Origin of the sequence: Stenotrophomonas sp. GbtcB23 (assembly GCF_019091045.1) — a bacterium.
Classification (GTDB): domain Bacteria; phylum Pseudomonadota; class Gammaproteobacteria; order Xanthomonadales; family Xanthomonadaceae; genus Stenotrophomonas; species Stenotrophomonas rhizophila_A.
The window spans coordinates 1-41446 of record NZ_JAGXKC010000034.1 but is presented as its reverse complement, the minus strand read 5'-3'; the positions used below and the strand labels follow the sequence as shown (position 1 = coordinate 41446).

Here is a 41446-nt window from a genome sequence, read left to right as displayed (position 1 = left end):
GGTGATAAACATGTTGGAACTGCTCGGTGCCGGCGAGATTCCATTCCAGCCTGAAAGCAGATGGGACGTGGAGCTCGACAGCAAATTTGGTGGTCTTCCTGGAAGGCTCGAAGACCTCGCAAGCGCTGCCTACGCCCCCAGCGTGCTCTTGCAGGAAGTGGCAGTTGCCACTCGTCGTCTGCATTACGGCCAGCCTGACGTGGCGCGGCTGGCTGACTGGTGGGCAGGTGCTGCCCAGCATCTCTGCATGTATGTCGAGCCGCGCTCCCTTGCCATCCATCTGGACGAGCTTGGTGGCTTGGCTGGAGAATCGTAGACCACTCGCCTCCGGTCGATGCCTTCGGATGTGGCGTGTAGTATCTGGATTGCTCATATAGGGATTTCAGGTTTGTTATTGCGGGAGGCTGGCGTGAGTGAAGTGACGTGTCAGGAGATGTTTGATGATGTCGAGTTCCATGATGGCGTCATCAATTCAGTCTCCCTATCAATCGTTGAGCGAACATGCGAGATCGATTTAAGCCTTGGTGACTACAAGGTGGGTAGGGCGAGGTCAGCGTGCTTGCTCGCCTGTATGGGCACGGAGGACTTCTTCGGGCGATTTGGTTTTGAGGAGTTGGCTGACAACGCCTCTTCCGGGAACATCCAGGATGGCCGCGTTGACACCTCACGCGGAAGTCTTCGGCTCTACCTAGCAGGAGGACTCGTCGAGGCGGCTGGTTGTGATGTGCGGTTGGCTGCAATGTCTCGGCCAATGGATGCAGCAGGAACGCCGTGCGTCCGGACCGGCCGCGGCGGGTTCAAGAAGATCGAGGACGTAGAGTTCGATTTCTCACATCTGAAATCGATTCATTTCTCGCCTGCCGCCGGTACTTGCTCCATGAATATGCTCATGCGCAAGGGAGGCATGACCTCAAACCCCCAGCCCGTGACGATCGCATTCAGTGGTGTGACGTCTTGCCTGGCCAAGCTGGATGTCGCCTCGCTGGCGGGCGACCACCGGTTTGGCAATGTTCGAAGCTGCATAGTACACCGCAAGCAGAACATGATCAGGATGTACGTCAGCGACGGTTTCATTGAAGTAGTCGCGACGCGCGTCTCGATTGTTCAGTGATGACAGCCCGGGAAGTCTTGCCGTGATGCTGTTGTTTGGTACGCCCATGGTCGTAGTTTGTTGTTCGTCGCTAAATGAATCAAAGGCTTACTGTCGTCTGTGGCACGGCCCTTCCTCGCGCTCGAAGGAATCACCATGACCAACGCGTTGTGATGGATAGCAGTAGTACCCGCCGCCCTTGTCAGTTTCGTGGCTTTATTCATGTTGCTGGCGTCGCTGCGCGGACTGTTGCTGCGCTTCTGTCCGGACGGTGATCTGGGAACGGAGTGGACCTCGGATACGAACTGCATCCCGGAAAGACGTCATGGGCGGGGCACCAGCAACAGTTCCGATCTTGGCAGGTGAATCTTCGCGGGTACCTTGAGGTGGCAGACGCGATGAACTGCAAAGGTTATCCTTCCGACGCTTGGGAGTGGGCAACGAAGCCACTCCCGACTCAGCGTGCACCGAGGTAGTTTTTGATGGAATTTTTGGACCGCCATGCTTTGGCAAGTGCTTGGGTTGCCTTGCAGCGCGCCACCGATGGCTCCGCTCTACAAAGCGATTCCCAATGGTCTGCCATTCAGCTCAATATGATGTGTATTGAGGATCCAGAACAGGCATGGGGATCGGTTGTCGAGATATTTGAATTGAGCTCCGATCCGTGGGTGCTGGAAAATCTGGGGGCTGGTCCCGTGGAAACGCTGTTGGGCTTGCATGGCCAATTTGCATTGAACGCTATTGAGTCGTACATGTCCGAGAAGAAGGCCTTTTTGGGTGTCTTGACCCATGTGTGGCGCGATGCACTGTCGCCGGAAGTCGCACAAGGGCTGACGTCTCTAACCAAGAGACGGTGAGCGCGCGAATTCAGTTCTGTTGAACTTGCGATGGAAAAGGTTATGCGTTGAGCAGAGGTCAGCGACTTTTCAGCGGCAATGCGCTTCCGCGGGCAACGTGGAGGTGTAGTGTTTGGCTTGGTGCATCGCGTTGGTGTGGAAACTGCTTGGTGCTGCAGAGGTAGTCTTGCCCTCTCTGGATTTGCCTCGAATCGCGCACGATTCATCGTCTCAATCCCGCAGGGTTTGGGTCTACAGTAGGAATGCGATCAGAGTGTTGGGCGATGCTTTTGCTGCGCTTCTGTCCGGACGGTGATTTAGGAACGGAGTGGACCTCGGATCTATCGCTACCCAGCCCAGTAGTGAGCATGCCAACTTGGTATGCGGCATGGCTTCCTGATGTCGAGATGGCACTGTTGGTGTTCGCGTTCACGGTTGCGGTGGGCGCGGCCGGATGCGCAGCGGCATGGGTGGCGCCCTCCAGGAAATTCGCATGTGGATTGTCTGCCGCCGGCCTGGCCATCCTGAACATGTATCTGCTTTCCCGCTTCTCATGACAACGTTCCGTGTCCATGCTCAGGAATAGAGGGTGATTGGTCCAGTGAAGATGTTCTCAGACGATTGGTTCAAGGCGGAATGGAGGAAGCTTGGATACCACTACGAGCGGGATGATGAGGCGAAGCAATGGAACATTGTTGGATCCAAAGCCGGACTTCGCTCGCTCGTGACTGAGCTGCGTGACTACGCCTCTCATCAAGAGAATGACTGGGTTTCCTGCCACCGCAATCTAGGGCCGTACGACTACCTGGAGATTGGTACATGGAGCTTCGCCGTAATCGATGATCATTGGATTGCAGGTGCTTTGAGCGACCTGCTCGGTTTGGCCGCCCACATTGGGGATTGGGTTGATGCCTCGCAGATTGAGGCGAGTCTATCTGTAAGGTCATTCTTCAGCCCGGGCTCTCCTTATGACCTTTGCCTGAGGATGGAGGCTGATGACTTCGATCCTGCATCGCTGGATAGGGCTTTGTATGGGCGGCTGGGCGGGCTCAGCGGATTTAGCCGTGTTTGAGTTGCAGGTCGAGCTACAAGCCTTGCGAGGTTCGGCAGAACTGCCGCAGACGCTGTGCCAGATCCAGATGCAGATCTACGTTCTGGTCGCCAGCGAGGAAACATTCGGTGAAGTCCTGAAATACACCGATCGCGTGAGCTGATCTCTGGCGCGGACAAGGTCACAGGCTGGAAGGTGGCAACAAGCTTGTTGGATCTCGAAATCCAGAGATCATCGCGTATCCGATTACTTCGGCTCCAACCAGGATGTCCAGATGTCGATCAGGCAACGAATCACTTCATGGTTAATCGCGATCTCTATTTCAGCTGGCGTGCTCGTAGTTGGCTGCTCGAAGCCTGAGATCGCGTGCGGAACAGTTGTCAAGCCGAAGAATGCAACGGATTTCGAGCTGCAGCTTATAGCTATTGCGCGGGCTGAGTCCCAAAAAGTCTGCACCCAAGTGGAGGGTGCGAGGTGCGATTTCTCGGTCTATAGGACGAAATCTGGCTGGACTGTTCAAGCGTCCCCGAGCTTCCCTTATGAAGGTAGATGCATCACCCGCATTGGCGGTGAGAGATACTATGCCTTTGATGAGGTTGGGAAGCTGGTCGATGTCATCAACGGTTTTTAGCCGCGTCCGGTCTTTGGCGCGGTCGGTAATGGGGCATGAGATCCTTGGGGCAGATGATGAAATTCAGATTTGATTTTTCCCTGTTCTACTCTCCCACTCAACCGTATGGCTGCGTTACGGGGTATCTTGAAGTGCCCTCCGCCCCCGTGTTGGGGGAGCTAGTCCAGATGTTTGGAGAGGGAGAGGATGGGGTTCAATTGGCGCTGAGAGTGGACGCGGTACTGGAGGCTGATCCAGATCAGCCCAGAACTTTGATGTTGGAGGACCATGTCGCCGACGGATTCGCCGAAGCCGAGTTGCTTGCACGCTGTTTGGAACAAGTACACAAGTTCTTTGTCGACGTCTACTAGGTTGCGGACGCGCGGACAACAGGGTCAGATGCTGCATGACCGCAGCTTGTATGATCATGCCTTTTCCAAAGGAGACCATGGTAGTACGGGAAGTATCACCACATGGCTGGGACACGCTGCCGACCTCAAGGGGCTGCCCGCTAATATTGCTGACATGATTGTGCTTGGAGAGATGGCGGGTTGCGGCATGATCCTTGAAGAAGAAATGGCGATTGGTCTGATTGTTCCGGATCCTTGGGGGCGTTGATGAGATTCCATGTCGATATGTCGCTGTACTCCTCACCGACGGAGCCATACGGAAACGTGACGGGGTTTGTTGAGCTTGATTCGCTCCCGTATGTCGGACAGATGTTTCAGCTCATCGGGAGTAGTGAGACCGGCTCGGCGCTGTCTCTTCGCATTGAAGGTGTGAGGGATGCTGGTGAAGAAGAGGCTTCTGGTTCTATAGCGCTGGAGGATTACGTCGTTGAAGGGCCAGAGCTGGCGGAGCGTCTCGGTGAAAGGTTGGATAAGGAGGCTGGGTTCCACGTCTACGTGTACTAAAGGGTGGCGCAAGCACGTATGGTCGTCGACTAAAAAGGGGAAATGTAGGCATCAAGAGCCCGTCGCTACCTCACTTCCTGATGTCTCCGCTGCAGCTCCAGCCACATTGTCTGCGAGATACCGCAGAACGGGCCCGGGCGCTGGGCTAGATTCAGATCCACATCGTGGTCACCGGCCAGGAAGCATTCGGGCAGTGGAGTGGGGCTGCCGCGCTCCCTCGGGAAACTCCACCCGCGTGATGACCAGTTAGCCGACAGTCGCCTCGATACCTACGCTTACGCCGATCTGAAGCCTGCGCTTTCCAGCCAGTGGCCGTGTATCGCTAAGCTGGATGCGGTGCCGCCGCCGACAGTGTCCGTCCACCCATAGGTGGGGGCGCGAGCGGTGTAGTGGTGTGGCCGTTCCGCCGTGCTCTGGAAGTCGTATGCTTCCCTCGGGCGTAGGTGCTAATTCGAAGTCTGGGACACGCCGGGGGGTGGTGCGGCCCAGCTTGGCGACGGGCTTCTCCAAGGCCGAGGAGGTGCATCGCCGCGCTTCTTCGATGTAATCGATCAAGGTCACGATCAGTTGGCCCAGGGCTGCTTCGATGCTTACGCTTGCGCCGACCTTGAGCTTGGCGGCAAGGCCGTTCTCTGGAAGAAGCGGTGACCTTGCCTTCAGCGTGAGAGGGCGTGATCATCAGGCTCCCGAGGAGCAGGGCAGTGAAGTACGAAGACTGAACTGAGGTGCTGATCCACGATCGGGTGGATCTGGGCGGGGGGGGGGGGCATGACCGGGTCGGTTGTCACGGTAATTGATAACCGGAGACCCTGATTACCTAAAGGAGCATTGGGGTCACCTTGCACAAGGCGCCTTGGTGAAATCGTCGGAGATGGGCTTGGTGCATTAATGGGTGTCGAAGCCGGAAGGCTTTAGTCCAGAGTAGGTGCCTATTGAGCCGGTTGCTAATTGACCTTGGAGTGGCTTTATGAGGTACGTCAACGAAGCGAGGAGCATTCGGGCTGGAGACTCCGTACTTGTTGAGGGCGGTGTAAAAGGCGTTGTGGTTTGCGATTTCGACCACTGGAACTGTTTGAGCGGTTATGAAAGCTGGCTAAGCAAAGTCGAAGTGGTCGGCGGTACATCCTTGTCGAGCGGGGTTCTAGTCGAAGCCTCCGAGATCGGTATGGTCCATTACGCCGAGCCAGATGATGAAATAGTGTTTCTTGCCAGCATTGACGCTGACCACCACCCGCGTTGAAGTGATGGAACCTATGGAACGGAGTAAGTGTTGGTGTTTGATGTTTGGCGCGTGTATCGCGATGGCCAGCGCTGCCTGTTCAAAGCCCCAAATAGACTGTGGAGGCGGGGTGTACCCAAAGGCGGCAACCGATTCCGAATTGCACCTTGTGAGCATTGCAAAGGTTGAAGCAGCGGAATTTTGTAGCCAGGCCGACTCTGGCTGTGACTTTTCCGTCTACAAGACGAGGGCGGGCGCCACGGTCAAGGCCAGGCGGATGGTTGCTCACGATGGGCGGTGCGTGAACTTCATCGGAGATGAAAGGTTTTACAGTTTCGATAAATCAGGGAGGCTTGAGGGTTTAATTAAAGGGCTCTAGCGGAATCTTCCAGGTCGCAGCTCCGTAGTCGCCGAGCGGTAGGGCGCGGTCATGTAGTGAGCGTTGACAGTCCTTGCCAATGATGTCGGTCAAAGCAATTGATTATCGGAAAGTGCGACGCTGGCTTGGGATGGCAATGGTGGAAGCGCCCGATTACCATCCTCCTAGCTGAGCTTATTAAGCAAGCTGGAGAATCCTTCACGCCCGTCTCGGCCTTGATGATGCGTAAGCCGAGAGGTCTGGAAATGCTTGCTCGGTCCACTCCGAGTGAGAACAGGAGAATGACGATGGAAGGCGTATCTGAGGAGGATCTTGAGGATTCAATGAAGAGTTGCCTCTTCTACTTCGCAGACTCGGCCAGAATCGCTGCGGCTGGCCCCGACCTAGCATTGCAGCAGTCCAACGGTCATTTCGCTGCCGCATGGGAGCTCAGGCAGGAGCTTTTGGTTGGAGAGTCACTGCTGCACTGGAGTGGAGTGTCGGAGACGCTGAAACAGAGAATTGCACGTCTGGTGGGAGCTGCGGCGGCCCTGTCGGAAGCCGCGTTTGCAGGGAATGATGCAAGTGAACTCTTTCATCCGTCTTGGGAGCAGGTCAGGGACGCCGCAAGCCGATTTCTCGTCGCCAGAGAGATCGAGCTGGCTGGATGAAGAGGGTGCTGCGATGGTTGGGGCTCATGCCCGGGTTCCCGAGTGCCGAAATGGCCTTGCTACTATTGGTGTTTGCAGAGGGGGGGCTGCAGCCGGAGATCCAGCCGAAGCGGATGGTAGATGAGTACTCAAAGCAGAAGCTCGGCGCGAGTTCAACCTGTCACGTCCTATGTCGCTGCAGGTTCCCACGGAGTGATGAGATAATCCCGCATGGCTAATCTTCCAACTGCAGTAACGACCGAGTACGACCGCCTCGTCAGCGCGGATGACTGGGATGGCGTGAGGGTCCTGCTCGCGCCTCTTGTGGAGTCAGGTCTTGCTGAGGCGCTTTACCTATCGGCCATGTCGAGTCAGCCGGGCGAGGGTGAAGAGGAGTTCCACGCACGTCATGTCGATTCTGTAAGAGTGGCGGCGGAATCGGGATACGCGCCTGCACTATTCATGCAAGGCATGTATCACTTGTTTGGTGACATGGCGCCATTGGACAAGGAGTCGGCTGCAGAGAATTTTGCGGCCGCAGCTCGTCAAGGCTACCCACCCGCTCAGTATGAGTACGGACTCTCGTTGGTACATGGGGTCGGCGTTCCCGCCGATATCTTGAAAGGGATGAGCCTGGTTCAGGCTGCCGCTGCTGCTGGGAATGAGGCTGCCCAGGAGTTTGTTCGAGCCGAGGGCGGAAGTGCCAGGTTATAGATAGGGGCCCGGGTGGGAGCGGCAGTGCGACGGCGGTGCGGTTTTGTTGGGGTGTTGGCGACAGCGGGGGGCTGGCGTCACGTGGACACGCATGGCGTATCGCTACGCGGGTTTTCGCCTGTTGCGACACGCCAAGTATGTCCATCGCGATGCCAGGCGCAGGCGGAGCGTCGCGAAACTTGAGGCGTTCCCAACGGCAGGCCGTGGGGCCGTCCAGCGGAGGAGGACGGCATGCCTTCGGTCCCGCAGTGACTCGCCCCACGCCCACACCGCGGCCCGATCGGCTTCCTCGCTCTGGAAGTCGTATGCTTCCCTCGGGCGTGCGTGCCAATTCGAAGTCTGGGATACGCGGAAATGGGCAGATGGGCTTCTGAAGGGATGCGGGGATGAAAGACGTAACGGGTCAGATGCAGAGATTCAAGGAAGCAAGCCGGCATATCTGGAATTCCTACCTGATGCCTGGCGAAGGTGTCCTGGACATGGCGGTGGAGGATTCTTTCCTCCAGATCGAGCGAGAGCTGCTGCGCAGCATCGTGCTCGAGGGGAGTGCCGCTGCAGATCAATACGGGCACTCCGCCATTGGTGGCCTTATCGTGAAGCCAAAGCCCCTGCACCGGGAAGTGCCTGTCCAGTTTGCCCGTGCCGGGTCAGATGGAAATAACTACTGGAGCGAGGACGAGCGGGTTGCAGCTGTCGATATTCCCAAGCTTGAGTTCGTGGACTTCTTCGACCGGACTCACTACGGGTATATTGATTACGCCATTGTTCGCGCAGTCGAGTCTGGCTCTGGGCGGCGGGTGCTGATCGAGGCCTTGTACTGTGATTTCTGGTGGGACGGAATGGACGGCGGGTCTCAACCTTGACAGGTTCGAGCGCGGCCTTGGATGGGAAATGAGAACGCGACCTGCCGGTTGCAGGCCAATGGAAGCTTTAGGGGGTTAGCCGGCTATGTACAGATTGTCCGTCGCACTTTGGATTGCCGCGTTCCTTTCTGGCTCGGTGTCGAGCGATTCGGCTTATGCAGGCCCAGGTTGCGAGTGTCCGCCCATGCAGCTACGAATGCTTTGGGTCGAAAGCGCGGCGGAGGGGCGGGAAGGGGTATTCAGGTTGACCAATCAGGGAAGTGTTCCGGTGTACTACGCGCTCTCTGAGCCTATAGAGACTGCGCGCTTGCCATATCTGCACCCGAACGCCTTCTACTTCTCCGTGCTGCGCTCCGCTCTGGAAGGTTGGGAGCCGATCATTACGCTGGGTAGTACCGACCAGTGGAGGGGCGTTCTGGCCGTTTTCCCCAACGAGAGTTTGGATGTCAGTGTTCCCATGGACGCGGCCTTCCTCGAACAATTTGACCCGGATGCTACGCTTAGTCTGAAAATGATTAGTATTGCAACGCGCTGCGAGGTTGATTCCGAATCGGTACGCGTAGGCGACCTGGCCGGTCGGGTTGGTGGCGATGATCATGGATAAGCTCGTGTTTTATCTCTTCTACATCGGCGTGGCCACCGCAATCAGTCGGACGTGCGCGGTGATTCTTGCGCGTCGAGTTGCGGATAAGACCGCGGGCGAGGAAGTTCTCGCCAAGTTGCGCCTATTGGCGTCCAGAGACATCGGCGATATGCAGGACACCTTCTACGGGTGCGTGCTGGCGATCAGGACTGGTTCCTTGCGCAGGCCGGCGACAATCGCTGCGCTTGTGCAGATGTGCCTGTGGGGCGTAGTCGTTGCCCTGCTGTTGATGATGGCCGTCTTGGGTATTATTGAGATTGTGCAACACGGACAGGGGCAATGATCGTGTATCCGGATGTGGAAAAATCAAGTCCGGGGAATGAATGGAAGGGATTGATCGCGTTCTTGCGGGCGTTGTGCTCAATCTATGAGCGCGGGAAAGTTCAGGATCCTAACGCTGGCAGGTAGCCCCGACCTTGGGCTCGGCGACGAGACCGTTCTCTGGAAGAAGCGTTGACCTTGCCTTCCAACGTGAGGGGGCGTGATCATCAAGCTCCCGAGGAGTAGCAGTGAAGTACGAAGACGGAACTGAGGTGCTGCTTCATGATCGGGTGGATCTGGGCGGGGGGATGACCGGATCGGTTGTCGCGGTGTTTGATAACGGGAGATACACCCCTGATTACCCAAAGGAGCATTGGGGTCACCTTGTGCAAGGTGCCCTGGTGAAATCATCGGAGATGGGCTTGGTGCATTTTCCGGTTCCCAGTGTTGATTTCACGCTAATTCGGCGTGGTTGAGGCGCCTTGCGGTCTGGACGGGAAGAGGCCTCATGGGGAGCAATGATGCAGCGGTTCGTGCGTGTGTCCGGTACGGTGCTGGGGTCCTGTGGAGCGCGTACAGTGCCGCTGTGGTGACTGGAATGGCTGTTTGGCCGCTGCTGCAGCGCTACCTACAATCTGACCTTAGCTCCGGGGAGTAATGCAACTGCGATGATCGCTGTGCACGAATCGTTGCGGAAATCAGACAGGCAATGCATGAAATGAACCGGCGAAGCGAAGAGATGCTTGTGGAAAAGTGCAATATGTACAATCTCGCCAGATTCGCCCCAAATCCTGCGTAAGGGCCAGGGTGCCTTGGGTATTGGGGCGGGCACGGTGAACAGATCAAGGGATGGCAGAATCGATTGAGAAACAAGATCTCTGAAGCGATCAGTAAAAACTGCTATCTTCCATTTGGGGCAATGAGAGCTGCTTATCGAGGGTTGCCCTCGATGCCGCGGGGGTGCTGAATGACGGCGCGAGAACAAAGCTTGGATTACGTGGTGTTTCTGCTGTCCACAGACTGGTTCTGCTGCTGGCTGGGTCGCCTCGGTATCTGGGATGAGAGCGGGCCTGTGCTTGCAGAGATAAAGGCTGCCGCTAGAGGTGCAACGAAGCGAATCTTCGGCGCGAACTCCAACTATTTTTACCTCGACCTGTCAGCGGAGAGAAGGGAGGGGACGTTTAACCAGTTTCTTGGCCTTGCCCGATCGGTACTTCGGGGCGCGGATGCTGAGAAGCTTAACTGGCTGGTTGGTCAGATGCTTGGCTGTGGGGATCTTTCCAGTGACGATCGTTGGGCGTTAATGACGTTTATCCAGAGAGAGGTCGGGTCTGGGTTCGAGGCGGATCCGTCTGGTGTCTTGGATGCCGGGTTACGTTTCTCGCTGGTGGCGCAGGTAGAGAGACTGACGATGCTTGATTCGTGCCGTGCCATCGAAAGCGAATGGGATGAATCGCTCAGGGAGAAGTTCGATGACTTGCCCGATGCCTTGGGGGACCACGCAGCGGTGGGATTCATTTCGGCGGTTCTATGGGAATGCTTAAGGTCGGAGGCGTCCGCATCCGCTCGCAGCCAGGAGGTCAGAGCCAACATCGCTGACTGGCTGTGCCGTGGGGTAGAGATGCTTGGAATGCGGATCAATGCTAATGCGGTTCGATCTGACCTCCTTTCCGCGGGCGCAACCGAACACTGGATTCGGTAGGGGCATGGGGAGCAGGGCAGCTGGATCCTGAGAACCTCAGGGGGGCGCGCATACATGTGAAGGAGGTGTCGCACTTGGTAGTAGGGCAACACCTATCGCTGGAGCAATACGTCAAGGGAGGGGCGTGTACTGCGCGGCGTCACTTTAGTCGCTTCAGCCACGCAGGGCGTGGCTCTACGGCTGCGACGCGGTCAGCGCATTGATCGGTGCTTGTGCTGAAGGTCAAGCCACAAACCCTGCGAGGTGCGGCAGAAGGGGCCGAGACGTTGGGCTAGATCGATGTCCACGTCCTGGTCGCCGGCGAGAAAGCACTCAGCGAAGTCCTGCGATACGCCGATGGCGTGGGCAAAGTCCAAGGTGGAGGCGCCCATCGGGGCGAGGATGAGTTCGCGCACCAGCCAGCCGGGGTGCTCGACGATGATTCGGCTGTCCGGGGTGGTGCGGCCCAGCTTGGCGACATGTCTCTCGAAGGCGGTGGAAGTGCTTCGGCGCGCTTCTTCGGGGAACTCGATCAGGGTCACGATCAGTTGGCCCTGGGTTGCTTCGATGCTTACGCTTGCGCCAACTTTGAAACCGGCGCTCTCCAGCCATCGGCCATGTATCGACAGGCAGGGGACTGTGCCGCCGTTGAAGGTATCCATCCAGGCGTACGTGTGTGCGCGCACGGTGTAGTGGCGCGGGCGGTCTGCCGTGGGCAGCAGGAGTTCTGGGAAGAGGGGAGTGTTGCGTGGCGGGCGCATGGGGAGCCTCCAGGGGGAAAACCTCCCTTGCCGGTAGGGCAAGGGAGCCGGGAGGGTCGAATCCGTGATCAATCGAACGGCGGGCGTATTTCCCCGGTTGAGGGGTCTTGTATTAGCCTCCCTCCCGACATGGGACGTCCATAATTTTGATTGATCTAGGAGATTCGACTCTCCGTCCCCACCATGCGCCGTGGTGGGAACCGTAGCCAATCGATTCTGCCTGTTGGTTTTGCCGGGTTTGATAGGCGTTGCCAACTGGTTGTCGCTAGCGGCCCGGGTGGGGGCGGTAGTGCGACGGCGGTGCGGTTTTGTTGGGGTGCTGGCGACAGGGTATCTGGCGTTACCTGGGACACGCATGGCGTGTCGCTACGCGGGTTTGTGCCTGTTGCGACATGCCGGGCGTGTCCAGCGAGATGGCGGGCGTGGAGGTAATCGGTAGTGACACGCCATGCGTGTCCATCGCGGTGTCCGGCGACGCGTTGCCCGTGGATCGTTGGGGTGCCGGGCGTCGATCTGCATTGCAGCCACGCAGGGCGTGGCTCTACGGTTTCATTTTCATTGCCGCGACGTTGGATTCAACCCGATTCCGGGTTTAGTCCATTCCCAGCTTTTTCAGTTTGTACCGCAACGCGCGGAACGTAATGCCCAACTGCGCGGCCGTCCGCGTCTTGTTCCAGCGGTTCTCTTCCAGCGCCTTCTGGATCGCGGTGCGTTCCATCTGCTCGATATACGAAGGCAGCGCGCCGCTCCCCGCCGGCAGATCCACCACCGCTTCTTCATGCGCCGCCACGGGAGCTCCACCATGCCGCGGCACACCCTGCTGCGGCAACCGGAGATCACTCGCCCCGATGGTGTCACCCTCGGCCAGCGCCAATGCACGCTCCAGGATGTTCTCCAGTTCGCGCACGTTGCCCGGGAAGTGATACGTGCCCATCGCTTCCAGCGCCGACGGCGCCAGCAGCGGAGTGGGACGCCCATGCGTACGCGCCAACCGGGCCAGGATCGAAGCCGCCAGCTGCGGCAGATCGCTACGGCGCTCGCGCAGCGGCGGCACACGCAGTTCGATCACGTTGATGCGGTAATACAGATCGTGGCGGAATCGCCCATCTTCCACCAGGTCGCCCAGATCCTTGTGGGTGGCAGAAAGAATGCGCACATCCACCGGCACTTCGGTGGCCGCGCCCACCGGGCGGATCGACTTTTCCTGGATCGCGCGCAGCAGCTTCACCTGCATCTGAAGCGGCAATTCGGCCACTTCGTCCAGGAACAGGGTGCCGCCATGCGCGGCCTGGAACAGGCCCGGCTTGTCGGCATGGGCGCCGCTGAAGCTGCCCTTCTTGTGCCCGAAGAACTCGCTTTCCATCAGTTCCGATGGAATGGCGCCGCAGTTCACCGGCACGAACGGGCCGGCCGCACGTGCGCTCTGGCCGTGGATGGTGCGGGCCACCAGCTCCTTGCCCACGCCCGATTCGCCCAGGATGTACACCGGCGCCTGGCTGCGGGCGACCTTGGTGATGGTGGCGCGCAGGCCATCCATCGCCGCCGATTCGCCCAGCAGGCGTGCGGTGGTGTCGCTGGTCAGCGGCGGCGGGGCAGGGCGTTCGGTGTTGTTGAGTTCCAGCGCATGCTTGACCAGCCCGCGCAGCACCGAGATGTCCACCGGCTTGCTGACGAAATCAAACGCGCCGGCCTTCAACGCTTCCACCGCCAGGTCCATGCTGCCGAACGCGGTGATCATCGCCACCGGGGTGCGCGGGTAGTGCTGGGCGATTTCAGTGACCAGCTCGATGCCGTTGCCGTCGGGCAGCCGCATGTCGGTGATGCACAGGTCGTAGGGGTTGCTGGCCAGCAGCTCGCGCGCTTCGGCAAGGTTGGCCGCGGTGCTGATGCGCAGGCCCATGCGGCCCAGGGTCAGTACCAGCAGTTCGCGGATGTCGCGTTCGTCGTCAACGACGAGGGCGCTGCGGTTTTCGTTCATATGGGGGAAAGATAGCCGAGTGCGGTTGAAAACGACAAACTATTGACGCCTGCAGGGTAGCGCGTCATTGCGGCCGCATGGTGTGCGGCCCGGGCAGTACCAACCGGAAGCAGGCACCGCCGGCGGGCACCGAGACGTACTCCAGGCTTGCCTGGTTGCCCTTGCACAGCTCACGGGCGATATACAGGCCCAGCCCGGTGCCGTGTTCGGAGGTGGTGTAGAACGGGCGGAACAGCTGGCTGGCAACCGATTCGGGAATGCCCGGGCCCCGGTCCATCACGTCGATCACCGCATTGCGGTCCTGGCGGGCCACACGCAGGCGTACGCGGGCCGGGTCCTGGCCGGTGCGGCCATACTTCAAGGCGTTGTGCACCAGCACGGTGAGGATCTGGTGCAGGTGGCGCGGGTCCACCAGCCCATGCACGGAAGACTCGCTGATGATCGGCTCGATGCTGTCGGTTTCCAGCGTGAGGCTCTGCTTGTACTCCAGCACGAAGCGGCGCACGAAGGCGGCCAGGTCCAGGTTTTCCGGGTTGGCCCGCTCGCGCCGGGCCAGGCCCAGTACGCTTTCCACGATGCCGTTGGTGCGCTGGCACTGCTGGTGGATGATCTGCAGCAGGCGGCGGTCGGTATCGCCGATGGCGGTGGATTCTTCCAGCAGCTGGGCGGCGTAGTTGATGGCTGCCAGCGGGTTGCGGATCTCATGGGCCAGGCTGGCAGAAAACCGGCCCATGGCCGAGAGGGTGAGCGATTCGGCGCGGCGCGAGACCACGGTGGAATCGTCCAGGAACACGAGGGTTAGATCGCTGCCGGCCAGCAGGCGGGCAAAGCGCGGCTGCACTTCGGGCTGGTCGGGCGACAGCTGCAGTGGGGTTTCTTCGTTGGTCCAGCCATTTCGCCAGCGCTGCAGGCGGCGGCTCAGGTCGGGCGCGGCGCTGCCCAGTTCCAGCAGGCCGCTGCCGCTGTTGCCGTCGTTGTCGCCGATCAGGGTGGCGGCGGCCTCATTGGCCAGGGTGATGCGGTTGGCGCCATCGACCACCAGCACGCCGGTGCGCATGCGGCGGATGATCAGTTCGTTGATCTCGAACAGGTTGGCCACTTCGGCGCCGCGCTGGTTGGCCAGCTGCTGGTTGCGGCGGGCGCGGTTGCCCACCTGGTAGCTGACGAAGGCCAGGGCCAGGAAGCTGGTGATGAACATGGCCAGTTCGGCCAGGGTGCGGTTGGGCTCGCCGTTCTCAAGCAGGTTCCAGACGTATTCGCCGGCGGTGGCGGCGCTGGCGGTGAGGGCCAGGCTCAGGCCCAGCGACAACGGCAGCAGGGTGGCCGCAGCGGCGATGTTGAACAGCAGGGCCATGGACAGGCCGGCGCTGGCGCCGGGCAGGGCGTGGGCCAGCAGCACGGTGGCGACGATGTCGATGAGCACGCTGCCCACCACGATCGGGCGCAGCCAGCGGTCGTTGCGGCCGGCCACCAGGATCAGCAGCGACAGCGCCAGGTAGCTGCCGCTGACCACCGCGGCCAGCTGCGGGTGGGTGGATTCGCCCACCATCGCACTCAACGGGCTGAACAGCAGGGCGGCGATGACCGCTGCGATCAGGACCCGGTAGAGGGCGAAAAAGTACAGCTCCCGCTTCGGCATGGACTCGATGCGGTCGATCAATGAAGCACTGGGTGACACGCCGGAACTCCCCTTCTGGCTGGGCCCAGTATAGGCATAGGTTTGGGCCCCGAGCCGCGCATTTTGACCATTCCCGACCCATGCCCGGCGGGGCGGCCCGGGCGCAACTGCCTGAATGAAGGTGGAAATCTCCCCCTCTTCACGCCCGGGCCCCGGTTTCTTTGCGCCGCGCCGCCGGGTCGTCCACAATAGTGGGCCCGCCGCGGTCCGTGCGTGCGGTCGTTCCTATTCCCACGGTGACGCATGAATTTCCACGAATACCAGTCAAAACAGCTGCTTGCCGAGTACGGCATTCCCGTCCCGGCCGGCAAGGTCGCGGCAACCCCCGATGAAGCCGTCGCAGCTGCCAACTCCCTGGGCCAGGGCCCCTGGATGGTGAAGGCGCAGATCCATGCGGGCGGTCGCGGCAAGGCTGGCGGCGTCAAGTTCTGCAAGACCACCGATGACGTCAAGGCCGCTGCGGCCAAGATGCTCGGCACCAAGATGGCCACCTACCAGACCGCTGGCGTTGAACTGCCGGTCAACCTGGTGCTGGTGACCACCGCCGGTGAGATCGTCAAGGAGCTGTACCTGTCAGTGCTGGTTGACCGTGGCACCAAGACCATCACCTACATCGCTTCTTCGGAAGGCGGCGTGGAGATCGAGCAGGTCGCTGCTGAAACCCCGGAGCTGATCCACTCGCTCAACGTTGATTTCGTTGAAGGCGTGCAGGGTTACCACGGCCGCGATTTCGGCTTCAAGCTCGGCCTGACCGCCAAGCAGGCCGGCCAGTTCGCCAGCATCATGGTGAACCTGTACAAGCTGTTCAACGAAAAGGACCTGGCGCTGGTTGAAATCAACCCGCTGGCCATCCTGGACGACGGCAACCTGTACGCGCTGGATGGCAAGTTCGACAGCGACGACAACGCCGCGTTCCGTCAGAAGGCCCTGGTCGCCATGCGCGACAAGACCCAGGAAGACGAAACCGAAGTGACCGCTTCGGAGCTGGACATCAACTACGTCACCATGGACGGCAACATCGGCTGCATGGTCAACGGCGCCGGCCTGGCCATGGCCACCATGGACGTCATCAAGCTCAACGGCGGCGAGCCGGCGAACTTCCTGGACGTGGGCGGCGGTGCGAACAAGCAGCGCGTCATTGAAGCGTTCAAGCTGATCCTGTCTTCGGACAAGGTCGAAGGCATCTTCGTCAACATCTTCGGCGGCATCGTCCGCTGCGACATGATTGCCGAAGGCATCATCGCCGCTGTGAAGGAAGTGGGCGTCAAGGTTCCGGTCGTGGTGCGCCTGGAAGGCACCAACGTGGAAGAAGGCAAGCAGCTGCTGCGCGACAGCGGCATGGCCATCATCCCGGCCGACAACATCAACGACGGTGCCAAGAAGGTCGTTGAAGCTGTCAAGAACGCCGCCTGATCCGACACCGAAGGAATAACAATGTCTGTTTTGATCAATAAGAACACCAAGGTGATCGTGCAGGGCTTCACCGGCCAGCAGGGTACCTTCCACGCCACTCAGATGATCGAGTACGGCACCCAGGTTGTTGGCGGCGTGACCCCGGGCAAGGGCGGCACGACCCACATCGACCTGCCGGTCTTCAACACCGTTGCCGACGCCGTGCAGGCCACTGGCGCCAACGCTTCGGTGATCTACGTGCCGCCGCCGTACGCGGCTGACGCGATCCTGGAAGCTGCGGCTGCCGGCATCAAGGTCATCGTGTGCATCACCGAAGGCATTCCGGTGCTGGACATGCTGCGCGTGAAGAACGTGCTGACCCGTTCGCATCCGGACACCGTGCTGATCGGGCCGAACTGCCCCGGCGTGATCACCCCGGGCGAGTGCAAGATCGGCATCATGCCGGGCCACATCCACAAGCCGGGCAAGATCGGCATCGTGTCGCGTTCGGGCACCCTGACCTATGAAGCGGTCAAGCAGACCACGGAAGTGGGCTTGGGCCAGTCGACCTGCATCGGTATCGGTGGCGACCCGATCAACGGCCTGAACTTCGTTGACTGCCTCAAGCTGTTCAACGAAGACCCGCAGACCGAAGGCATCATCATGGTCGGCGAAATCGGCGGCGACGCCGAGGAAGCCGGTGCGGAGTACATCAAGAACCACGTGAAGAAGCCGGTCGTCGGCTTCATCGCGGGCGCTTCGGCTCCGGCCGGCAAGCGCATGGGCCACGCCGGTGCGATCGCATCGGGCGGCAAGGGCACCGCTGAAGGCAAGTTCGCCGCCATGGAAGCTGCCGGTGTGGTCACCGTCCGCTCGCCGGGCGACCTGGGCGCTGCCATCGCCAAGCTGGTCAAATAAGCGCGCCAGCCGCAACGCGGCTGACAACGCGTAGCGCCGACTGTTAGTCGGCAAAAGAAAAGCCGCCCCAAGGGGCGGCTTTTCTGCTTTTGCAGTCCGCCGAACCACCAGCGCTACAATGGGCCATCGCAACCACAGGCTTCACCCCATGACGTCGATCCGCATCGCGATGGCCCAGTTCGATTTTCCGGTGGGCGCGGTCGCGCAGAACACCGACAACATCATCGCGATGATCGCCGAGGCGCGCGATGAGTTCGGCGCCGAGCTGGTGGTGTTCCCGGAGCTGGCCATCAGCGGCTACCCGCCCGAAGACCTGCTGCTGCGCCCGCGTTTCCTGTATGACTGCCAGGTGGCCATGGGCCGGATCGCCGAATCCACGCACGGCATCACCGCGGTGGTTGGCTGGCCCGAGGCCACCGGGGCAGTGGTCTACAACGCCGCCAGCGTGCTGCGCGACGGCGAGGTGCTGCACACCTACCGCAAGCGCGAACTGCCCAATTATGCGGTGTTCGACGAACGCCGTTATTTCGACATCGACCCCGATGGCGGCAGCTGCGTGTTCGAGCTGAAGGGCGTACCGGTGGGCGTGCTCATCTGCGAAGACCTGTGGTTCCCCGAACCGCTGGCCGATACCGTGCGCAGCGGCGCCGAACTGGTGGTGATCCCCAATGCGTCCCCATACGAACGCGGCAAGCACGCCCAGCGCGACGCGCTGCTGGCCGAGCGCACCCGCGAAACCGGGGCGGCCCTTCTGTACGTCAACATGGTCGGCGGGCAGGATGCGCTGACTTTCGATGGCGCCTCGGTCGTGGCCGATGGCGATGGCACCGTGCACCCGGCCGCAGCAGCTTTCACCGACCAGTGGCTGGTGGTGGACTACGACGCCGAAAGCCGCCGCTTCCTGCCGCGTGAGTGGATGGACGACGGCGACGAGAGCATGGATGCGCTGGCATGGCGCGCGGTCACCCGCGGCATCCGCGACTACTGCGGCAAGAACGGCTTCAAGAAGGTGTGGTTGGGGCTGTCCGGCGGCATCGATTCGGCGCTGGTGCTGGCGATGGCGGTGGATGCGCTGGGCGCGGACAATGTCACTGCGGTACGGCTGCCCTCGCGCTATACCGCCGACATGTCCAACGACCTTGCCGCCGAGCAGTGCCGCGCGCTGGGCGTGAAGCTCGAAGCAGTATCGATCGAGCCGGTGTTCGAAGGCCTGATGACCGCGCTCGGCCCGATGTTCGAGGGCCAGCCGGCGGATGTGACCGAGGAGAACCTGCAGTCGCGCGCGCGCGGGGTGATCCTGATGGCGCTGTCGAACAAGTTCGGCGGGCTGCTGCTCACCACCGGCAACAAGAGCGAATACGCGGTGGGCTACGCCACCATCTACGGCGACATGTGCGGTGGCTACGCGCCGCTGAAGGACCTGTACAAGACCGAGGTGTTCGGCCTGTCCAAGTGGCGCAACACCGTGGGCGGCGCGCCGGTGATCCCGCCGGCAGTGATCGCGCGGCCGCCGTCGGCCGAGCTGCGTGCCAACCAGACCGACCAGGACTCGCTGCCGGCCTACGACGTGCTGGACGGCATCCTGTACCGCTACGTGGACCAGGAGCAGTCGCGCGAGGAGATCGTGGCCGCCGGTTACGCCGCCGAGGTGGTGGACCGCGTGCTGCGGCTGGTACGCACCAGCGAGTGGAAGCGCCACCAGGCCGCACCCGGCCCGAAGGTGTCGCGCCGCGCATTCGGCCGCGAACGCCGCTACCCGATCAGCAACGGCTACAAGGGCTGAGCGAAACGCGGAAGCGCGGGCAGGGCGGGCGGGTGATGCTGGGCGATTCCCCCAGGAGCTGCCCCATGATCTGTTTACCCCCTGCACGCGTCCGGCCGAGGTCCCACGTAACGTGGTGACGACGGCATTCGCCGCACGGCCGGAGCCGTGCCAGGTCCGTAACCATCCGCCGCTGCAGGCACCGGCCGTCGTGCGGCCCGTGGACGACGACATGGGTGCCTGCCTCAGGCAGGCACCGGCCGGCACTACGCACATCACCTCGCTCTTCAACCGGCGCCAGGAAAGCCTGCCCGTTGAACAGCGCGGGCGATTCCAGGTGATGCCCACGCAGCTTCCTTCGCTGCAGGCGGGCCCGCGTTCGATCCTGAAGCCCTCGCTCCCTGCGCGCGACTACCACGGCGCATCCTCCGCGCCGTCGATACCCCGGGTGACGCTCAGTGCCTGGTCCACGGAGAAGGATTGCCATGGCCGGATAACCCCGGTGCCGACCCGCGGCGTAGCTGGGCTCTAACCGCCCAACCCCGAAAACAAAAAAGGGTCCCGCAAGGGACCCTTTCTCTGTTTCAGCACCGCGCTGGTATCAGCGGCGATTCATCGTGGCGTTGCGCTGGCCGGTGCTGGCGGACTTCTCGCCGGCGAACGGGTTCAGCTTGCGGATCATCCAGGGGTACTTCGGCCAGTTGCCCTGCAGCCACGGGTGCTCGGGCTGGTTCAGCTCCAGCACGCGGCGGGCGTCGTCGGCCAGGGTCTTGTTGCCCAGGTGGGTGTAGGCCTCGCCCAGGGCGGCCACGGCGTCGTACTGGAACGCGCTCTGCGGGTAGGTATCCAGCAGGTAGTTGGCGCGGCCGGCGGCGGAGACGTAGGCCTCGCGGCGCAGGTAGTACAGCGCATTGTCCAGCTCATGCTGGGCGAACACGTCGCGCAGCTCCAGCATGCGGCTGCGTGCATCGGCAGCGTAGCGGCTGTTGGGGTAACGCTCGACCACGATGTTGAAGTCGGCGTAGGCCTGGCGCGGGGTGGACAGGTCGCGGCGGCTCGGGTCCAGCGACCACACGCGGCGCAGGAACACCGTGTTGCGGTTGCTGTTGGCCAGGCCACGCAGGTAGTACATGTACGCGATGTTGCGGTGGGTCGGGTAGGTGCGGATGAAGCGGTCGATGCTCGACACCGCGTCATCGTGCTTGCCGGCCTTGTACTGGGCGTAGGCGGTTTCGATCATCGCCTGCTCGGTGTACGGGCCGTACGGGTACTGGGCGATCAGGCGGCGGAAGGTGGCTTCGGCGCCACTCCAGTTGCCCTTCTGCATCAGGCCGTGGCTCTTGTCGTAGATCGTTTCGACAGGCTGGCCTTCTTCCGGGTTGTCACCCTTGGCGCCACGGTGGCAGCCGGTGGAAACGAGGGCCAGGACCAGCATCAGGGCCGCGGTGCGGACGGGCGCGGACAGCAGGGAAGAGCGTCGGATCATGGGGTCAGGGCGGGACGCGGCTGGAATACGAAGGGTCGATGATAGCCTAGTGGCCTGTCCTGCGACTGAAACTGGTCGCCGGGACCCCCAATTTGTCTTCCTGCGGTGTGCTCCCCATGTCCGATAACGCTTCTGAAACCGAATCCACCCGTCAGGCCGTCGTGCCCGATACCGCCGCCGGGCGGCGCTTTGACGCCGTGCTGGCCGACCTGTTCCCCGAATTCTCCCGCTCCAAGCTGAGCGAGTGGATCAAGTCCGGGGACGTGCTGCTGGACGGCGAACCCGTGCGCGGGCGCGACCCGGTCCGCGGCGGCGAGGTGGCCAGCCTGCATGTCGTGCTCGACACCCAGACCCACGCCGAGCCCGAGGACATCCCGCTGGACATCCTGTACGAGGATGAACACGTTTATGTGATCAACAAGCCGGTCGGCCTGGTGGTCCACCCCGGTGCGGGCAACCCCACCGGCACCTTGGTCAACGCGCTGCTGTTCCGCGACCCGGGCCTGTCGGTGCTGCCGCGCGCGGGCATCGTGCACCGCCTGGACAAGGACACCAGCGGGGTGATGGTGGTGGCCCGCACGATCCAGGCGCAGACCGCGCTGGTGGAGCAGCTGGCCGCGCGCAACGTGCACCGCCAGTACCTGGCGGTGGTGGTGGGCGCGCTGGTCTCCGGCGGTACCGCCGATGCGCCGATCGACCGCCACCCGCGCGACCGCATCCGCATGGCGGTGCGCGAGGACGGCAAGGACGCGGTGACCCATTACCGCCTGCGTGAGCGCTTCCGCGCCCACACCGCGCTGGAGTGCCGCCTGGAAACCGGGCGTACCCACCAGATCCGCGTGCACATGGCGCACCTCAAGCACGCCATCGTGGGCGATTCGCTGTACGGCGGGGCGCTGAAGCTGCCCAAGGGCGCCACCGACGAGCTGGTCGCGCAGCTTCGCGGCTTCAAGCGCCAGGCGCTGCATGCTGAAACGCTGGAGTTCGCCCACCCGATCACCGGTGAGCCGATCCGCAACAGCGCGCCGCTGCCGGCCGACATGGTGGCGCTGCTGGACGCGCTGCGTGAAGACACCAAGCGGTTCACCGAGCTGGAACGCGGTCGCCGCTGATGGCTGCGCCCGTGGCCTCTGATTCGCCGCACGCCGCGCTGCTGCCGGTGCTGGCCGCCGACTGGGCGGCCGCGCCCGGGGTGCATGCGCTGACCACCCTGCGCCACGGCGCAGGCGGCTCGAAGGCGCCATTCGACCAGTTCAACATGGGCAACCGCACCGCCGCCGACGGCGACGACCCGGACCAGGTGGCGCGCAACCGCGCGCTGCTGCAGGCCGGGCTGGGCCTGCCCTCGGGACCCCACTGGCTGCGCCAGGTGCATGGCACGGGGGTGCTGCGGTTTGATGCGCCACCCGTGGAGGGCGGCATTGACGCCGAACCCACCGCCGATGCGGCGGTGACCTCGGTGCCCGGGGTGGTGCTGGCGATCCTGACCGCCGACTGCCTGCCGGTCGTACTGGCCGCGCGCGATGGCCGCGAGATCGCGGCCGCCCATGCCGGTTGGCGTGGCTTGGCCGACGGCATGCTGGAAGCCACGGTGGCGGCGATGCGTACACCGCCGGGCGGGTTGCAGGCGTGGCTGGGGCCGGCCGCCGGGCCGGCCGAGTACGAGATTGGTGCGGACGTGTTCGCGGCGTTCGTGGATCTGGATGCGGGGGCGGCGGAAGCCTTCGTGGCCACCCGCCCGGGGCATTGGAAGGTGGATCTGTACGCGCTGGCGCGGCGGCGGCTGGTGGCGGCCGGGGTGGACCCGGGCGGGATCAGTGGTGGGCAGCTGAGCACGATTGCCGAGCCGGAGCGGTTCTATTCGCATCGGAGGGATCGACGGACCGGGCGGATGGCGACGTTGGCGTGGATGGCGCCGTGAGCCCCGATGCCGGTGCGGTGATCGTGTTTGATGGCGTTTGCGCGCTTTGCAGCCGCTGGGTGCGGTTCCTGCTGCGGTTTGATCAGCGGGGGCGCTACCGGTTCGCGGCGATGCAGGGGGCGCATGGGCGCGCGTTGCTGCAGCAGCACGGGCTGGATCCGGATGACCCGTTGTCGTTCCTGCTGGTGAAACAGGGTCGCGCATGGAGCGATACCGATGCCATCGTGCGGGTGCTCGCCGGGTTGGGTGGGGCGTGGAAGGCCGCGCACGTGCTGCGGGTGGTGCCGCGTGGGTGGCGCGATCGTGCGTATCGCGCGCTGGCGCGTAACCGGTACCGGTGGTTTGGCCGGCATGAGCAGTGTTTCCTGCCCACACCGGCGCAGGCGGCGCGCTTTCTCGATTGAAGGCGCGCGGACGCGCGTGTCACTGAAGAACGCTGTATTCAATCCGCCGATTACGGTCCCGCCCACTTTCCAACCGGTTGTCGGCCACCGGATGTTCTTCGCCATACCCGCGCGGCTCCAGCGCACTGGCCGGCACCCCCAACGCCTGCAGTTCTGCCACCACCACATCCGCGCGCTGCTGGCTCAGCTGCAGGTTGGTTTCGGCAGCCCCCAGGCTGTCGGTATGCCCGCCCACTTCGAGGCGCACACCGGGCCCGGCGGCCAGGATCGCCTGCGCACTGGCCCGCAGCATGTCGCGCCCATCGGCCCGCAGCACCGGCGACTTGTGCTCGAACCCGACCTTGCCCTGGTTCAACGCCGCCACCAGTTCGTGCGGTTCGGGCTGGGCCGGCAGCTGCGCCAGCGCGATCCGGCCCGCGTCCCACAGCCCGCTCACCTGCAGGTGGCCAAACGCGCGGCGCAGGGTATTGGACACCGCGATCCGGTCCCCTTCCGGCAGCCGGGTCATGTCCACGTGCAGCGCGTCGCCGGTAAATGACAGCGAAAGCCCGGGATGGCGCAGCACCGGGGCCAATGTCACCAGCCGGTCCAGCCAGCGCGGGGCCTGTGCCTGTGGGTCACGCAGGATGTCACCGGTGACCCCGCCCTGGCCGTACTGGGCCACCAGCGCGCTCCATACGCGGCGGCGGTCGGCCTCGCCTGGCAGGCGGCCGCGTACGTCGATCACGCCGCCGCTGTTCACCAGCGACAGCCGGGGCGGGTGCTGCTGGTCGGCATAGGTCGGCGCGGCACCGGTACTCAGCCGGGTCTTCTGGTGGATCCAGCCGGTCAGGCACAGCAGCACGCCGGCTACCATCACCCACAGCAGCCCGCGCGCGGCGGTGCCCCGTACCAGGCGCAGGGTAGGGCTTCGCGGCGCCGCCTGCTTCACGGGATGGGGCGCCTGCGCGCTGCGGGCTTCCTGCTCCAGGACATCCAGCAGACCCGGCAGCAGGTCGGAAGCCACCACCGCGAACATGCCGGTAGGGAAGGCGGCCCGCCGCGCCAGCACGGCCAGCTCTTCGCGGCCGATCACGCATTCCAGCTGGCTGGCCAGCAGCCGCGAGGGCCGTTCATCACCGGGAAAACGGCTGCCCAGGCCCACGGCATCGAAACGACGGCGCAGGCCATGGATGCCGCCCGGCAGGCCGCGGATGTAATCGACCAGCACGTCCACCAGGTTGCGCGCGCGGTGGCCAAGGCCCATGTGCAGGGCGGTGTCTTCGATGAAGCGATCCAGCAGTGACATCAATCCGATTCCCGGTTCCAGCCCCTGCGGCATGCACGGGCGTTGCGGGAGTCAATGTCGGACCGGCCTGTCAACGAAAAATGAAAGTTGCGCGCGCCGCAGGTTGCGAATCGGTCGTAGTTTCCGACGATTTAGGAGGCCTATCGAAATGGCACGCTTCGCTTATCGGGATTTCCACCGCGGGAAGTGCAGAAAACGACACACTCCTAAAACGAGCGCATCACAGCGGATGATGCGCATGGCGGGTGCGAGTTCAGGCCAGAAGCGACACATTTCTGGCCCGACAACATGTCGTAATCAGCCGTTTTCCAGTGCCTCCAGATAGCTCTGGCGCCAGTGGTTGATGTCATGGGTGCGCAGGTGATCCATCATCGCCTGCCAACGCTCCACGCGTTTGCGCAGCGGCATGGTGGCGGCGGTGGCGATGGCATCGGCCACGCCATCCAGGTCGTGCGGATTCACCAGCAACGCCTGCTTCATTTCGTCGGCCGCGCCGGCCAGCAGCGACAGCACCAGCACACCGGGGTTTTCCGGGTCCTGCGAGGCCACGTACTCCTTGGCCACCAGGTTCATGCCATCGCGCAGCGGAGTGACCAGGCCGACGGCGGCGGCGCGATAGAAGCCGGTGAGGGTGGCATGCGCGAAGTTCTGGTTCACGTAGCGCAGCGGGGTCCAGTCCGGTTCGGCAAAGCCGCCGTTGATGTGGCCGGCGATCTGTTCCAGCTGGCTGCGCAGCTGCCGGTACTCGGTGACATCGCCGCGCGATACCGGGGCGATCTGCAGGTAGGTGAGGCTGCCACGCTGGTCGGGGTGGCGCTGCAGGTAGCGCTCGAAACCCTGGAAGCGTTCGGGCAGGCCCTTGGAGTAGTCCAGCCGGTCCACGCCGATCGCCAGCTGGCGGTCGCGCAGGCTGTTGCGCAGGTCGCGCACGGCCGGCTTGTTGGCGCCGGCCTTGGCCTGGCGTTCGATGTGCGCGGTATCGATGCCGATCGGGAACGCGGCGGCGCGGAAACGGCGACCGCCGGGGGCTTCCAGCATGCCATCGGGCAGCACCTTGCCGCCGGCGAACAGGCGCACGTAGGACTGGAAGCGATCGGCGTCGCGCTGGGTCTGGAAGCCGACCAGGTCGTAGGCGTACAGGCTGGAGAACAGCCGCAGGTGGTCGGGCATGGCCTGCAGCAGGTCGGCCGAGGGCATCGGCACGTGCAGGAAGAAGCCGATGCGGCAGCCGATGCCACGTTCGCGCAGCAGCGAGGCCAGCGGGATCAGGTGGTAATCGTGGATCCACACGATGTCGTCTTCGCGCAGCAGCGGCGCCAGCTTTTCGGCGAACAGCGCGTTGACCCGGCGGTAGGTTTCGCGGGTGGCGCGGTCATAGTCCACCAGATCCAGCCGGAAGTGCAGCAGCGGCCACAGGGTGCGGTTGGCGAAGCCGTTGTAGTAGCCGTCGACGTCGCGCTTGTTCAGGTCCATGGTGACGTAGCGGATGTCACCCTCGGTCTGCTCGTGCAGCTCGCCGCTGTCATCGCGTACGGATTTGCCGCTCCAGCCGAACCACAGCCCACCGCGTTCCTTCAGTGCGGCCAACAGTCCCACCGCCAGCCCACCCGGGGCGGCCACGCCGGGCGCGGCCACGCGGTTGGACACCACGACAAGGCGGCTCATGAGGCCTCCTGCCAGCTGCGCGAGAGCCGCATGGCGGCGGTGACCAGGCCCACGTGCGAATAGGTCTGCGGGAAGTTGCCCCAGGCCTCGCCATTGTCGAAGGCCAGGTCTTCGGAGAGCAGACCCAGGTGGTTGCGGCGCTCGAGCAGCATTTCGAACATCTCGCGCGCTTCGTCCAGGCGGCCGATGGCAGCCAATGCGTCGATGTACCAGAACGTGCAGATGGTGAAGCTGGTTTCCGGCTCGCCGAAATCATCCGGCGCCACGTAGCGGTACAGCGCGTTGCCGTGCTTGAGGTCACGGCCGATGGCCTCGACGGTGGCGACGAAACGCGCATCATCGGCGGCAATGAAGCCGATGTCGGCCAGCAGCAGCAGCGAGGCATCCAGGCGGTGGCCGCCGTAGGTGTCGGTGAAGTGGCCCAGCTCGTCACTCCAGGACTCGCGCAGGATGCGCGCGTGGATGGTGTTGGCGCGGTCGCGCCAGTACTCGGCGCGGTGGTCCAGCTTCAGGCGCACGGCGATCTTGCACAGCCTGTCGCAGGCGGCCCAGCACATCGCGCTGGTGTAGGTATGTACTTCGGTGCGGCCGCGGAATTCCCACAGGCCTGCGTCGGGCACGTCGTGCAGGGCGAAGGCCTGTTCGCCCAGCGGTTCCAGCCGCGCGAAGGTGTGGGCGTCGCCGGGATCCTGCAGGCGGCGGTCGAAGAAGAGCTGGGTGGACGCCAGCACCACGCTGCCGTACACATCGTGCTGGCGCTGCACCCAGGCCAGGTTGCCGCGCCGTACCGGGCCCATGCCACGGTAGCCATCGAGGGAGGCTACTTCGCTTTCTTCCAGCTTGGCCTCGAAGCCGATGCCGTACAGCGGCTGCAGGCTGCCATCGCCGGTGGCGAGATTGAAGATGTAGCCCAGGAACTGTTCCATGGTGCGGGTGGCGCCGAGGCGATTCAGCGCGCGCACCACGAAGGCGGCATCGCGCAGCCAGCAGTAGCGGTAATCCCAGTTGCGGATACTGCCGGGCGCCTCGGGAATGGAGGTGGTCATGGCGGCGATGATGGCGCCACTGTCTTCGTACTGGCACAGCTTCAGGGTGATCGCACTGCGGATCACCGCGTCCTGCCATTCCAGCGGAATGGACAGATAGCGCACCCATTCGCGCCAGTAATCGCGCGTGCGCTGGAAGGATTCCTGCACATAGCCGCTGAGCGAGCGGTTCAGCGATTCGTCCACGCCCAGCACCAGGTGCACCGGGTGGCTGAGCACGAACGGCAGCTCATCGCGCACGAAGCGCAGCGGCACGTCGGTGGTCAGGCGCAGCACGTGGTCGGGCAGCACCCAGCGGATGTGGTTGCTGCCCCAGGTGGCCTCGGGCACGCGCGCGCCCCAGTCCGCCAGCGGGCGGGCGCGCACGATGATGCGCGGGTTGCCGCCCAGCGGGCGCACCTGGCGGATCAGGCTTACCGGCCGGTAGAAACGATCGTTCTGGCGCCAGCGTGGGGCGAAGTCGATGATTTCCAGCGAGCCGCCGTGCTTGTCGTGCAGTACGGTGCGCAGGATGGCGGTGTTGGTCAGGTAGCTCTGTTCGCTGCTGACCATGTCTTCCAGTTCAATGGCGAAATCGCCACCGACCTGCTGGTTGGGCTGCAGCAGTGCGCAGAAGGTGGGGTCGCCGTCGAAGGTGGGCAGGCAGCTCCACACGACGCGGGCGTGCCGGTCGATCAACGCGCCGAAGCTGCCGTTGCCGACCACGCCAAGGTCCAGGTTGGAATCAGTCATGGGTGGGGGTCTCTGGGTACATCAGTCAGCATTTTCCTGCAGCCAGCGGTGTACGTCGCGCACACGCGGCAGGGCGAAGACTGCGGCACTGGGCTCGCGTTCGCCCACCAGCACGCTCCAGCCATGCAGGGTGTTGGCGGCATCGAAGCCGTACTCGTCGGTCAGGTCGTCGCCCAGGAACACGGGAATGCGGCCGCGGAAGGGCTGCTGCTGCATGAGCTGGCGGATCGCGCGGCCCTTGTCGCTGCCTTCGGGAATGAATTCCACCACGTGGTCGCCGGGCTGCAGCCGGTACCCGGTGTTGCCGCCGATGTGGCGTTCGGCGAACGCACGCACTTCGTTGGCGGCATGCGGCGCGCCACGCCAATGCAGGGCCAGGCTGCGGCCCTTGTCTTCGACCAGCACGCCGGGATGGCCATGCGCGAACCGCATGGCCTGCTGGTGCACGGCGTGCAGCCATTCGCTGGTGTCGCTGTCAGTGGCGGTGCGGCCGTCAACGGCGTGGGTGTCACCGCCCATGCCACGCACCTGGTGGCCGTGCAGGCCAGCGGCGGGCAGGTGCAGTGGCGCGAACAGGCGGTCCAGCTGGGCCAGCGGTCGCCCGCTGATCAGGGCAACCGCACCGTCGAGCCGGTCGCTGATGCGGCCGATGGCCTCGCGCACCTCGGGCAGCAGGGTAACGGCCTCGGGGTCGTCGGCAAATTCAATGAGGGTGCCATCCACGTCCAGGAACAGCGCGCACGCATTGTCCAGCAGTGGTGGCGGCGGACGGAGGGGGTAGTCGTTGGCCATGCTGCCAACATGCCACCGGAAGCGTGATCGTCCAGTAGACGATCACGCTTCCATTCAAACGCGCCCGGTAGCGCCAGGCCCTGCCTGGCGCTGCCAATGATCAGAACGTGTAACGAACGCGCCCGTAATAATAGGCACCATTGCTGCCAATCGGCGACAGCACGTCATACGGCAGGTTGCCGAAGTAATAGATGTCCTCGTTGGACAGATCCGAATAATTGTCGGTCAGGTTCTGCCCACCCAGCGCCACGCTCCACTGCGGCGTGATCCGGTACTCCACCTCGGCATCCAGCTGCCACTCGGCCCCATACGTCTGCCGCGGCACATACCCATCGCCGAAGTTGAACACCCGGGTCACGCTGCCGTAACGACTCAGGCAGCTGCTCAGCGTCCAGCGATCATTGGCCCAGGTCGCCGCCAGCTGCGCCCGCGTGCGCGGCGTGGCATCGGTCAGGGTGTTGGTCTCTTCCAGGCCGAACAGCACGTAGTCCGGATCCAGCGCCAACAGGCTCGCCGGCGTGGCCAGCACGTTCTTCAACGTGGTCTTGTTGTAGGCGTAGGTGCCGGTCAGCACCAGTTCCCCATCGCCCAGCCCTTGCCGCCAGTTGGTCACCAGCTCGGCGCCGCGCGTGCGGGTATCGGCGGCGTTGACGAAGAAATTGGCGCTCTGCAGCCCGGCCAGGCCGAACTGCTGCTGCACGTAATCGGTGAGCGCATCGCCGGTGATGCTCTCCGACAGCGCGATGCGGTCATCGATATCGATCTGGTAGAAGTCCAGCGACAGGTCGAAGTGGTCGCCGATGCGGCTGGTGAAGCCCAGGCTGGTGTTGACCGACTTTTCCGGCTTCAGGTCGGTAGCGCCCAGACCGCGCGCGATCGGGTTGTTCACCGACAGCGTGCGGCCCTGCACGAGCTGGCCGGCGGCGTTGTAACCGGTGGAGGTGGATTCATAACCGATCTGCGCCAGCGACGGCGCGCGGAAGTTGTTGGAGATCGCGCCACGCAGTGCGAACGCCGGGGTGAACTCATAGCGCAGGCCCAGCTTGCCGGTGAGCTCGCCGCCGTAATCGTCGCTGTGCTCGTAGCGTGCGGCCAGGTCGCTGGAGAAGTGTTCGCCGAATTGGCTGGACAGGCTGGCATACGCACTGGTCACGTCGCGGCGGAGCGAGGTGGCGTCCTGCGGGGTCAGCCCACCACCGGCCTGCGAGCCGGTCGGGCGGTCGGTGTAGGGGCCGGCGGCGTAGCTGGCGGGGTCACCGGGGCGGGTCTGGAAGTGGTCGCGGCGCGCTTCCAGTCCCAGGCCGAGGCTGTGGGTGTTGTCGCCCTGGGTGAACACACGGCCGAGGTCGAAGTTGCCCACGGTCAGTTCATTGCGGTAATCGCCGGTCTTGAAACGGGTCGGGCTGCCCGGGCCCAGCGAGGCGTTGAGCGAGTTGCGCAGGCGGTAAGTGAAGTCATTGAAGCCGTAATCCAGGCTGGCGTCGTAGTTCCACTCGCCCCACTGGCCCTTGGCACCGGCCACGGCCTGCACGTCGCGGTTCTCGCCTTCGGAAACCGGGCGGTAGCCGTTGGGGTACAGCTCGGTCCAGTTGGCGTCGCTGTCGGGGTAACGGAAATAGTTGGCGCCTTCGCTGTCGCGCTGGTTGAAGGTGCTGAAGAAGTAAAACTTCGAGGTTTCACCGAATGGCAGCTCGGTGTTGATCCAGGCGTTGAGGTCCTTGGTCTTGCCATCCCCGAGCACGTAGTTGCGCTGGCCCTGCAGGGCCAGGTTCGTATCGGTCTGGTCCCACGGCGGAATCTGGTCGAAGCCGGCGCGGTTGGTGCCTTCGCGGTTCTTCAGCTCCAGGCCCACGCGCAGGAAGCCGCCGTCTTCGCCCAGCGCGGTGCCGACCTTGGCGCTGGCGAAGCTGGTCTGGCCATCGGTGAGCGTGCGGTCGATCGGCTTGAGGTCGGTGTGGTTGGCACCGAAGCTGGCTTCGATGGCGCCGCCTTCCGGGGCGTCGTCCAGGATCACGTTGATCACACCGGCCACCGCATCCGAGCCGTAGAGCGCGCCGGCGCCGTCGCGCAGCACTTCGATGCGCTTGATGGCGCTGACCGGGATGGAGTTGAAGTCCACCGGGGTGGTGCCCTTGCCGATCTTGCTGTCGGTGTTCACCAGCGCGCTGGTGTGGCGGCGCTTGCCGTTCACCAGCACCAGCACCTGGTCGGGCGACAGCCCGCGCAGCTGGGCGGCGCGCACGTGGTCGGCACCGCCGGAGTTGGACTGGCGCGGGAAGTTGAACGAAGGCAGCAGCGCCTGCAGCGCGCTGCCCAGTTCGCCATTGACCACGCCGGCGCGGCGGATGTCCTCGGCGGTGAGCACATCCACCGGCGAGGTCGATTCGAGCACGGTGCGGTCGATGGCGCGGGTGCCGGTGACGATCACCGTGTCCAGCGTGGTGGCGGAGGCGGGCGCGTCCTGCGCATGGAGGTCCTGGGCCAGCAGGGGAGAGGACAGGACCAGGGCAATGGCAAGGCCAAGGCGCGACGCGGACGGACGGGACATGCAGGCTCCAGCAGCAAAACGGGGGGAGGGTGGTGCCGGGCGCTGCCCGGCTGGTCCCAGATGAAACTATTGTTCCATCCGGATGAAGCGATATATTATCTTGGCGTGAACCCCACCTGTGATGCAAGTCCCAATACAGACGGCTATCAGCAGATAACCGGAGGTGATCAGCATCGATCCCGGACTCTGTCCATCACGTAGCGACACGCCATGCGTGTCCCACGGAACCCTCGCAACACCCGGAGCCCCCGCACCATGAAGCTTTCCCCCCTCCTGCTGGCCGCCTTCCTCGCCCTCGGCGGCTGCGCCACCACGACCAGCCCGACCCCGCGCGCCCCCGAATCGGCCACCGCCACCCTCCAGGGCGACGCCGCCCGCCCGGATGCGGCGACCAACTGGGTGCGCAGCGAGCTGTACTTCGGCGTAGGCGAGGAGAGCGGTGCCTCCGACCGCAAGCAGACCGATGCAATCAGCGAGGCGCAGTGGCGCGACTTCCTGGACAAGCAGGTCACCCCGCGCTTCCCGGATGGCCTGACCGTGTTCGATGCCTACGGCCAGTGGCTGTTCCGCGGCGCCAAGGAGCCCAACCGCCTGCGTACCAAGGTGCTGGTGGTGCTGCACGAAAATACCCCGCAGCGCCGCGCGGACATCGAGGCGATCCGCCTGGCATGGAAGCGGGCGACGAAGCACCAGTCGGTGCTGTGGTCGCAGCAGGCGGTGGACGTGTCGTTCTGACAGCGTACCGACCAACGGTCGGTACCTACCTTGAACCGACCAACGGTCGGTACCTACCTTGGTATGAATCGGCGTGCATTCGCACACCGATGTCACCTGCGCGGGTCTAGGCTGGCACTTCCCCCAGAGCGTGGAAGTGCCGCCATGAGCAAGCGCGTTGCCGAAATCGTCGTCGATACCCTGCAGGCCGCCGGTGTGCGGCACTGTTACGGCATCGTCGGCGACACCCTCAACCATGTCACCGATGCGATCCATCGCAGTGATATCGACTGGGTGCACGTGCGCCATGAAGAGGCTGCCGCGTTCGCGGCCGGTGCGGATTCGCTGATCAGTGGCCAGCTCACTGCGTGCGCGGGCTCCTGCGGCCCGGGTGGGCTGCATTTCATCAACGGCATCTTCGAGGCCAACCGCAACCGCACGCCGCTGGTGCTGATCGCCAGCCAGGTGATCACCACCGAGCTGGGCATGGAGTTCCCGCAGGAAGTCGACTTCAAGGCGGTGTACGCCAGCTGCAGCGTGTTCTGCGAGCAGGTGTACACCCCGGCGCAGGCGCGGCGGATGGCGACCCTGGCCTGCCAGGCGGCGATCAGCCGGCGCGGCGTGGCGGTGCTGATCCTGCCTGCCGACATTGCTGAAGCCGAGGTCAAGGACGATCAGCCGTTTTCCGTGCACTACACCCAGCCAGTGCTGCGCCCCAACGACGACGAACTGCAGCGCATCGCGGCGCTGATCGGCGCGGGCAAGCGCATCGGCATTTATGCCGGTGCCGGCTGCGAGCACGCGCACGATCAACTTGTCGCGCTGGCCGCGCACCTCAAGGCGCCGATCGCGCACACCTCGCGGGCCAAGGATTTCGTGGAGCATGACAACCCGTACAACATGGGCATGACCGGCATTTTCGGCATTGAATCGGGCTACCACACGCTGATGGCGTGCGACACGCTGCTGCTGCTCGGCGCCGATTTCGCCTGGGGCCAGTACTATCCGGACAAGGCGACGTTGATCCAGGTCGACCGCGATGGCAGCCACCTGGGCCGGCGCCACCCGGTGCATCTGGGCGTGGTGGGCGACATCGGCCCGACCCTGGAGGCGCTGCTGCCGCTGCTGCCGGAGCGCGAGGACCGCAGCTTCCTGGACGAGTGCATCGGCCACCGCGAGAAGGCACTGGAGACCCGCGATAAGGAGGAGCACCCGGGTGAGGGCGAGCTGATCCATCCGCAGCATCTCACCGCGCTGCTCGACCGGCATGGCGATGACGATGCGCTGTTTACCGCCGACTGCGGTTCGCCGATGGTGTGGATCCTGCGCCATATCCGCGCCAACGGCCGCCGCCGTACGCTGACCAGCCTGCTGCACGGCACGATGGCCAATGCCCTGCCGCAGGCGCTGGGCCTGCAGAAGGCGTTCCCGGGCCGGCAGGTGATCGCGATGTGCGGCGATGGCGGCATCGCGATGCTGCTCGGCGAGCTGCTCACCGCCGTGCAGGAGAACCTGCCGATCAAGGTGGTGGTCTACAACAACAGCTCGTTGAACTTCGTTGAGCTTGAGCAGAAGGTGCAGGGCCTGCTGGATAACTACACCGACCTGAAGAACCCCGATTTCGGCCGCCTGGCCGAGGTGATCGGCTTCTACGGTCGCACCGTGACCCGCAGCGAAGACCTGGAGCAGGCGGTGCAGGACCTGTTGGCCCACCCCGGCCCGGCGCTGCTGGACGTGCACACCAGCCCGACCGAGCTGGTGATGCCGCCGCAGGTGGAGGCCAAGCAGGTGGCCGGTACCGCCTTGTATGCGGCCAAGGCGCTGCTGCACGGGCGGGTAGGGGACGTGCGGGACCTGTTGGCGAACAATTTCCTCAACAAGCCGTAAGGGTGTCTGACGAACGTCACGACCAACGGTCGTGACCTACCGGCCAACGGCGGTCGCCCGCCGGTAGGTACCGACCGTTGGTCGGTACGGGCACATGGCGGTCGCCCGGCCGGTAGGTACCGACCGTTGGTCGGTACGGGGCGCGCCCCGGTGTTCCACGCATGCGTCTGTCGCCGGGCGCAATGAACGCCTACCATCGGGTACCCCCCACCCCGTGCCCCCTCGCATGTCTGCATCCGCTCCTGTCTCCGGACGCCCCCGCTGGTTCGTCGCCGGCGATCTCAATGGCTTCTTCGGCCTGGTGGTCGACAACCTGTCGATCCTCGGCTTCATCGCGATGGCGCTGGTCGGCATCTTCCAGTTCCCCGCCGACGTGGTGTTCGGGCGCATGTTCCCCGGCACCGCCTTCGGCGTGCTGGTCGGCAACGTGCTCTACACCTGGATGGCGCGGCGGCTGGCCGCGCGCACCGGCCGCGATGACGTCACCGCGATGCCGCTCGGCCTGGATGCGCCGACCAGCATCGGCATGGCGCTGCTGGTGCTGGGCCCGGCGTTCCTGGCCTTCAAGGCGCAGGGGCTGGCTCCGCACGATGCGGCCATTGCCACCTGGCAGCTGGGCATGGCCTCACTGGTGATCATGGGCGTGCTCAAGACCGTGCTGTCCTTCTTCGGCGAGGCGGTAACCCGCGCGCTGCCACGCGCTTCGCTGCTGGGCTCCATCGCCGGCATCGCGATCGTGCTGATGGGCTTCCTGCCGCTGCTGGAAACGCTGCGCTCTCCGGTGGTCGGCTTCGTCACGCTGGGCCTGCTGCTGTACGTGCTGGTGGCCAAGCGCAAGCTGCCGATCCGCGCGCCGGGCGTGCTGGTGGCGTTCGTGTTCGGCACGGTGCTGTATTACGGGCTCGGCCTGGCCGGGCTGGGTGCACCGGGCTTCAAGGTGCCCGAGTGGACCCCGCTGCAGATGGTGCTGCCGTGGCCGACGCTGGGCTTCATCGATGGCCTGCCCACGGCGATCACCTACCTGCCGCTGCTGCTGCCGTTCGGCCTGCTGATGGTGGTGGGCGGCATCAACGTCTCCGAAAGCGCACGTGCGGCCGGCGATGACTACCGCACCCGCGACATCCTTCTGGTGGAGGCGGTGGCCACGCTGGTGGCCGGCCTGTGCGGTGGCGTGGCGCAGACCACGCCGTACATCGGCCAGCCGGCGTACAAGCACATGGGCGCGCGCAGCGGCTACACGCTGCTGACCGGCCTGTTCGTGGGCATCGGCGGCATGCTGGGGGTGATTTCCGGGTTGGTGCAGTGGCTGCCGCTGGCGGTGCTGGCGCCGATCATCGTGTACGTGGCCATCGACATCACCACCCAGGCGTTCCAGGCCACCCCGCGCGAGCATGCCGGTGCGATGGTGCTGGGGTTCCTGCCGTCGGTGGCCTACCTGCTGGCGATCAAGGCGCCGGGCTGGATCCCGCCCGAGCAGCTGGTGGCGATGACGACCACGCTCGATGGGCACGGGCTGCCGGAGCTGGCGGTGATCTTCACTCTGGGCAATGGCTTCATCATCACCTCGATGCTGTGGATTGCCGCGGTGGTGGCGATGATCGACGGCAGGCTGCTGCGCTCTTCCGGGATCCTGCTGGTGGCCGCGGCGCTGACCCTGTTCGGGCTGATCCACTCGGTCGATCCGCGCGGTGGGATCTACCTGCCGTGGACGCTGGAAGGCTTGCCGGAGCAGATCATGTGGCAGTTCGCGGGCGCGTATGTTGCGCTGGCGGCGCTGCTGGGCCTGTTGTCCGTTATTCCGGTGCCCGCACGGGAAAAGGACGCGGCGTAGACCGCCTGGGCCGACCAACGGTCGGCGCTACCGGGACAAGCCTCCGTCCGAGGCGCTCCGTAGCGCCGACCGTTGGTCGGCCCAAGGAATGTGTCACGCGTCCGCGTCCAATTCCGGGTAGTGGCGAAAGATCCCGTTGGTGTTGAACGCCAAGCGGCGTTCCGAGGCCAGGTATGCGGCGATGTTCGGTCGCCGCTCCACCCGGTCCTTCAGTGCATGCAGCAGCGGCAGCGACGGCCGCAGTGCCTGCATGCGGCGCGGGAACATGTAATCCAGCCCGCTCAGCAGCTGGAACAGCGACAGGTCCACGTACGAGTGCTCGCGCAGCGGGTGCAGGCCGCCATTGGCCTCCAGCACGCTTTCAAACCAGCCCAGGAACTTCGGCAACCGCTCGTCCCGCATCGACGCGGCGCGCGCCTTGGCTTCCTTCTTCTGGTCTTCGTAGTACTTCGAGGCCACAATGGGATGGTGGGTGTCGTGGATCTCCGCGACCAGGTCGGCGATGGTCAGCTGCAGCTGCAATGCCTGCACCCGGCGTGAGGCGGCTTCGGGTACCAGCCCCAGCTCCGGCCCCAGATGATCGAGGATCGTGCCCACCTGCGCGATCACCTGCCGCCCACTGACCAGGAACGGCGGCGCGAACGGGCGCAACCCCTCGGCCTTGCCGGCCAGGAACGGCTGCATCACCTCGTCGCCGTGCACCCGCGCCATGTCCGTATAGGAGGCGCCAGCGTCTTCCAGCGCAAGACGGATGAACTCGCCCCGGCCCTGGATGCCGGTCCAGTAGTACAGCTCGTAATGCATGCGCACGCTCCGCGACAGGAGCGCCCAGCCTCCGGCCTGCGCTGCCAAGCAGGCGTGATGGGGATGTCGCCGCCACGTCGTCCGGGGCCTGAATGCGTTCTCATCCCCCCTTGAAACACGCCTGCATAACCGCATCTGTCAGATAGTGCTGGCTCGGCCAGCGGCAACATATCGAGGATTCCCCCATGCGGATGGACAAACTCACCTCGCGTTTCCAGCAGGCGCTGGCGGACGCACAGTCGCTGGCCGTGGGCCGCGACCACAACATCATCGAACCGGTGCACGTGCTCACTGCGCTGCTCGACCAGCAGGGCGGCAGCACGCGCCCGCTGCTGGCCCAGGCGGGGGTCAACGTGCCGGTGCTGCGCGAGCGCCTGAGCGAGGCGCTGGACGCCCTGCCGAAGGTATCCGGGCAGGAAGGCAACCTGTCGATCGGCAATGACCTGAACCGGCTGCTCAACAAGACCGACAAACTGGCCCAGGAGCATGGCGATGCGTTCATCGCCAGCGAGTGGTTCGTGCTGGCCGCGCTCGACGATGGCGGCACGCTGGGCATGGCGCTGCGCGCTGCCGGTGCCGACAAAAACAAGATCGACGCGGCCATCGACAAGATTCGTGGCGGCGAAAGCGTGCAGTCGGAAAATGCCGAAGAACAGCGCCAGGCGCTGGAGAAGTACACCATCGACCTGACCGCGCGTGCCGAGAGCGGCAAGCTGGATCCGGTGATCGGGCGCGACGAGGAAATCCGCCGCACCATCCAGGTCCTGCAGCGCCGCACCAAGAACAACCCGGTGCTGATCGGCGAACCGGGCGTGGGCAAGACCGCCATCGTGGAAGGGCTGGCCCAGCGCATCATCAACGACGAAGTGCCCGAGGGCCTGCGCGGCAAGCGCGTGCTGTCGCTGGACATGGGCGCGCTGATCGCCGGTGCCAAGTTCCGCGGTGAGTTCGAAGAGCGCCTGAAGGGCGTGCTGAATGACCTGGCCAAGAGCGAAGGCCAGATCATCCTGTTCATCGACGAACTGCACACCATGGTCGGCGCGGGCAAGGCCGATGGCGCGATGGACGCGGGCAACATGCTCAAGCCGGCGCTGGCGCGTGGCGAGCTGCACTGCGTGGGTGCCACCACCCTGGACGAGTACCGCAAGTACATCGAGAAGGATGCCGCACTGGAGCGCCGCTTCCAGAAGGTGTTCGTGGGCGAGCCGAGCGTGGAAGACACCATCGCGATCCTGCGTGGCTTGAAGGAAAAGTACGCGGTGCACCACGGGGTGGAGATCACCGACCCGGCGATCGTGGCCGCGGCAACGCTGTCGCACCGCTACATCGCCGACCGCCAGCTGCCGGATAAGGCCATCGACCTGATGGACGAGGCGGCGTCGCGCATCCGCATGGAGATCGACTCCAAGCCGGAAGAACTGGATCGCCTGGAACGGCGCCTGATCCAGCTGAAAATCCAGCGCGAGATGCTGAAGAAGGAAAAGGACGACGCCTCGCGCCAGCGCCTGGCCGACCTGGAAACCGAGATCGATGCGCTGGAGCGCGAGTTCTCCGACCTGGACGAGATCTGGAAGTCGGAGAAGGCCGCGCTGCAGGGCACCACCAAGATCAAGGAGCAGATCGAACAGGTGAAGCTGGAACTGGAAGCGGCGCAGCGGCGCCAGGACTTCGGCCGCATGAGCGAACTGCAGTACGGCCAGCTGCCGCAGCTGGAAAAGCAGTTGCACGCGGCGCAGGAAGCGGAAAACACCGAGTTCAAGCTGGTCCAGGACCGGGTCACCGCCGAGGAGATCGCCGAGGTGGTCTCGCGCTGGACCGGCATTCCGGTCAACCGCATGCTGGAAGGCGAGCGCGACAAGCTGCTGCGCATGGAGGACGTGCTGCATGAGCGGGTGGTGGGCCAGGAAGAGGCGATCAAGGTCGTCTCCGACGCGGTGCGCCGTTCGCGTGCCGGCCTGTCCGACCCGAACCGGCCGAGCGGCTCGTTCCTGTTCCTGGGCCCGACCGGCGTGGGCAAGACCGAGCTGTGCAAGTCGCTGGCCGAGTTCCTGTTCGACAGCAGCGACGCCATGATCCGCATCGATATGAGCGAGTTCATGGAAAAGCACAGCGTGGCGCGCCTGATCGGTGCACCCCCGGGTTACGTGGGCTACGAAGAGGGCGGTTACCTCACCGAGGCCGTGCGTCGCCGCCCGTACTCGCTGATCCTGCTCGACGAAGTGGAAAAGGCGCACACCGATGTGTTCAACATCCTGCTGCAGGTGCTGGACGATGGCCGCCTCACCGATGGCCAGGGCCGCACCGTGGACTTCCGCAACACCGTCATCGTGATGACCTCCAACCTGGGCTCGCACCAGATCCAGGACATGTCCAGCGATGACAGCCCGGAGGCCTACACGCAGATGAAGGCGGCGGTGATGGGGGTGGTGCAGGCGCACTTCCGCCCGGAGTTCATCAACCGGCTGGACGACATCGTGGTGTTCCACCCGCTGGACAAGGTGCAGATCAAGCAGATCGCCCGCATCCAGATGCAGGGCCTGGAAAAGCGGCTGGCCGAACGTGGCCTGCGCATCGAGGTCAGCGATGCGGCGTTCGAGCTGCTGGGCAACGTGGGCTTCGATCCGATCTACGGTGCCCGCCCGCTCAAGCGCGCGATCCAGGCGCAGCTGGAGAACCCCTTGGCACAGAAGATCCTGTCCGGCGACTTCGTCGGCGGCGATGTGATCCAGGTGGATGCGGCCGAAGGCCGGCTGGCATTCGCCAAGGGTTGAGTGGCGATGTGATCCAAACAGAAGGCCCCGGTTTCCCGGGGCCTTTTTTTGTTGTTACTTGGCGACGAACTTCAGCGGCCCCTTGTAATCGGGCCACGAGATGGAGCGCTCGTCGCGCACGTTGAGCGCCACCGGCTCGGCGGGTGCTGCCGTGGTGTCGGCGCTGCCTTCCACCGCCACGGTGGTGAACAGCGTAGGAGTGAAGAAGGTGGCGAACAGCGTGCGCTCTTCGTCGACGATCAGCGGCTCCATGGTCATCGTGGTGGTCTTGCCGGCCTCCACCGTGAATGACAGGACGTCCGGGTTCACGTAGGCACCCTTGGCCAGCACTTTCTCCACGCTGAAACCGGTGTGCGGTTCGAACCCGACCGTGGTCAGGCGGTAGGTGCCGGCGGGCAGCTGCAGCGTCTGGGTGCTGCCGTAACGGGTCATGTAGTTCACATCGAAATCGACGAAGCGCTTGTTGAGCAGGGTGACCACCATCTGCCCATCACGCAGCCCCCACTCGATGCCGCCGGTCTTGAGCTGCGATTCGATCTTGGGCTTGAGCGCCACTTCGGAACGGAACGGCTTGAGATCCAGTACCAGCGTACCGGTACCGGTTTCGGATTCGGCCGAGCTGGTGAAGCTGCCCAGCAGCAGCACCGAAGCCAATGCAAAACGGATGGCAAAACGCATATGTCGTCCTTGGTCAGCGTGGAATGAACTTGATGGGGCCGCGGTAATCCGGCCAGGCGGTGGAACTGTTGTCGCGCAGGGTGACTGCTTTACGCCGGGGCGCTGCGCCGCCCGGTGCGCCGCCGTCCGCGCTGGACACGCTGGCGAACAGGGTGGGGATGAATACCGCCGGGTTGAGGGCGTCCTCATCCATGATCACGGGCCCCACCCGCACGGTGACGGTCTTGCCGGCTTCGATCGTGAAAGACGCCACGTTGCGGTTCACGAAGGTCGCCCGGTCCAGCAGCCGCTGTTCGCTGTAGCTGCGGCGGGGTTCCCGGCTCACGGCGGTGATCCGGTAGGTACCCACCGGCAGCTGCAACGCGTGCCGGTACCCATAGCGGGTGGTGAAGCCGTAGTCGAAGTCGAGGTACCGGGTATCGACGACGGTGAGCACCAGTTCGTTGCCCTTGATGCCCCAGTCCACGCCGCCGGTGCGGATCAGTTCCTGCAGTTCCTTGCTGAGCGGTACTTCCGATTGCAGCTTGTCCACTTCCATGACCAGCGTGCCGGTGGCCGCCTGGGCCAGGCAGGCGAAGCTGCCCGACAGCAGCGCAGCCGCCAGCAGTGTGCGTAAGGCAAAGCGCATGTTCCGTCCCTTGGTGACAATCGCAGGGACCCCGCCCCTGCTGCGACGTCGCCGGAAGCTTCCCGGGCGACCGTCGCGGAGTATGCACGTTCAGCTGGCAGTTTGAAATGTGAGTAGGCGTTAGAGGTAAACGACCCGCTCCGAGGCGTTGCGGGTCATGGGGGCTCCGGGCGGGCACTGGAACGCGTGTGCGTAGGCGGGCATGTTGGCCGGGCCGACGTCCGCGCGTGGGGGGCCGAAGGCGTGCACGTCCGTTTCCACGTCCCTCTGCAGGCGTTCGCGGGTCCGCATCTCCCGGTACAGCATGCCCCAGCTGAGGAAGAAGCGCTGTTCGCGGCTGAGCCCGTCGATCATGGGATCTGTCTCGTTGCGGTGGGCGAATTCCAGTGCGTCCAAGGCGATCGCCAGGCCGCTCAGGTCGGCCAGGTTCTCATTGGCGGTCAGCCGCCCATTGAGCGGCAGCCCGTCCACCTGCTGCTGGTCGGACTGCGCAGCAAGCCGCGCGGAGATCGCGGCAGCGCGCTGCCGGTCGGCATCGCTCCACCAGCCCTGCAGGCTGCCATCGAGCCCGAACTGGCTGGATTCGGCCGAGAACGCATGCGAAATCTCATGTCCAATGACGGCACCGATTGCGCCGTAGTTGAGCGCGTCGTCAGCCTCCACGTCGAAATAGGGCGGTTGCAGCAGCGCCGCCGAGAAGGCGATGTCGTTGTTCATCACGTCGTGGTACGCGTCCACGGTCTGCGCGGTCATCCGCCAGCGCGCGCTGTCCACCGGCGCGCCCAGGCGGGCCAGTTCGTTGCGCTGGGCGAACGCGGTGGCCGCGCGCAGGTTGCGCAGGTAGCCGCAGGATTCGGTGTGCAGCCCGGACC

41 protein-coding genes are annotated in these 41446 nt (G+C 64.1%); 28 read left to right on the top strand and 13 right to left on the bottom strand.

Annotated features, from left to right (window positions below; genetic code table 11):
• The 17 genes from KVS69_RS14080 to KVS69_RS14000 all read left to right on the top strand — a co-directional run.
• Positions 1-316, top strand: a 316-nt coding sequence (locus KVS69_RS14080) for a hypothetical protein (RefSeq protein WP_217538608.1), incomplete at its 5' end; no start/stop codon positions are given.
• A 93-nt stretch (positions 317-409) separates the two neighbouring features.
• Positions 410-1111, top strand: a complete 702-nt coding sequence (locus KVS69_RS14075) for a hypothetical protein (RefSeq protein ID WP_217538607.1) — start codon at positions 410-412, stop codon at positions 1109-1111.
• Positions 1112-1572: 461 nt separating this feature from the next.
• Positions 1573-1947, top strand: a complete 375-nt coding sequence (locus KVS69_RS14070; RefSeq protein WP_210130935.1) for a DUF6869 domain-containing protein — start codon at positions 1573-1575, stop codon at positions 1945-1947.
• A gap of 386 nt (positions 1948-2333) precedes the next feature.
• Positions 2334-2483: a hypothetical protein gene (locus KVS69_RS14065; protein ID WP_210130934.1), complete on the top strand. Its 150-nt coding sequence runs from the start codon at positions 2334-2336 to the stop codon at positions 2481-2483.
• A 32-nt stretch (positions 2484-2515) separates the two neighbouring features.
• Positions 2516-2998 (top strand): hypothetical protein, encoded by a 483-nt coding sequence (locus KVS69_RS14060; RefSeq protein WP_217538605.1) that lies wholly within the window; start codon positions 2516-2518, stop codon positions 2996-2998.
• Positions 2991-3140, top strand: coding sequence for a hypothetical protein (locus KVS69_RS14055; RefSeq protein WP_217538604.1), 150 nt, complete (start codon positions 2991-2993; stop codon positions 3138-3140). Before KVS69_RS14060 ends, KVS69_RS14055 begins: the two co-directional genes overlap by 8 nt.
• Before the next feature lie 111 nt (positions 3141-3251).
• The gene (locus KVS69_RS14050; protein WP_217538603.1) at positions 3252-3608 is read left to right on the top strand and encodes a hypothetical protein; all 357 of its coding nucleotides are present in this window, start codon (positions 3252-3254) and stop codon (positions 3606-3608) included.
• Between the two features lie 378 nt (positions 3609-3986).
• A complete protein-coding gene (locus KVS69_RS14045; RefSeq protein ID WP_157771759.1) occupies positions 3987-4205 on the top strand; it encodes a hypothetical protein in 219 nt (72 codons plus the stop codon).
• On the top strand, positions 4205-4501 hold the full coding sequence (locus KVS69_RS14040; RefSeq protein WP_217538602.1) for a hypothetical protein: 297 nt from the start codon (positions 4205-4207) through the stop codon (positions 4499-4501). The genes KVS69_RS14045 and KVS69_RS14040 overlap by 1 nt, the downstream gene beginning before the upstream one ends.
• A gap of 967 nt (positions 4502-5468) precedes the next feature.
• Positions 5469-5741: a hypothetical protein gene (locus KVS69_RS14035; protein WP_157771757.1), complete on the top strand. Its 273-nt coding sequence runs from the start codon at positions 5469-5471 to the stop codon at positions 5739-5741.
• 645 nt (positions 5742-6386) lie between these two features.
• A complete protein-coding gene (locus KVS69_RS14030) occupies positions 6387-6749 on the top strand; it encodes a hypothetical protein (protein WP_217538601.1) in 363 nt (120 codons plus the stop codon).
• A 210-nt stretch (positions 6750-6959) separates the two neighbouring features.
• A complete protein-coding gene (locus tag KVS69_RS14025) occupies positions 6960-7442 on the top strand; it encodes a hypothetical protein (protein ID WP_217538600.1) in 483 nt (160 codons plus the stop codon).
• A gap of 386 nt (positions 7443-7828) precedes the next feature.
• On the top strand, positions 7829-8305 hold the full coding sequence (locus tag KVS69_RS14020; protein WP_217538599.1) for a hypothetical protein: 477 nt from the start codon (positions 7829-7831) through the stop codon (positions 8303-8305).
• Positions 8306-8501: 196 nt separating this feature from the next.
• Entirely contained in the window at positions 8502-8909 is a 408-nt protein-coding gene (locus KVS69_RS14015) for a hypothetical protein (RefSeq protein ID WP_217538598.1), read from the top strand.
• Positions 8902-9231: a hypothetical protein gene (locus KVS69_RS14010; protein WP_217538596.1), complete on the top strand. Its 330-nt coding sequence runs from the start codon at positions 8902-8904 to the stop codon at positions 9229-9231. Before KVS69_RS14015 ends, KVS69_RS14010 begins: the two co-directional genes overlap by 8 nt.
• Before the next feature lie 226 nt (positions 9232-9457).
• Positions 9458-9685, top strand: a complete 228-nt coding sequence (locus tag KVS69_RS14005; RefSeq protein WP_217538595.1) for a hypothetical protein — start codon at positions 9458-9460, stop codon at positions 9683-9685.
• 524 nt (positions 9686-10209) lie between these two features.
• Positions 10210-10911, top strand: coding sequence for a hypothetical protein (locus KVS69_RS14000; RefSeq protein ID WP_167693304.1), 702 nt, complete (start codon positions 10210-10212; stop codon positions 10909-10911).
• 191 nt (positions 10912-11102) lie between these two features.
• On the opposite strand, the gene KVS69_RS13995 is transcribed toward KVS69_RS14000, so the two are convergent.
• The 3 genes from KVS69_RS13995 to KVS69_RS13985 form a co-directional block, all read right to left on the bottom strand.
• Positions 11103-11651 (bottom strand): SymE family type I addiction module toxin, encoded by a 549-nt coding sequence (locus KVS69_RS13995; protein WP_217538594.1) that lies wholly within the window; start codon positions 11649-11651, stop codon positions 11103-11105.
• 592 nt (positions 11652-12243) lie between these two features.
• Entirely contained in the window at positions 12244-13629 is a 1386-nt protein-coding gene (locus KVS69_RS13990) for a sigma-54 dependent transcriptional regulator (protein ID WP_068853796.1), read from the bottom strand.
• 64 nt (positions 13630-13693) lie between these two features.
• A complete protein-coding gene (locus KVS69_RS13985; RefSeq protein ID WP_184126716.1) occupies positions 13694-15307 on the bottom strand; it encodes a HAMP domain-containing sensor histidine kinase in 1614 nt (537 codons plus the stop codon).
• 243 nt (positions 15308-15550) lie between these two features.
• Between KVS69_RS13985 and sucC the strand changes: the two genes are divergently transcribed.
• From sucC to KVS69_RS13965, 4 genes are all read left to right on the top strand, one after another.
• A complete protein-coding gene (sucC, locus tag KVS69_RS13980) occupies positions 15551-16720 on the top strand; it encodes an ADP-forming succinate--CoA ligase subunit beta (RefSeq protein ID WP_068853794.1) in 1170 nt (389 codons plus the stop codon).
• A gap of 21 nt (positions 16721-16741) precedes the next feature.
• Positions 16742-17617, top strand: coding sequence for a succinate--CoA ligase subunit alpha (sucD, locus tag KVS69_RS13975; protein WP_093533719.1), 876 nt, complete (start codon positions 16742-16744; stop codon positions 17615-17617).
• A 148-nt stretch (positions 17618-17765) separates the two neighbouring features.
• Positions 17766-19400 carry an NAD+ synthase gene (locus tag KVS69_RS13970; RefSeq protein WP_217538593.1) on the top strand — a complete coding sequence of 545 codons (1635 nt, stop codon included), beginning with the start codon at positions 17766-17768 and terminating at the stop codon, positions 19398-19400.
• Between the two features lie 115 nt (positions 19401-19515).
• Positions 19516-19911, top strand: a complete 396-nt coding sequence (locus KVS69_RS13965) for a hypothetical protein (protein WP_217538592.1) — start codon at positions 19516-19518, stop codon at positions 19909-19911.
• A gap of 69 nt (positions 19912-19980) precedes the next feature.
• Here KVS69_RS13965 and KVS69_RS13960 read toward each other — a convergent pair whose 3' ends face one another.
• The gene (locus tag KVS69_RS13960) at positions 19981-20865 is read right to left on the bottom strand and encodes an outer membrane protein assembly factor BamD (protein WP_068853791.1); all 885 of its coding nucleotides are present in this window, start codon (positions 20863-20865) and stop codon (positions 19981-19983) included.
• Positions 20866-20981: 116 nt separating this feature from the next.
• Here KVS69_RS13960 and rluD point away from each other — a divergent pair, with 116 nt between their 5' ends.
• The 3 genes from rluD to KVS69_RS13945 are packed head-to-tail and all read left to right on the top strand — an operon-like array spanning position 20982 to position 23190.
• Positions 20982-21977 (top strand): 23S rRNA pseudouridine(1911/1915/1917) synthase RluD, encoded by a 996-nt coding sequence (gene rluD, locus KVS69_RS13955; protein WP_068853790.1) that lies wholly within the window; start codon positions 20982-20984, stop codon positions 21975-21977.
• Positions 21978-21988: 11 nt separating this feature from the next.
• Positions 21989-22786, top strand: a complete 798-nt coding sequence (gene pgeF / locus KVS69_RS13950; RefSeq protein WP_345776811.1) for a peptidoglycan editing factor PgeF — start codon at positions 21989-21991, stop codon at positions 22784-22786.
• Positions 22783-23190 carry a thiol-disulfide oxidoreductase DCC family protein gene (locus tag KVS69_RS13945; RefSeq protein ID WP_345776810.1) on the top strand — a complete coding sequence of 136 codons (408 nt, stop codon included), beginning with the start codon at positions 22783-22785 and terminating at the stop codon, positions 23188-23190. The genes pgeF and KVS69_RS13945 overlap by 4 nt, the downstream gene beginning before the upstream one ends.
• A gap of 19 nt (positions 23191-23209) precedes the next feature.
• On the opposite strand, the gene KVS69_RS13940 is transcribed toward KVS69_RS13945, so the two are convergent.
• From KVS69_RS13940 to KVS69_RS13920, 5 genes are all read right to left on the bottom strand, one after another.
• Positions 23210-24478, bottom strand: coding sequence for an OmpA family protein (locus KVS69_RS13940; protein ID WP_210130918.1), 1269 nt, complete (start codon positions 24476-24478; stop codon positions 23210-23212).
• Positions 24479-24775: 297 nt separating this feature from the next.
• Positions 24776-26143: an alpha,alpha-trehalose-phosphate synthase (UDP-forming) gene (gene otsA, locus KVS69_RS13935; protein ID WP_093533725.1), complete on the bottom strand. Its 1368-nt coding sequence runs from the start codon at positions 26141-26143 to the stop codon at positions 24776-24778.
• Positions 26140-27921, bottom strand: a complete 1782-nt coding sequence (locus KVS69_RS13930) for a glycoside hydrolase family 15 protein (RefSeq protein WP_068853786.1) — start codon at positions 27919-27921, stop codon at positions 26140-26142. The genes otsA and KVS69_RS13930 overlap by 4 nt, the downstream gene beginning before the upstream one ends.
• A gap of 21 nt (positions 27922-27942) precedes the next feature.
• Positions 27943-28713: a trehalose-phosphatase gene (gene otsB, locus KVS69_RS13925; RefSeq protein WP_217538590.1), complete on the bottom strand. Its 771-nt coding sequence runs from the start codon at positions 28711-28713 to the stop codon at positions 27943-27945.
• A gap of 100 nt (positions 28714-28813) precedes the next feature.
• Positions 28814-31261, bottom strand: coding sequence for a TonB-dependent receptor (locus KVS69_RS13920; protein ID WP_217538588.1), 2448 nt, complete (start codon positions 31259-31261; stop codon positions 28814-28816).
• A gap of 255 nt (positions 31262-31516) precedes the next feature.
• Between KVS69_RS13920 and KVS69_RS13915 the strand changes: the two genes are divergently transcribed.
• The 3 genes from KVS69_RS13915 to KVS69_RS13905 all read left to right on the top strand — a co-directional run bounded on the left by KVS69_RS13915 (position 31517) and on the right by KVS69_RS13905 (position 35693).
• Entirely contained in the window at positions 31517-31996 is a 480-nt protein-coding gene (locus tag KVS69_RS13915; protein ID WP_217538586.1) for a DUF3574 domain-containing protein, read from the top strand.
• A 144-nt stretch (positions 31997-32140) separates the two neighbouring features.
• On the top strand, positions 32141-33862 hold the full coding sequence (locus KVS69_RS13910; RefSeq protein WP_217538584.1) for a thiamine pyrophosphate-dependent enzyme: 1722 nt from the start codon (positions 32141-32143) through the stop codon (positions 33860-33862).
• Between the two features lie 226 nt (positions 33863-34088).
• Positions 34089-35693: a hypothetical protein gene (locus tag KVS69_RS13905; protein WP_217538583.1), complete on the top strand. Its 1605-nt coding sequence runs from the start codon at positions 34089-34091 to the stop codon at positions 35691-35693.
• Between the two features lie 93 nt (positions 35694-35786).
• Here KVS69_RS13905 and KVS69_RS13900 read toward each other — a convergent pair whose 3' ends face one another.
• Positions 35787-36497, bottom strand: a complete 711-nt coding sequence (locus KVS69_RS13900; RefSeq protein WP_217538582.1) for a glutathione S-transferase — start codon at positions 36495-36497, stop codon at positions 35787-35789.
• A gap of 185 nt (positions 36498-36682) precedes the next feature.
• On the opposite strand from KVS69_RS13900, the gene clpB reads away from it, so the two are divergent.
• On the top strand, positions 36683-39268 hold the full coding sequence (gene clpB, locus KVS69_RS13895; RefSeq protein ID WP_217538581.1) for an ATP-dependent chaperone ClpB: 2586 nt from the start codon (positions 36683-36685) through the stop codon (positions 39266-39268).
• Positions 39269-39322: 54 nt separating this feature from the next.
• On the opposite strand, the gene KVS69_RS13890 is transcribed toward clpB, so the two are convergent.
• The 3 genes from KVS69_RS13890 to KVS69_RS13880 form a co-directional block, all read right to left on the bottom strand.
• Positions 39323-39946 (bottom strand): hypothetical protein, encoded by a 624-nt coding sequence (locus KVS69_RS13890; RefSeq protein ID WP_068853777.1) that lies wholly within the window; start codon positions 39944-39946, stop codon positions 39323-39325.
• Between the two features lie 13 nt (positions 39947-39959).
• Positions 39960-40574 (bottom strand): hypothetical protein, encoded by a 615-nt coding sequence (locus KVS69_RS13885; protein ID WP_217538580.1) that lies wholly within the window; start codon positions 40572-40574, stop codon positions 39960-39962.
• 120 nt (positions 40575-40694) lie between these two features.
• On the bottom strand, positions 40695-41446 hold a 752-nt coding region (locus KVS69_RS13880; protein ID WP_217538579.1), incomplete at its 5' end, for a M13 family metallopeptidase.

Coding starts and splice junctions, on each gene's coding strand:
- KVS69_RS14070 (WP_210130935.1), top strand. CDS start 1,573: ATGGAATTTTTGGACCGCCATGCTTTGGCAAGTGCTTGGGTTGCCTTG.
- KVS69_RS14065 (WP_210130934.1), top strand. CDS start 2,334: ATGGCACTGTTGGTGTTCGCGTTCACGGTTGCGGTGGGCGCGGCCGGA.
- KVS69_RS14050 (WP_217538603.1), top strand. CDS start 3,252: ATGTCGATCAGGCAACGAATCACTTCATGGTTAATCGCGATCTCTATT.
- KVS69_RS14045 (WP_157771759.1), top strand. CDS start 3,987: ATGCTGCATGACCGCAGCTTGTATGATCATGCCTTTTCCAAAGGAGAC.
- KVS69_RS14040 (WP_217538602.1), top strand. CDS start 4,205: ATGAGATTCCATGTCGATATGTCGCTGTACTCCTCACCGACGGAGCCA.
- KVS69_RS14035 (WP_157771757.1), top strand. CDS start 5,469: ATGAGGTACGTCAACGAAGCGAGGAGCATTCGGGCTGGAGACTCCGTA.
- KVS69_RS14030 (WP_217538601.1), top strand. CDS start 6,387: ATGGAAGGCGTATCTGAGGAGGATCTTGAGGATTCAATGAAGAGTTGC.
- KVS69_RS14025 (WP_217538600.1), top strand. CDS start 6,960: ATGGCTAATCTTCCAACTGCAGTAACGACCGAGTACGACCGCCTCGTC.
- KVS69_RS14020 (WP_217538599.1), top strand. CDS start 7,829: ATGAAAGACGTAACGGGTCAGATGCAGAGATTCAAGGAAGCAAGCCGG.
- KVS69_RS14015 (WP_217538598.1), top strand. CDS start 8,502: ATGCTTTGGGTCGAAAGCGCGGCGGAGGGGCGGGAAGGGGTATTCAGG.
- KVS69_RS14010 (WP_217538596.1), top strand. CDS start 8,902: ATGGATAAGCTCGTGTTTTATCTCTTCTACATCGGCGTGGCCACCGCA.
- KVS69_RS13995 (WP_217538594.1), bottom strand. CDS start 11,651: ATGCGCCCGCCACGCAACACTCCCCTCTTCCCAGAACTCCTGCTGCCC.
- KVS69_RS13990 (WP_068853796.1), bottom strand. CDS start 13,629: ATGAACGAAAACCGCAGCGCCCTCGTCGTTGACGACGAACGCGACATC.
- sucC (WP_068853794.1), top strand. CDS start 15,551: ATGAATTTCCACGAATACCAGTCAAAACAGCTGCTTGCCGAGTACGGC.
- sucD (WP_093533719.1), top strand. CDS start 16,742: ATGTCTGTTTTGATCAATAAGAACACCAAGGTGATCGTGCAGGGCTTC.
- KVS69_RS13970 (WP_217538593.1), top strand. CDS start 17,766: ATGACGTCGATCCGCATCGCGATGGCCCAGTTCGATTTTCCGGTGGGC.
- KVS69_RS13960 (WP_068853791.1), bottom strand. CDS start 20,865: ATGATCCGACGCTCTTCCCTGCTGTCCGCGCCCGTCCGCACCGCGGCC.
- rluD (WP_068853790.1), top strand. CDS start 20,982: ATGTCCGATAACGCTTCTGAAACCGAATCCACCCGTCAGGCCGTCGTG.
- KVS69_RS13940 (WP_210130918.1), bottom strand. CDS start 24,478: ATGTCACTGCTGGATCGCTTCATCGAAGACACCGCCCTGCACATGGGC.
- otsA (WP_093533725.1), bottom strand. CDS start 26,143: ATGAGCCGCCTTGTCGTGGTGTCCAACCGCGTGGCCGCGCCCGGCGTG.
- KVS69_RS13930 (WP_068853786.1), bottom strand. CDS start 27,921: ATGACTGATTCCAACCTGGACCTTGGCGTGGTCGGCAACGGCAGCTTC.
- otsB (WP_217538590.1), bottom strand. CDS start 28,713: ATGGCCAACGACTACCCCCTCCGTCCGCCGCCACCACTGCTGGACAAT.
- KVS69_RS13920 (WP_217538588.1), bottom strand. CDS start 31,261: ATGTCCCGTCCGTCCGCGTCGCGCCTTGGCCTTGCCATTGCCCTGGTC.
- KVS69_RS13915 (WP_217538586.1), top strand. CDS start 31,517: ATGAAGCTTTCCCCCCTCCTGCTGGCCGCCTTCCTCGCCCTCGGCGGC.
- KVS69_RS13910 (WP_217538584.1), top strand. CDS start 32,141: ATGAGCAAGCGCGTTGCCGAAATCGTCGTCGATACCCTGCAGGCCGCC.
- KVS69_RS13905 (WP_217538583.1), top strand. CDS start 34,089: ATGTCTGCATCCGCTCCTGTCTCCGGACGCCCCCGCTGGTTCGTCGCC.
- KVS69_RS13900 (WP_217538582.1), bottom strand. CDS start 36,497: ATGCATTACGAGCTGTACTACTGGACCGGCATCCAGGGCCGGGGCGAG.
- clpB (WP_217538581.1), top strand. CDS start 36,683: ATGCGGATGGACAAACTCACCTCGCGTTTCCAGCAGGCGCTGGCGGAC.
- KVS69_RS13890 (WP_068853777.1), bottom strand. CDS start 39,946: ATGCGTTTTGCCATCCGTTTTGCATTGGCTTCGGTGCTGCTGCTGGGC.
- KVS69_RS13885 (WP_217538580.1), bottom strand. CDS start 40,574: ATGCGCTTTGCCTTACGCACACTGCTGGCGGCTGCGCTGCTGTCGGGC.